This is a genomic window from Shewanella sp. SM21, assembly GCF_025654335.1.
Lineage (GTDB): Bacteria > Pseudomonadota > Gammaproteobacteria > Enterobacterales > Shewanellaceae > Shewanella > Shewanella oncorhynchi.
Map to the genome: position 1 here is coordinate 57,672 of NZ_JAKKRL010000014.1, position 57,671 is coordinate 115,342.

Sequence of the window (57,671 nt, forward strand, 5' to 3'; positions counted from 1 at the left end):
GCTAAAGCTTTTAGCCATAGCGGCGCCAATACCCGATGAAGCGCCTGTGATGACAACCAGTGATTTAGTAACTTGATTCATTAGTATTTCCTATTAATTGGAGCCAATGTAAGCCGTAAACAAACTGTTGTTCGGCGTCTTGAACTTGTTAACCAGTATAGTCTGGGGATTTTCAGTCGAAAAATACTTATTCCAGCTGGATATGATAGGCTCAGCCTATGGCACTATTGTTGAAATTTGTGCTGAACTCGTCGGTTGTCGGAGAAGATTAAATGGTCGATTTGCGTTTGCTGCGTTTCTTTATCGCAATTTTTGAAGAGAACAATATTACCTCGGCGGCTAACCGTTGCTTTGTGAGCCAGCCTTCACTGTCTGCTGGGTTAAAGCAACTCGAAGAAGAGCTTGGTGGTCAGTTATTTGAGCGCAGCAAAAAAGGCGTTAAACCTTTGGACAGCGCGCACTATCTATACCCTTTGGCGGTTAAATTAGTCGAGGAGGCGAGTAAGTTACCAGGCTTGTTTATGGCGAAGGCAAGCCGGCAAAAGCTACGTTTGGCTGTGATGCCAGACTTAAGCCAGCGGCGTTTGGCAGGATTTTTACAACAGGTGAATCAAGCCATTGATAAGCTAGATCTGGAGCTGGTGGACTATCAAAGCCCTGCAGATTGCCATTTAAGCATCGACAGCTTGCGCCATGAAGATGAAGTATTTTTTCCGCTGTGGGAGGAGGATTATGTGCTCTGCGTCCCCAAGGATCATACCCTCGCCCAAGTAGATAGCCTACGCCCCGAGCAGCTCAATGGCTTTGACTTTATTGAGTGCCCACCCTGTGAAGCCCATCAGCAAACGATAGGTTTATTGGCGTGCAGCAATATGTCGCTTAATTTGGTCGCTAAGGCCGAATCTAAGTCTCTCGTGATGTCGCTAGTGTTAGCCGGATTTGGCGTGAGTTTTTTACCCGATGGTTTGATTGAAGATGAGCCTAGGCTCAAGCAAGTGAAATTTGATGGTCCGAGAATGTTCCGTCGTATTGGTTTGTGTTATCCCTCCCATCAGGCAGTTGCGCCAACACTGGCGACCTTGTTACGGCATTTAGCCGCTCGATCGAATTAATTCCAAGTTAGTTTTGGGTTATCAGCATTCAGATTAGTGAGTTGCTAAGGGCGATTCAGTGAGATTAAGTGGAGGCTCGACGCCGTAGGATTTAAATAGTTGAGTAATTTCACCTGAGGTACGCATGTCGTCGACTATCTGGTGAACTTGCTTGGCATATTGATGCTGCGGCGACATGAGCGGAATACTGAAATAGCGGCCATTTTTGCTGATATCTACGTATGCCATCTGTTTGAGTTGGGGATCTTTGGCAAAAAATTGCATCTCATGCTGTTCGGAGGTGATGGCTAAATCGATACGCTCAGCCTTCAACATATTGATTAACTGACCGTTATCATTAACAAAAGACACTTTTAGTTGGTTTTGATTGTCATTAAACTGCGGACAGTAAAAAGCGCCTCTAAGTGCGCCAATGATATGAGGTTTTAGTTCATCGAAATGTTTGACTTCAAGTTGTCTATTCGCAAGGGCAAAGTAATAGACGTAGCGCTTGTCGTATCCCAGCAGCATAGGGTCTAGAAAATCGTTGCGCTCTGGCGTCATCGAATGGACAGGGATTAGGTCGACTTGTCCCATTTCTCCCACTTTAATTGTGCGTGCCCAAGGCACATTACTCCAATTTATCTTGTGACCTAGGCGGGCGATGACTTCATTGATGACAGCTGCACCTGGGCCTTTGCACTCACCATTTTCGACATAAATAACAGGATGCCTATCGCGGCAGTGTGCTTGCCAGACAACGGCAGAGGTTTCTGCCCTTGCTTGGGGCAGAAATAAGCATGAAATGACAATGATCAGTATCAGCCTCATACATCTTGCCTATTAAAATGGTCAGTTTTAATTTAGGGCTGGGCAGTTAACCTGACTATATTTTATTTTTGAGTCGTTTAGCTGCGCAGGTTTGGTCAATAATTGATTGTAGTGCTTATACATCCACTGTGCTTTTTAAGTAATTATAAATTCACTCTATTTTGTAACCAAACGGTTTGGCCTGTTAAATCTGACCAAACCTTTTCTGGGGCTCATTCGCTGCTAGGAAACTTACCTATCCGACTCAAGATAGGGCGTTAATTGGGTTTCAATAGCCTCAATTTGAGTTTCGGCGTAGGCAAGTTCGGATTTGGTTAAACATGATTTTGCGGTGTTTTGATGGAGTCGTTGAGCGCTATTCATCCCGTATTTACCAAAATGACGTAGCAATAAACTAGACCAAATAAACATTTGTATAGGTTTATTTAATTGTTCTGCGCCGTAAATATTGACCAGTTCCCGCATAGCAATTTCATGACCTAGCTCTGCCGATTTGACGTACCAAGCTTCTGCCGCTTGTAGAGCCTCTTGAGTGGGTTTTTCATCACTTAAAAATGATGCAGCCTTATAGATATAAAAATATTGTTGTTGCTCAGCGGGGATTGGATGCTGATGCAAGAAACTGTCACGTAGACGCTCAGCCTCTCTTATCTCTAAGGTACCTAGTTGCTGACTGAATCTGGCTAATTCTTTTAGATGATCGGCTCTATTGCTCATGGCCGCGAGCTGGTAATACATTAACGCTTTAATTGGTTGGCGACTCACGCCTAAACCTTGCTCATAAATCTTGCCTAAGCCTAGCAGTGCGTCTTCATTCCACTTAAGTGCGAATTCTTCAAAGTCAATTTTAGCCTGTTGGTAATCACTTTCATTTTGTGGCGCTTTCAGTAAAAGATGAGCAAATTCAATCTTAGCGAAGTCATTACCTCTAGCGACAGATTGGCTTAACCAATGGCGCGCCTTGTCATAGTCGACAGCAAAATCTTCACCGTAGAGGAAACGTTTACCAAGATAATACTGGCGGAAATCATCGTCTGCGGCGCGCTCGCTAAGTAATGCCTCTGCACGCGCTAAATCTTTAGGTCCACCTTGGCCTGCAGCAAGCATATGCCCTAGATCATCTTTTGCTAATTCATAATCAGCGGCTGCGGATTTCTCAAAGTATTCACGTGCTTTGATATAGTCCGAAGTGACGCGCTCATCATGCCAGTAGAGTGTGGCTAAATGGTAATAGGCTCTTTGGTTTTCTTGTGCGGCGGCTTTTTCGAACCAGTAAATTGCTTGGCTAGCATCGGGATCGAGAAAGGGCTGGCTTAGATACAAGTAAGCAAGCTCATATTGAAACTCGGCTTGCCCCGCTTCGGCATTAGGTTTGAGCTGTTCTGCCTGTGCGATTAACTCATCGAGTGTTTGCGATTCAGAAGAGAGCAAATTAGGTAGTGTGAGCATGGGTAAATATTGAGGCTCTATTTCGGCGGCTTTTTTATACCAATCGTTAGATGCCTTGGGATCGGCGGGAACTTGTGGGAATCGACCGGAATAAAGTTCGGCCATAGCAATGGCGGCAACGGCTAAGCCTTTATCGACTGCCTGCTGAATATAATCTAGGCCAGAGTTGACTTCGCCTTGATTAATCAGTGTTAAGCCATGATTGAGTAGCGCAGTAGGATCACCTGCGGCAAGTGCTTTAGCTTGCACTTGTTTTTTTTGATATTTAGCGAAAAAAATAAACAGTACAATAAAAGCAATAATTATGAGTATCAACAACATAGTAGTCCATCACTATCGATATTTGGGAGTATAGTAAACGTAAGTTTTTACAAGAATGCAAGTATACAATTTGGGCTAGGCTGATCGACTAAGCCGACCAATCCCATGGGCATTAACGTTATTTATCTTGCAGATGGATCTCTCTAATGGGGCAGGCCATCTCGATTCCTGCCTGCTTAAGGGCGTTATAAAGAGCGAGGTTCACCTTATATTTATGCTGAAAATAGCTTTGTGTGGGCACCCAGTAACGAACCCCCATTTCAATTCCATTAGCATTAAAACCATTGATGCCGATATTAGGTGTGGTCTCTTGATAAACATAGGGATTATTGCTCAATAACTCAGTAATCACACTAATGGCTCGTTCGGGATCTGTGTTGTAACTGAGATTGAACTGGGTTTCGACTAGCTTATTGCTGAAGGAGTTGTGCAGGATTTCGCCGACGATATGCTTATTAGGAATGCTGATTTGCTCACCTTCCTCATTGGTCAGTATGGTCATGCCTAAGTGGATACGTTTAACAACGCCGCTTTCCCCTTTAATTTCAATAGTATTGCCTACTACAAAAGGGCGGGTGACGATAATAGTCACGCCTGCGGCATAGTTCGCTAGCATACCTTGTAAGGCTAAACCTGCGCCGAGGGAGGCAGCACCAATTGCCGCAACCATAGGGGTAATACTGATGCCTATTTTGCCGAGGGCGATAATCCCGACCATGACTATGATCAGAATGCGGATAAGATTGCTGACAAAATTGCTTAGGGTGATATCGATATTGTGTTTGTCGAATTGCTTAGCGACTAAGCGTGATACTTTACTGGCTACCCATAAACCTAACAAAAAGATCAGCAAAGCACCTACGAGTTGAAAGCTGTAGGTGACTAAAAACTCGGTGATGAGTTGATAAACGCCTTGTAGTTGCTGCAATTCTTGATCGAGTCCAGGTGTTATCATTATGATATCCTTGTAATAAAATTAACTGTGCGATTATAGCGTAGAAATTTCACCAAATACTTTTCGCCCTTCATGTGTGAAGCGTATCATGTAATCGTGGTTGGTTTAATGAGTCGATAGGGGGAGTCAGGTATGCTGTTCGCCTATCCAATAATGGAGTCGAGTGTTTATGAAAACGCTGTTGTTATGTTTGTCTTGTCTGTTAACCCCAATCTGGGCGTATGCTGCGAGTTATGTTGCCGGAGATGCGATTAATCCCATTTCACTTCTCGACCAAAATGATAAAACCATTAATGTGACTGATGAGACTCAAGTGCTGCTCTTTAGTCGCAGCATGAAAGGCGGTGATGTGATTAAGGATGCACTTACACCCTTGAGCGCGACTCAAATGCCAACGGGTTTAGTTTATGTTGCCGATATCAGTGGTATGCCTTCTTTGATCGCTAAATTTGTGGCTGTGCCACAGATGCAAGATTTACCTTTTGCGATTGGGTTAGATAGGGATGGTGAGATCAGTCGTTTATTACCTGATAACAAAGATATGGCCACTATGATATTGCTCAAGCAGCGTAACATTTTGGACATTGCCTATTTTGATTCCAGTGAAGCCTTGAACCAAGCCCTCGCAAAACTCAATCAGCCGCAGTAACAACTCGATTTAACGGACGTATTTTAAGGCATCCATGAGTCTTCTTTTCACTGTGTGATTGTTACTTCAAGATAACTGTTTTTAGATGGATATTTTGGCTCCAGCCAGCCTATCCATCTCCCTTCTGATAACGTCGTAAAAAATTCACTTTTTATTCTGATAACGAACACAAATTTACCTTAGGGTTTGTGTGCATAATTATTTGTTTTATAGCGCCTTTTTTTGATGGTTCAGTTCCTTAAAGAGTTGTGGAATAAAAAGTTATTAATTCAGCATAAAAATTCGTTGCGTAAAGCGAAAAAATATCGTTTACTGCGCACGTTTTTAATACATCACACTTACTGTTATCTATCTGACCCAAAGGAGACTCTGGCCCAATGAGCCAATTTCAATCTATTGATGTTGCTGACTATTATGATATGGACACATTCAAGCGTATTGAAGCGTTTGCCAAAGACAAAGCAACCCCGTTCGTCGTGATCGATACCAGTATCATAGCGAAACAATACGATGACATGGTTAATAGTTTTCCTTACGCCAACGTTTATTATGCAGTTAAGGCAAACCCCGCGGCCGAGATCTTATCTTTACTAAAAGATAAAGGGTCAAACTTTGATATTGCCTCGATTTATGAGCTAGATATGGTCATGAATGTCGGTGTGACAACCGATCGAGTCAGCTATGGTAATACCATTAAAAAGCGCCAAGATGTGCGTGCATTTTATGAGCGTGGCGTGCGTATGTATGCATCTGACTCAGAAGCTGATTTGCGAATGATCGCTGAAGAAGCACCGGGTTCACGTATTTATGTGCGCATTCTGACCGAAGGTACAGATACCGCTGATTGGCCGTTATCCCGTAAATTCGGCTGCCAAAACGAAATGGCCTATGAGCTATTAGTATTGGCACAGGAATTAGGCTTAGAGCCTTTTGGTATTTCTTTCCATGTGGGTTCTCAGCAACGTGACATAGGTGCTTGGGATTCCGCTATTGGTAAAGTGAAAAGTATTTTTGACCGTTTGCGTGATGAGCACAATATCACCTTGAAGATGATCAATATGGGTGGCGGTTTCCCTGCTAACTATATTGATAAAACCAATCAATTGGGTGTGTATGCCGAGCAAATCACTCACTTCCTGAAGGAAGATTTTGGTGATGATTTACCACAAATTATTTTGGAACCAGGTCGTTCGTTGATCTCTAACGCGGGGATTTTAGTGTCTGAAGTGGTACTGATCAGCAAAAAATCTTACACGGCTTTAGAGCGTTGGGTGTTTACCGATGTGGGTAAATTCTCTGGCTTGATTGAAACGATGGACGAGGCGATTAAGTTCCCGATTTATACTGAGCGTCAAGGCGAGCTGGATAAATGCGTGATTGCCGGCCCAACCTGTGACAGTGCAGATATCATGTATGAGCACTATAGCTATGGCCTACCAAATGACTTAGCCATTGGCGATCGTATGTATTGGTTAACCGCAGGGGCTTATACGACGACGTATTCAGCAGTATGCTTTAACGGTTTCCCACCGCTGAAGGATTACTATCTGTAAGCGATTGTGATGACATTAATAAGGGCGCTTAGGCGCCCTTATTTGTCTTTAGAGTAATAGTAGAATTACTCGTGGGATTTGAGGATCTGATAAATTTCCTCTTTTAAATGTAACTTTCTGCTTTTGAGTTCTTTCACAGTGGGATTGAAATCACTGGCGACACGTTTTTCCAGTTGTTTGATTTCCTCGTCTAACTGATTATGCTCATTAAACTTACGTTGAAAATGAGCATCTTGGGTTTTCAGGGTGGAAATTAATTCTCTGTACTCTGGAAACATCGGCATTCTCCTTGTCGTCATTTACTACACTTCAGGTTACGCCTTAACCCTAACCTTATACCAAGTCGTTAAACGTGACTTAGATCTCTTTTAGCGGTCACTTAGATTAATACTAATGGATGATTTATTTTAATCTATTTTAAATCAGTGCCTTAGGCATTTATTACCACAGACTCTGGCATGAGTTCAGGATCTAGTTCACACTTTGTTTGGTATAAATCAGACTGACATTCGAAATATGGGCAAATTTGCTATCTTGTGAGCAGATGCTGGTGTAGTTGGTAATTTCATTACGACTAAACAATTACTTCTTGCCGATAATTCTGTGATCAAGTTAACCTTCACCGCTTCGATACTAGGTTAAAGTCGATTTTATAAGAATTTAATTATCAAAAATGAAAGGGGTTTTCACAATGGCTGATGTATTTCATTTAGGTTTGACCAAAGCGATGCTCGATGGTGCAACCTTAGCAATCGTTCCTGGTGATCCAGAGCGTGTAAAACGTATTGCTGAACTAATGGACAATGCGACGTTTCTTGCTAGCCACCGCGAGTATACAAGCTATTTAGCGTATGCCGATGGCAAGCCAGTAGTAGTGTGTTCAACCGGTATTGGTGGTCCATCTACTTCTATCGCAGTAGAAGAACTTGCACAATTAGGTGTGAATACCTTCCTGCGTGTAGGGACTACAGGCGCAATCCAACCTCATGTTAATGTGGGTGATGTGATTGTGACTCAAGCTTCAGTGCGTTTAGATGGCGCGAGCTTACATTTTGCACCTATGGAATATCCAGCGGTTGCAAACTTTGAATGTACCACTGCTATGGTTGCGGCGTGTCGCGATGCTGGCGTTGAGCCACACATTGGCGTAACAGCTTCTTCTGATACTTTCTACCCAGGCCAAGAGCGTTATGACACTGTCACAGGCCGTGTAACGCGTCGTTTCGCGGGTTCAATGAAAGAATGGCAAGATATGGGCGTACTGAACTATGAGATGGAATCTTCCACTTTGTTCACTATGTGTGCTACTCAAGGTTGGCGTGCAGCCTGCGTTGCAGGTGTGATTGTAAACCGCACCCAACAAGAAATTCCTAATGAAGCCACAATGAAGAAAACTGAAGTGAGTGCGGTTTCTATCGTGGTTGCAGCAGCGAAAAAATTGTTAGCTTAATTTTTAGTAAGCTAAGCAACACTCCCCTGCAAAGTGAGTGCTCAGAATAGAAAAGGTGCCAATGGCACCTTTTTTGTTGCTTTAAAACTATGCCGATACCGATTAGAAATGGTATTGAGCAATCACAGAGTAAGTGTCTTGATCGACGCCTTTCACACCGTATTTATTGGTCCACAGATCGTATTCGATACCCACCAATAATTTATTGGCTTGATGATCACCGAACAGGCTCTTACCGAGATCGTATTTTAGCTGTGGGTTGAAATGGAAGTTCTCCTCGTAGCCGTTATCGTCGGTGGCAAATACCCAGTCGATAAAGCCATCGAGTACTATGTTGGCAGATCCAACAGGGATATCGATACGAAATACAGGAGTGAACTGCCAGCCGTCACTATTGTTACCAGTGCTCATACCATCGCGGCGATAGGTGTTAAAGTTAAGATAAGTGAAGTATGGTACTGCTACGTCAACCCCTAAACCGTAAAGTAAGCTGTGGACTGGGCCTTCACCTTCTTCATAGGTTAACGCCAGAGACAAGTCTGTTATTGGGCCAAAGGCGATTTTTTCGCCAAGAATTTTACTGGCACTAAAACGTGGCGAAATTTCACCATAGGTAGTGCTTTCCATGCCCGTGTCGTTACCTTTGAAATAGATAAAATCTTGGAAGGCAAACCAATCACCGTATTTCCAGCCGCCAGCCGTTTCCAAGGTGATAGTGGCTTGTTTATCTGATGGCGCTAAATCGTAGTCTTCGCCATAGAGGGCTGTTGCACTGAAATCCCACCACTGTACTAAGTCACCCGCAAATGCTTGAGGAGAAAGCATTAGTGCTAGGCATAGGCATGTTTTTTTCATTGTTATTTCCTGTTGTATAGGTCGAAGTTAATTCGTGTCTTACTCAATCCGCTCTCTGACCTATGGCATGGTTTGATGGGTAAGTTCAAACTTAGCGCGAGTGTACGTCAAAGGACTTGCTCAAAAGTGGGGGCAATATATGCAAAAATTTACATTTATTCAAAGTTTTTATCGAATGTTGTTGTCAAAATCACATAATCATTAGGCGAGGGATTTGATTTTTAGACAATTGATTTTTAATGGGTTTTATTGTTATCGCGCTGCTTATGGATTGGGGTGTTGCTATCTTTTTGAATTGATTATGCTTAATTTTAAAACAACCTAACGGCTTTCGTGGGCGGATATGGGAGAATGAGGATTAGGTCATAGGTGATTGAGTGTGCGTTTTGATAGGGTAAATTTTGACATATTATGTCGATTATCCGAAACTCTGCTGTTATAGTGCAGTAAAGGACACTCTCATTTCAGGGGGAAATATGGAGTTTTCAAATCCGATTTTAGTGTGGGCAGTGATTGGTTTAGTGTTAATGCTCGCCGAAATAGTGGTTCCAGGTGGCATAATAGTGTTGCTGGGTGCGGCTTGTTTAGTCGTGGCAGGTGCGTTAGGCATAGGACTGGTCGAAGGTGTCGTGCAGAGCATGACCCTGTGGTTTATCTCTGCCATTGTGTTGTTATTGGCTTTCAGACAAGTCACTCAGAGGCTCGTTGGTGGTGATTCCCATGTGGATAACACGGATGAAGCAATCGAACTATACAATCAAATTGTTCGCGTAAAGCAGACCATAGGTCCTGGGCAAACACCTGGGCGGGTGGAGTTTCAAGGTAGTGAATGGCCAGCGCTTGGCGATGGCAGCATTATTGAGGCGGGTACCGAAGTCAGAATTATTTGTCGTGAAAATATCGCTCTAGTCGTTGAGCCTATTTCAATAGAAGCTTCCAAAAACTAAAGGATGGAATCTATGTTTGTATTTACCTTAGTCATTTTATTTATCTTTTTTATTCTTTATAAGTTGATGTTAATTGTGCCGATGCGTGAAGTGCATGTCATTGAGCGTCTTGGCAAATTCCGCGCAGTATTAGACCCCGGATTTCATATTTTGATCCCTTTTTTCGATCGCGTCTCCTACCGTCACGATACCCGTGAGCAAGTATTAGATGTGCCGCCACAGAGCTGTATCTCCAAAGATAACACTCAGCTTGAAGTGGACGGCTTGGTCTACCTAAAAGTGATGGATGGCAAATTGGCGAGTTATGGCATTGAAAACTACCGTAAAGCAGCGGTGAATTTAGCTCAGACCACTATGCGATCTGAAATCGGTAAGCTGAGTTTGAGTGAGACTTTCTCTGAACGTGATAGCTTAAATGAATCAATCGTGCGGGAAATAGATAAGGCTTCCGAGCCATGGGGAATCAAGGTATTGCGCTATGAAATTCGTAATATCACGCCTTCACGCCATGTGATCCACACTCTTGAGAAGCAGATGGAAGCTGAGCGTCGTAAACGTGCCGAAATTACCTTAGCGAATGCTGAAAAAGCCGCGATGATCAATATGTCTGAAGGTGAGCGCCAAGAGGCCATTAACCTGTCAGAAGGTCAGAAACAGAAACGGATTAATGAAGCTAAAGGTACAGGTCAGGAGATCGCTATCATAGCGAAAGCAAAATCCGAAGGTATGGCAATGATCTCGCAAGCATTAGCCGTCAATGGCGGTACAGATGCGATGAATATGCTATTAAAAGAACAGTTTATTGCTCAAGTTGGTAAGATCCTCAATGATGCACAAGTCTCTGTTGTTCCCGCTGAAATGGCAAAACTTGAAGGTTTCTTCGAAGGCATGGAGCAAGTCACTCAGACTATGAGTGGCCAGAATAATCTTGGCAAAGGAGCGCGATAATGAATATCCCAGTAGATACAGATTTGATTGTGATGGCAATTTGGGGCCTGATATTTGCCATTTTTGTGATTAAACTATTTCAATCGATCCGCCTAGTACCCACTAAATCGGCTTTTATTGTTGAGCGTTTAGGTAAGTATCACAGTACGTTAGATGCGGGGTTCCATACTTTGATCCCCTTTGTGGATAAAGTGGCTTTTATTCATGATTTGAAAGAAGAAACCATTGACGTACCACCACAGGAATGTTTCTCGAGCGACGAAGTAAACGTTGAAGTGGATGGGGTGATTTATATCTCTGTTACTGACCCTGTGAAGGCCAGCTATGGTATTACCGATTATCGTTATGCAGCAATTCAGTTGGCGCAAACGACGACGCGCTCTGTCATAGGGACACTTGATCTTGATCGTACGTTTGAAGAGCGTGATGTGATTTCAGCTAAGGTAGTGCAAGTCTTAGATCAAGCGGGTGCCCTGTGGGGAATACGTGTGCATCGTTATGAAATTAAAAATATCACACCACCTGAAACCGTTAAAAATGCCATGGAAATGCAAGTAAATGCCGAGCGTGAGCGCCGTGCATTATTGGCTAAGAGTGAAGGTGACAAACAGAGTAAAATTAACCGTTCTGAAGGGGTTAAAGCTGAAACGGTAAACCGTTCTGAAGGTGAGATGCAGCGCCGGATTAACGAAGCCGAAGGTAAGGCTGAGGAAATTTTAACCATTTCCCGCGCAACGGCAGAATCGATTGAACGTCTCGCTTCTGTTATTGCCGCGCCGGGTGGTCACAATGCCCTGCGGATGCAACTCGGTGAGCAATACTTTAAACAGCTCGATGGCTTAAGCCAGAAGAATAGTCGAGTCGTATTGCCGGGTAATATGGTGGATTTCGATTACTGGATGAATAGCATAGGCTTAACGGAAGAAAAACAGAGCTAAGGCTGTGGTTAAAATCTGAAACTAGCTAGTTCATTAAGGTCAAATACTCAGGTGTTTGGCCTTATTTTTTGGCTGAAATTTGATTCTGTGTGATGGAGAGTGGGTGGGTTAGACAGCTTCTGTTGAATGAACCGCCAGAAGCTGCAGTTGGGCATAGATAAATTTTTCATTGAATGGAAGGCTAATAAGCTAGGCGTTCATGAATTTGGGAATGGGCGTGGGTTTCAATGAGCTTGGCAATTTGGTTTTGTTCTAATTGCTGAAGCGCAGAAATTTCGTCATAAATCTTGTCTTGAACATCCAGCGGCATGCGCACATGTTCCATAAACATCCTAATTCCCAGCATGTCGCCACTCTTGAACAATTGGCTGAATTCGGTGGCTTCTATCTCGATTAATGCATTCATAATACTTCACCCTGAGGTTGGATTTGACACAGATACAGCGGTCTTGCTGTTAATTAAGAGATACGCCTAAGTTTGATCTAGGTCAATTAAACTGCATATTAATCTTTCTTAATAAAGTGTTTTGTTGTTTATAAATAATGGGTTATAAATTTAGTAGATCAGCAAATTTGAAATGAGTTGTTGTTTAAAACTGAGTTTTTATGGGCGGGCAGAGTCAATGCGTGAGTCATGTCATACGGATAAAAAAATAGCGACGAGCGATAAAACGCTAGTCGCTATTTATTCTTAATAGTCTATCAGGAGTAGGCTAAAGCCTTATTTAGGAATCGCCAGAATCTGGCAACCATTAATCCCCGCTTTTTGCAGTGTATGACGTTTACGCTCTGCATCACGTTTACGCTCGAAGGGGCCTAAAGCAACCTTGTACCATACGCCGGTTGTACCTTCGACTTGTCTCACTTGCGCCTCTAAACCTTGAAAAGCGATGACAGCTTTCATCTCGTTCGCCTGTGATTCTTGGCGGAAAGAAGCACACTGCAACTGATATTGCATCGGTGTTCTGCTCGCAACAATATCGGGAATATCGACCTCAACATGCTTATTTTCAAGCTCGTTGAGATAGGTCCATTCTTCCTTTGGTTGTGGTGGCAGAGCATTAGGATCCTTCTTTGGCGGAACAATAAGCTCAGCAGTTTCAGTTGTCTCTACTGGGATAACGACCGCTTGGCGTTCAGGTTCTTTGACCTTAGGAGTAAGCACCGCTGTCTCTTGAGGCTTCACTTGTACTTCCGTTTTCTTGGCCGGAGCGGGTATCGGCTTCACTTCTTGCTTAGCATTATCTTTAATACTTGACAGGAAATAGACGAAACAACCCACAGCGAGTATGACAAAGCCTATCAAGGTCAGCGGCAGCTTCTTACGCGGCGCCGATTTAGATTGTGAAGGCCTTGCTCGAGTTGGGCGAGTCGCGCGGATTGGGCGCGGTTTAGCGCCCGACTGCGGCCTTCTATTGGCATAATCGCGATTACTCATGGCTTACATCCGCTCTAAGGTTTCAATACCGAGTAGATTTAGGCCTTTTTGTAATGTACGAGCCGTCAGTTGCGCGAGTAATAAACGGCTGTTCTTTTGCGCGTCATTATCGGCGGCAAGCACTGGACAAGCTTCGTAGAAGCTAGAGAAAGCACCTGCTAATTCATATAAATAAGCACACAGTACGTGCGGCTGACCTTTGTCGACAACACGATTGAGGATCTCACCGAACTGCGCCAACTTATTACCGAGATCTTTCTCTTTTTCATGCTCAAGCACGATTTTCGCTTGGCTGAGATCCAGATCGGTTACTCGCTTGAATATGCCCGCAACACGGGTGTAAGCGTACAGCAGGTAAGGTGCGGTATTGCCTTCGAAGCTGAGCATTTGTTCAAAGCTGAAAATGTAATCGCTGGTTCGGTTTTTCGACAAGTCAGCATATTTAACGGCGCTGATCCCAACGACACGGGCGATTTCAGTCAGCGTGGCTTCATCCATATCAGGATTTTTGCTACGAACGAGTTCTAGCGCGCGCACATTGGCCTCTTCTAGCAGGTCAACTAACTTAACGACACCGCCGCTACGGGTTTTGAATGGACGGCCATCTTCGCCATTCATAGTACCAAAACCTAAGTGTTCTAATGACATATCTTCACGGACAAACTTAGCCAGTTTCGCTAGGCTAAAGACTTGTTGGAAATGCAGTGCCTGACGTAGGTCAACAAAATACAGGACGCGATCGGCCTTTAACACGTTCGAGCGGTAGCGCATTGCCGCAAGATCTGAGGTGGCATACAAATAGCCGCCATCGGCCTTTTGGATGATAACAGGCAGTGGCTCACCTTCTTTGTTGCGGAAGGCTTCTTGGAATACGACTTTAGCGCCGTTACTTTCGGTTAATAAACCTTGGGCATCTAAATCTTTAACCACTTGCTCGAGATCGGCGTTATAAGCACTTTCACCGTGCACGTCGGCGCGGGTCAGGCTCACACCTAAACGGGCGTAGACTTCATGGCAGTGGCTTAACGAAATATCGTTAAATTCGCGCCACAGTTTGTTGCAATATTCGTCGCCAGATTGCAGTTCAACCACTAACTGACGAGCGCGGGTGGCAAACTCTGCCGATTCGTCGAAGCGCAGTTTGGCAGCGCGATAAAAGTTTTCTAAATCAGACAGTTCAAGTTGAGCTTCTTCACCATTTTTGGCGCGCAGCTCTTCCATATAGGCCAGCAACATACCAAATTGTGTGCCCCAGTCGCCCACATGGTTTTGACGGATAACCTTGTGGCCTAAAAACTCCAATGCACGCACAACACTGTCACCAATGATGGTTGAACGCAGATGGCCTACATGCATTTCTTTGGCGAGGTTGGGTGAAGAGTAATCGACAACAACGGTTTGTGGTGTCGGTAACTTAATGCCTAAATGCTCATCGTTGACGGCATTTTGCAGTTGATCTGCTAAGGCGCAGTCGTTGATGAAAAAGTTGATAAAGCCTGGTCCTGCAATTTCAACCTTAGCCACAAAAGCCGAAGCCGGTAAGGTATCTATGATCAGTTGGGCTAATTCGCGTGGATTCTTGCCTGCGACCTTGGTCAGCATCATGGCTAAGTTGGTTGCCAAGTCGCCATGACTCTTATCCTTGGTTCGATCTACCTGAATGCGTGCTTCAAAGTCAGCAGGCACAATACCTTGTTGTTTAAAGGATTCTAGAGTTTGTTCAAGTAATGATTGGATATGTGATTTCATGGGTTCTAATCGGCACTAACTTTAAGAGTGAATACAGGGAATAACCGCATATTTTAGCCGTTTGTGGTTAACAATTGCTATCTTCCCGATGATTTTTTATCAAATGATTGTCAAATACTCGACTCAGAGGAGATCCTGTGGATCTCTGTCTAAGCTCCATCGGCAGCGTTTAGCTTCGATAAGTTGTTCTACAAGCGGATGAATACGTTCAAACTCTTGTTGCAAGCGATTGCGGTTTTTAGCTTGGAATAAGAGTTGGCGGCGGAACTTGCCGGCTTTTTTATCTAAGGGCGCTGGCATAGGACCAATCACCTCAAATTCTTTATCTTGGGGCAAGAGCGCGGCGAAGGCGTTGAGAAAGTTATCGGCATCACTGGCTAAATGCGCTTCGGCGCGCACCAGCACCATGTGCCATGCTGGCGGCAGCAGTGCCTGTTGACGTTCTTTGAGCTGGCTGCGAGCAAACTCGCCATAACCGCGGTGCAGCAAATCCCGCAAAATGGGATTGTCGCTCTGGTGAGTTTGCAATAATACCGTGCCGGGTTTACTGGCGCGCCCTGCACGACCTGCAACTTGGGTATAGAGTTGCCCAAAACGCTCAGGTGCGCGGAAGTCGGCACTAAATAAGGCGCCATCGACATCGAGTAACCCAACAAGCGTGACATCAGGGAAGTGATGGCCTTTAGCCAGCATTTGCGTGCCGACGAGGATTTTATATTCCCCCTTATGAATCGCATTTAAGTGGGTTTCTAATGAACCTTTAAGGCGGGTCGTATCACGGTCGATGCGCACCACGGGATGTTTCGGAAACTCTTGCTGCAGCGCTTCGGCGAGCTGTTCTGTGCCTATGCCTTGGCCCATCAACATAGTGCTGCCACATTTGTGACACTGCTTAGGGATAGCGTATTGATTGCCACAATGGTGACAGCAAATTTCGCCAAGGGATTGATGTACTGTGAAAAACGCGTCGCAGCGGTCGCATTCGTGTAAGTGCCCACACTCGTGGCAAAGCAGGGCTGGTGCGAAGCCGCGGCGATTGAGAAACAACAAGACTTGGTTGCCTGCGTCTAAATGCAGGCGGATTTCGTTCAGTAACGGCACTGACATACCGGCTTTCAGCGGCATATTTTTAATGTCGATAATGCCTTGGCGCACTTTTTTAGCCGCACCTGCGCGTTCACCCAATTGTAAATGATGGTAACGGCCGCTTAAGGCATTTTGTAGACTTTCGAGTGAGGGCGTCGCTGTGCCCAAAATCACCGGAATCGCTTCTAAATGGCCACGCATGACTGCCAAGTCGCGGGCATGATAACCAACACCTTCCTGTTGCTTGAAGCTACTGTCGTGTTCTTCATCGAGTATGATGATGCCGGGATACGCCATAGGTGTGAACAAGGCTGAGCGGGTGCCGATAATGATTGCAGCCTGACCACAGCGGGCTTGGCGCCATGCTTCGAGTCTCTGATTGTCGGTTAACCCTGAATGCAAAATGGCAACATTGACTTTGAAGCGGCGCTTAAAGCGATTGATTGTCTGGGGTGTTAAGCCGATTTCAGGCACTAAAATTAACGCTTGTTTGCCTTGCTTGAGGATTTCTTCGAGTACAGCAAGATAGACTTCCGTTTTACCCGAACCGGTAATGCCTTCTAATAAAGTACAGTGATATCCTTGTTGCAGATTTAAAGTGGCAACGGCGACGGCTTGTTCTTTATTGAGTTTATGTGGCGTTTCGTCCATTTCGAGTGTGGTGCGCCAGTCGAGGTTAAGCTCGGCAATTTTTTCATGGCGTGCCACCCAGCCTTTATCTTCTAGGGCTTTAAGCGCCGCTTTACTGATGTCTAAGCTGATAACCTCTTCTTGGGTTAAGCTGGCGGTTTTGAGTAACTCGAGTAGTTTTTTCTGTGCGGGTGCGCGTTTAACCGCTTCGGGCGCAATATTTTGGCCTATTTCAGTTAATTGCCAGAATTGGATCTTTTGTGGCGCGGCATCTAGCCCTTTACGCAGGGCCACAGGTAAGGCTTGGGTTAGCATCTGCCCTTGGCTGCAAAAATAGTATCTCGCAGCCCAAAGAGTTAATTTATAAAGTGATTCAGGCAGTAAAGGTTTATCGTCGATAAACTCGAGCACAGACTTAATTTGCTTTGGGGCTAAGCTGCAAGACTCAGTGATACCTGTGACTAACCCGATCAATTGTTGACGACCGAAGGGAACTTTAACGCGCACACCTATTTGCGGTGTACTAGGATAGGATTCGGGTACGCGGTAGCTAAAGGTTTGCCGCATAGGCACAGGTAACGCAACTTCGACAAACAATGACATATGCAGGCAAGTCTTAGACAAGAATGTGGTTTAGTGTACTCAGCGCGGCTGGCTAGGGCTAGCCCTAATGATGGTTTACCAAGGATAGTTGAGAGTAAATAAATGGCTAATATAGTGAAATCATTAGGTCTACTTGCTTTGGTGTGCAGCGCACCTAGCATGGCACAAGTCTCCCATGTGAGCATTAATAGCCGGATGTTTGAATTAGGCGCTTACCCTAAACTCAGGGTGAATGTGATCGCAGACAATCAAGATATGTCGCGCTTAGAGTTTGTCGTGCAGCAAGCTAGCGGCGAAGAAAGGTTAATGGTTGAGGAGATTAATCGCTTTTTAGTTTTACTCACTGGCGTTGAAGATGTGAAGGATAGCAGCGCTAAACTCTTAGTGAGAGAGTATCGCCTTGACCGATGGTATGACGTCAAAAGTATCAATTTATTCGGTGCGGCTAAACCGGCCTCTGCCGCGTTAACGACAAAAGCGGTTCCGGACACTAAAAATACCACCACAGCGGGCACCCCCAAAAGTGCGGATAAAGTGGGCATTAAGCCTGTAACAGTGGTGACAGAATCAAAGCCACATGTAGAGGTAACGCCCGCAGCGACTGTTGTTACTGCTGCAAATACTCAATCCAAAGTACCAACGGTAGAAGTGGTGACTGGCTTTAAATTTCCTGAAGCCGCGAATAAACAAAATACGTCGGCTACTGAGATAAACGCCTTCGCTAAAACCTCTGAGACGATTGCTGTTGAAAAAGGGGCTGTTGAAAACGCTGCAACTGAAACAGTGGTTCCACAAATAGTGAAAACGGCAAATAATGAGCAAAAACAGAATATTGCTGAAACGGCCTCACAGACGCCCGAACATTGCCAGTTAACGTATCTTGCTGGCGAGACGTTGTGGCGTATCGCCAATCGATATGCCAAGGATTGGGATGTGAGTGTATATGGCGCTATGTTGGCGATTTACGAGGCAAATCCTGTGGCTTTCTCGAAGAATAGAATCAATGCACTCAAGAGTAATGCGGTGCTATCTTGTCCTTCGAAAATGATTTTGGATCAGCATTCTGATGCTAAAGAAGCGCGGGCGGTATTTGAGGCTAAAGAAGCGGGAAAATAAGCCGCTTAACTAAAGTCAAAATAGACACAGATTAACCGGCAAACGCTCAGATAATCTACTTGTATCCCTTGTAGGTATGCTGTACCATTCTGCGCCCTAAACATATTGTTATTAACATGCATGTGGTGTCCGACTACGGGTTGGAAGAGCGACATGGCCTTACACTTTTGAGGTAACCCCAATGAAACCAGGTATCCACCCAACATACGCTATCATCACTGCAAACTGTACTTGTGGTAACGTTATCAAAGTAAACTCTACTGCTGGTAAAGATCTGCATTTAGACGTATGTGGTGCTTGTCACCCATTCTACACTGGTACACAAAAAGTTGTTGATACCGGCGGTCGTATCGACAAATTCAACAAGCGCTTCGCAGTGCTTGCAAAGAAATAATTGCGATTGCATTGTTTCTAGAAAAGGCGCCTATGGCGCCTTTTTGCTTTTTGTTATTCGTCAATTTTCTTTATTCTGCTTATTCTACATATCTAGCTGGTACGACTTCACTCAATAAATAGTCAACTTATTTTGTATTGAGAGTTCAAGTGTATAATTCGACTTATTTATAGCAATTAACTATAAGATAAATATGCTAGTCGCCATATATTGTAATTTAACCAACATTTTTGAGATTAAGTCGCTACAACTAGCGCATTAACTACAAAATATATGTTTGTTTCCTACAAAAAATATTAAGAAATGCAGCTTTATTATAGGAGATAAGTTTATAAAACTAAGCTTAGAGGGTCTATTTGGCGGCTAAAGTGAAATTTATGAATCTCTTATTTATAAATTCCCCTTATTGGCGTATCTTACCCCGACCAGCCAGACTATTAACATCACCCTTTGGTGAGACTAGATGTGTGTTGGTAGGTCTTACTCTCATAAATTATAAATGTCGCATTTCAGGATTTTAAAATGTCAGATATTCGTCAACAAGCACTCGATTATCATGAATTTCCCATACCAGGCAAAACCGCAGTTTGCCTTACCAAACCCGCCGAAACGAGTCACGATCTCGCCCTAGCTTATAGCCCAGGTGTGGCTGAGCCAGTACGCGAAATCGCTGCAGATCCTGACAATGCGTATCGTTATACCAATAAAGGTAATACGGTTGCCGTGATTACCAATGGTACGGCTATCTTAGGTTTAGGGAATTTGGGCCCTTTGGCTTCTAAACCTGTAATGGAAGGTAAAGCATTATTGTTCAAGCATTTTGCGAATATCGATTCGACAGATATTGAGATTACGCATAATACGCCTGAGGAATTTATCAATACTGTTGCTGCGATTGCTGACACTTTTGGTGGTATCAATCTTGAAGATATTAAAGCGCCCGAATGCTTTGTTATCGAACGTGAATTGATTGCTCGTTGTAAAGTGCCAGTATTCCATGACGATCAACACGGCACCGCAATCGTGACTGCGGCGGGTATGATCAATGCGCTGGAAATTCAAGGCAAGTTGATAAGCGACGCGACTTTTGTGTGTATGGGTGCGGGTGCTGCTGCCATCGCTTGTATGACTATGCTGGTAAAATGCGGTGCGAATCGCGCCAACATTTACATGCTAGACACTAAAGGTGTTATTCATTCTGGCCGTACAGATCTTAATGAATATAAAGCACTATTTGCGAATGATACCGAGAAACGCACGCTTCTTGATGTTATTAAAGGCGCAGACGTATTTTTAGGTCTATCAGGTCCTGACGTCATTGGTGCAGAAGAAGTCGCGCTGATGGCCGATAAGCCAGTGATTTTTGCGTGTTCTAACCCAGATCCTGAAATCAAACCTGCACTTGCTCATGCAACGCGTAGTGATTTGATCATGGGTACGGGTCGTAGCGACTATCCAAACCAAGTCAATAATGTATTGTGTTTCCCATTTATTTTCCGTGGTGCATTGGATGTGCGTGCGTCTTGCATTAATGATGAGATGAAAATTGCGGCAGTTCATGCAATTGCATCACTGGCAAAAGAGCCTGTACCCGCGAGTGTATTGAAGGCTTACCCTAATGTGACGTCGTTGAGTTTTGGCCCAGAATACGTGCTGCCAAAACCTATGGACCCACGTTTATTGCCAAATGTCGCCCGTGCTGTTGCACAAGCGGCTATCGACTCTGGTGTGGCTGCAATCACCACTTTACCTAAATACGCCGACTAGGCTAAAAGTGGTAAAAACATCGAAAAGAGGCTAATTAGCCTCTTTTTTGTTTTTAAGTGGACATTAAAGTCACAGCGTCTTAGTTGCCTTTTAGGTTATGCTACTGAATAATCAACGGACAACTTTGTTGTACTCCTGTTAAAATAGCACAAATAATTATAATAATCCTGCAGGATAGCGGATAGATGAAATTCACCCGAATGTTAACTACAAAATTAACCAGCTTTTGGTTAATGTCATTAGCCGCTATCGCCTTCGTATTTTTGCTGAGCGCTATGATGAGTTTCGTGCAGCTGACCTATAAATTTCAGCAGCAAAAAGTAGCTGAACTCGAAACTATGTTAGTCGATCAGTTCCAACACCAACCTGATTGGGAGCTAGAGGCCTGGCTACCGCCCATGCTGCTTGCTTACAATGCCGTTAATTTTCGGTTGACCTTGAAAGATGAAGTGTTATTTGCCTATGAAGGCAACTTTTCTACGCAAAATGCGATGGTGTATGACCATGTGCTAGAGCCGACATCAGGCTTGCGTATGCAGTTAACCTTGACTCAGCCCTTTGAACATTACACTTTCAGTTGGTATGAAATTCTGATTTTGTTGGTCGGTATCTTAGCCGTGGCTGCCTTAGTGCGTTTTGGTTATTTATGGTTTTCACAGCAGCTCGATGGCATTGAAGAATTAGCCTTACGCAGTCGATTGATTCTGCAAGGTAAGCATGAGCAAGCACTCGCTACCCCTGGAAATGGTAAACCAAGGCTGATTAACCGTGCTTTGACTAAGTTGTTAGAAGAGTTACAGGACGCACAAAAGGAGCGTGGGCGTTTCGACAAGTTCATCCGTTCTAATACCTTTCTTGATGCGGAAACGCGCATTGGTAACCGACTCTTTTTGAATAATCGTCTCGACGCCCTTAGTCATAATCAGGCTATGCTTGCCCATGGGGTAATCTATTTATTAGAAATGGATGATCTGGATTTATTGCAGCAATCCCAAGGTGAAGCAGTGACGAAAGAGCTATTAAACTCGACTGTTAATGCAATAAGTCAATTGCTGCAAACTCAAGCTAATAGTATTTTTGCCCGTCGTTCCCATAATCAATTTGCCATAGTCGTGCCGCAAATCTCCTTAATTGAAGCGGATCAATTTGCCAGCAAATTACTCAAGATATGTCTAAGCCAGCCTTTGCCTGATGTTGAGAATAGCGATAACTTTTTCCACCTCGGATGCGCTTATTTTACCGCAGGCGATAATGCGGCTCAGTTAATTGAAGAAGCCGATATGGCTTTGAGGGCGGCACAATTACAGGGTAATAGTAATTGGTTTATGTACGACAAAGGCGCGATTGATGAAGAATTTGCCAAAGGCTCAGTGCGTTGGCGTAGTTTTTTAGAAAATGCGTTAGTGCAAAGGCGATTCTTCCCCTTTAGCCAACCCATAATCGACTCCGATGGTAATGAGCACCATAAAGAGATATTTACGCGGGCTCGGGATAATCAGGGGGCGTTAATCCGTGCCACACTGTTTATTCCAATGGCTAATAAATGTGGCTTAATGCCACAGGTCGAACGGCAAATTATTGAGCGGGTATTGTTATTATTGTCGAATGAATTAGCAGACGGCATATCGAATGCTCAAACAGTTAAGACATCAGCGCCGCAGATATACAGTATTAATCTGAGTTTGGATTCGCTAATGAGCCGAGCCTTCACTCAATGGCTAAAAACGACGCTATTAGAATATCGCCATCTAACCACGCGACTGATTTTCGAAGTGTCTGAAGATGTCGTTATTCAACATCAAGAAAAGTTGCAGCCTAAATTAGATATGATCCGTAAAATGGGCGCGAGATTATGTGTCGACCATGTGGGTCAGCAGGTTGTCGGTACTTATTACATTCGCGAATGCCATTTTGATTTAATTAAGTTACACAGATCCATCGTGCGTCATATTCATTTACGACCAGAAAACCAATTATTTATTCGCAGTTTGATTGGTGGTTTATATCGAACGGAAGTACAAGTCTGCGCCGAAGGGGTAGAAGTCTTTGAAGAGTGGCAGACACTGCAAATCCTCGGTGTTGGCGCAGCGCAAGGAATGTATTTCAGTGAACCCATAGAGGCTAAGTAAGGGAAGTTCAGTGTTTGGGTGATTAATGTCGTCTTAGAGACAAATAGATCCTATTATTCACGTATTTATCTATAAAATACGAGCATTTGCGGCTAAACTAGCCAGTGCCAAAAATATGACGTTTGCGGTTTTTATTCTGTATCGAGCAGGTCATAGGTCAAGGAGCACTGGAGAGTGGAGTGACAGGAAGTTTGTGCGAAAGAGACTACTCAAGCTTTTAAATTCAGTTGGTTATAGGCATCTTTATGGAAAAAAGTCTTATAGGTCGATTAGCCTTTTGGCAGAAGAGAACAGAACCGACTAGCCTTGGTGTCTATGTCTGCGCCGACAAATTATGGGTTTACGCACCTGCCCAAAAAGAAAATGCTGAGCAGTGGTTACCCTTTGAGCTGAAAGATGAGCACTGGTCATTGGCGTTTGCTGCTGTGGCTAAATCCTTTCCCAATGCACAGTTACAGCTGATTTTGGCTTCAGGCCTTTATCAATTACTACTGACCGATAAACCGAATGTCGATACTGTCGAGTTATCCCAAGCTTTGCTGTGGTCAATTAAAGACATGGTCACGCTACCTGTACCGCAAATCCATTTGGATTACTTTGAGTCACCCATTCCGAGTAATAAAATCAATGTTGTGGTGGTGGATAAAGCTAAGTTAGTGAGCATGGTGCAGGCCATTCATGAACAAGATTTACAACTTTTCGGTATTAGTATCGAAGAGTTAGCCGTAACTAACCTATTTAATGATGACAACCAAGCGCGTCTGGTAGTAAGCCATAATCCCGGTCAAGAATTGCTACTGACTGTGGTTAAGCAAGGTCAGCTGTATATGCAGCGTCGCGTGCGCGGATTTACTCAATTGGATAAGACTCAAGCGGATGAGTTAAGTTATGGCATGGCAGACAATTTAAGCTTAGAAATTCAGCGTTCTATGGATTATTTTGAAAGTCAATTGAGACAGGCTCCGGTATCTTCTATCGAACTCCTCGCCGATGGTGCCGTGGATGCTTTAGCTAAGTTAGTCTCGGCAAACTTCAATCAAGCTGTGAATGTCATTGATAAAAGCTGTGTTGGCGCGCGAATGGCGGGATTAGCCTTTGCTGAATTTTATCGAGGTACTGAGTGATTAAATACCGAGTCAATCTTTACACTCCTTCATTATTGCCCCCGAAGCAAAGATTAACCTTTGCGCGTTTAAGTGCTTACGCCTTGGTTTTTGCGATCTTATTTGCGGTTTTAGGTGGTTATAGCTACTGGCAAGTCAGTGAGTTACAACAGGCCCAGCAGTTGGCTGCCCAACAAAAGCAGCAATTCGATACCCAAAAACAGGCATTAGAAGCACAAATTGCTGCGCGTAAACCCGATGCCGATCTTGTTGCGCGAGTCGATTTAGCGGAACAACAGTTAGAGTTGAAGCAATTACTCATGGGAGAATTGAGTCTTAGGACTTCTTTAACTAGCCGTGGTTTTGCGCCAGTTCTTAAAGATTTAGCCGTCGTGTCGGATGCGAGTGTTTGGCTTAGTCATATCGTCATTAATGAGCAAGATTTTATGTTCGAAGGTTTTGCCGACCATCCTCAAAGCATTCCGCAGTGGATTGGCAAACTCAAAACTACGCAGACTTTAAAGGGGCAAGCTTTCTCGTCGATGAGCATGGATCGCGGTGAAGATAAACCTTTGGCCTTTACCTTGAAAAGCGATAACAAGGAGGAAGCCGCGCAATGAAGCAAAAGTTAGCCCAATTAGGACAACAGTTTGATGCGCTAAGTCGCCGTGAGCGAGTGTTGATCTCAGTCGCCATTCTGGCCGTGGTCGGCATGCTGAGTTATTTACCCTTAGAGTCCCTGTGGAAAACCCATGTGGCTGTTTCACAACAGCTAAAAGCTTTAGAGCAGGAAAACGCGATTTCGGCTCAGCAGGTTGACTTGTATCAGCAACGTTTAGCGTTAGATCCCAATCAAGATTACCAACAGCGTTTAGTGTTGTTGCAGCAACAAAATCAAGCCCTAGATGCCCAGCTCGATGAGCAGATGGTGGATATGGTGCCGGCTGACTATATGCCGCAGTTGCTGGGTAATTTACTAGGACAAGTGCAAGGGATTAAATTAATTAAGTTTATGTCGATAGCGCCCATCCCTTTGTTACCCGTGGGTGAAGAGAAAAAACTCAATCTATATAGCCATGGTATTCGCTTAAGTCTAGAGGGCGATTATTTTTCTGTGTTGCGCTTTGTTGAAGCCGTTGAGGCCATGCCAGATAAACTTTATTGGAAGCGTCTCGACTATAAAGTCGCAGAATATCCAAAAGCGACCGTTGAGATTGAACTTTATACCTTGAGTATTAATAAGGACTTTATCAGTGTCTCTAAATAAGTCTTATATTATCAGTGTGTTGTTATTGGTTAGTAGCCCTATGGTGTCTGCTGAATCGCTGCGCGACCCGACTTTGCCCGGTAAAGGCTTTGCTGTGCAGGGTCATGCGAGTCAAACGCAGGATCAGGCGCTTGTACTTAACAGCATAGTAAGCTCAGGAAACACGGCTTATGCTGTGATAAATAACAAGATATTGTCTGTTGGCGACAGCGTTCAGGGGCTGAGTATCGTTAAAATTACCCCCACTTATGTATCGCTGTCCGATGGACGGAAATTGACATTGTTTCAAGCAATAACAGAGAGATAGGGAATACACCTCAGATGAAAGCGATTAAATACTTTACACCTCTGCTCTCACTTTGCCTTGTGGCGTGTCAGACCACAAATAGGCCACAGCCGGAGGCGAGTAAGGCAGAATTAGCGGCCTCAATGGCGACGGCAACGGCATCAACGACGCCACCGCCTGCGACTATGCCGGATGCGGTTCAGCGGGAATTGAATTCAGGCGCATTGCTATCAGGTTTGACCCCCACATTGGAAACTGAGCGTCGTTTCGATGTATCAGCCCACGATGTTGATGCTAAAGTATTTTTTCCAAGCTTAGTCCAAGGTACACCACTGAGTGTCGCCGTACATCCTGACGTGCAAGGTACGATCTCATTATCCCTTAAAGGTGTGACGTTAACTGAAGCAATTCAAGTGGTTGAAGATATCTACGGCTACGAAGTGAGTCGCGAAGGGCGCATCCTAAGAGTGTTTCCTGCTGGGATGCGTACCGAGACGTTTCCGCTGAACTATCTCTATATGGAACGCGATGGCTTATCTGTGACGTCAGTGAGTTCAGGACGGATTTCGGATAGCAATAATTCCAATAGTAATTCGAACAATAACAATTCAAACAATAGCGGCTCGAATAATAACAATAATTCGAACAGCAGTAATGGCAATAACTCGAGCAGTAATAGCGGTAGCGATAGTAGCAACGGTACTTTTATCCGTTCGCGTACTAAGACAGATTTTTGGGGGGACTTGAAAGAGACATTATCCTCGATAATCGGCGAAACAGGTGGCGGTCGTCAGGTTGTTGTTACGCCGCAGGCGGGTTTAGTGACCATTCGTGCTTTTCCTAGTGAATTACGTCAAGTGCGTACTTTCTTAAATTCCGCAGAAAGTCATTTGCAGCGCCAAGTGATTTTAGAAGCGAAGATCCTCGAAGTCACCTTATCCGATGGTTATCAGCAAGGTATCCAATGGGATAATGTTCTGGGACATGTTGGCAATACGAATGTGAATTTTGGAACATCAGCGGGCCCTGGTTTAAACGATAAAATCACCTCGGCGATTGGTGGTGTGACCTCGCTGAGTATTAAAGGTTCTGACTTTACGACCATGATCAATCTGTTAGATACCCAAGGCGATGTGGATGTATTGTCTAGCCCAAGGGTGACTGCATCGAATAACCAAAAAGCGGTGATCAAAGTCGGTACTGATGAGTACTTTGTCACCGACGTTTCATCGACCACAGTTGCGGGTACAACGCCTGTGACCACTCCACAAGTCGAGCTTACGCCATTTTTCTCGGGCATTGCCTTAGACGTTACGCCGCAAATTGATAGTGACGGTAATGTGTTATTGCACGTGCATCCATCCGTTATCGATGTGAAAGAGCAGACTAAAGACATCAAAGTGAGTGACGCTTCGTTGGAGCTACCGTTAGCGCAGAGTGAAATTCGTGAGTCTGATACTGTCATCCGCGCCGCCTCCGGTGACGTAGTCATCATCGGTGGCTTGATGAAGAGTGAAAACATTGAAGTGGTATCGCAAGTGCCTTTGTTGGGTGATATTCCTTTCCTCGGTGAATTGTTTAAAAACCGTAGTAAGCAGAAGAAGAAAACCGAGCTTATTATTCTGTTAAAACCTACGGTAGTTGGTGTTGATACCTGGAAAACTGAGCTACAACGTTCTAAGACCTTATTAGATCGTTGGTATCCGGAGACAAAGTAAGCTTCTATGTATCAGAAGCATTTTGGCCTAAGCCAACCTCCATTTTCACTGACACCGAATACCGGATTTTTTTTCGGCCTGTCGCCACACGTGGAAGCCTTGCAAGTGTTGCAAACCGCGCTGCAAACGGGCGAAGGCTTTATCAAGGTGACAGGGGAAGTGGGGACAGGTAAAACGTTGATTTGCCGCAAGCTTATCAACGAATTGCCGAGTCAGTTTCATTGCGCATATTTGCCTAATCCTTATCTCACTCCAGCTGAATTACGCTGGGCGGTAGCGAGTGAGTTGGGCCTTAAATACACCAGCAATATCGACCAGCAGCAACTCACTGGACTTATTCAACAGCAGCTTTTAGCCTTGAGCGCCCACGGGCACGCCATCGTATTGGTACTCGATGAAGCGCAGGCATTGCCTGACGACAGTCTTGAGGCGCTGCGGTTATTCACTAATCTGGAAACCGAGACACGCAAATTATTACAGGTAGTGTTATTTGGGCAACCCGAGCTCGATGACAGGCTTAAACGCCAAGAATTTAGGCAATTAAGACAGCGGATTACTTTTAGCTACAACCTTCGCCCACTAACATGGGATGAAACCGACGCTTATATTCGCCACCGATTAGCTATCGCTGGGCGTGCGGGCGAACCACTCTTTACATCACGGGAAACACGTCAGATAGCTTATGCGTCCCGAGGGATCCCCAGATTGATCAATATTCTTGCCCATAAAGCCTTGTTATTGAGTTTCGGCGAAGGCGCTACTCGTGTGCAAACCTCCCACATTAAAGCCGCAATTCAAGACACCGAAGATGCAAGTGTTCGCCGATTATTATCGTGGAAATGGTTGCCTTTTTTCACTTTGATGACAGTGGCTTTCGGTTTGGGATTACAACACTTTTTCAGGGGTGTTGTATGAGCGTGATCAACAAGATGCTGCAGGATCTCGACAAGCGTCAGCAGGGGCATGAGCTCAGCAACGTGGCTCAGCCACAGGTGCAATATTTAGCTCGCAGGCGGGCTCCGTTTAACGGGCTGCTGCTCTGTGGTGTGTCATTGCTATTCGGTGGCGCTCTGGTTTATGGCTGGCAACTTTTCATGGCAAAGCCTGCTGAAGCGATTATTTCGGCTCAAACAAATGGGCAAAATGAATCTACTCAGACTCAAATCGAGCCTGTGCAGTCTCCAGTAAGCGTCGTTGTCGTCGAAGAACCGCTTAACGTTGCGACTACACAGGAGTTTACGACTAAGAGTGAAGAGCTTGAACCCAGTGCCGACGACGTTGTACTTAATCAGCCGCAAGAATTTGAATCAGAAAACGAGGTTGAACAAGAGTCACAACGGCAACAAGATGAGAGCTCAGCACTCGCAGATGACCTAGTTGATACGTCAAGCGAGCCAAGCCCTTCACAGTCAAATCGTGTGACATCGAGTGTGCGAAGCGCCGAGGTCACTGCTGCCGCACCCTCTGCATTAATGATGTCAGAACGTGCCAGTGTTGCCGCCGATAATGAACTTAACGCGAGCAATGAGCTTAAAGTACAAGAAGTTAAAGCTGATACAGACACTAATCGACTCTCGCCCCAACAGCAAGGGCATATGGCGATTACTGAGGTGAAGTTGACCCCAAAGCAGCTGGCGCAGAAGCGGTTCACATTAGCGAATGAGGCTGAAAGGGATGGCAAACTCAAAGATGCCATTAGTTATTATGAGCAAACATTAGGCTTTGATCCCAGTATGCATGAAGCGCGCAAGCAGTTAGCTGCGCTGCATTATGGGCAAGGTCAATTAGCCAAAGCCAGTGAAGTGTTACAGCAAGGCATGCTGTTATTCCCACAGCAGTTAGACTTTGCCTTATTGCTTGCTCGGGTTCAGCAAGCCTCTGGTCAGGCTGATCTCGCATTAGTGACGTTAGCCAACATACCTGACACGCATCCACTGGCGAGACAAAAGTGGATGGCACAATCGGATTTGGCGCAAAAGTTAGGGCAGTTTTCGTTGTCAGAACAAGCCTATAGACAATTATTACAACAAGAACCTCAACAGGCTAAATGGTGGATGGGGCTGGCCTATGCGCTCGATTCGCAGCAGCAATTTCCCCAAGCACGCCAAGCCTATCGGACTGCATTAGGCCATAGAGGCTTATCGGCGCAGGCGAGTGCCTTTATTGAACAACGTTTGACTCAGCTAGGAGATAGCCAATGAAACCCAGATTAAAAATGCGTTTGGGCGATCTGTTAGTTCAGGAAACCATTATTACTGAAGCGCAGTTGCAACAGGCGTTGGCTGAGCAGCGCAATACGGGCAAAAAACTGGGCCGTACTCTGATTGATTTGCAATCGATTACCGAACATCAGTTACTGCAGTTCTTGTCGCAACAATTGAATGTGCCTTTGCTGGATATCAGTAAAATGCCAATCCCTGCGGAAGTGGTACATCTTATTCCTGAGGTGCAAGCACGACGTTTCCGCGCTTTAGCGGTTGAAGACCGGGGCGATAGCGTATTAGTTGCAATGAGCGACCCCGCGGATTTGCAGGCGCTCGATCACCTCGAAATGCTTATCGCACCTAAGCGTTTGAAGTTAGCGGTAGCGCCCGAGCAGCAACTGCTGCAAGCGTTTGATAACTTATATCGCCGTACAGACCAAATTGCACAGATCGCCGGTAAGCTCGAAGAAGAATACGCCGCCGATGAGATGTTCGATTTAGCCAGCCTCACGTCGGGTGACAGTGACAATGAAACCACAGTGGTTAAGTTGCTGCAGTCGATTTTTGAAGATGCGGTGCAAATGCGCGCCTCGGATATTCATATCGAACCCGGTGATAAAACCTTACGTATTCGCCAGCGTATCGATGGTCAGCTACATGAAACGATTCTGAATGAAGTTAATATTGCTGCCGCTTTAGTATTGCGACTTAAGTTGATGGCGGGGCTCGATATTTCCGAGAAACGTTTGCCGCAGGATGGTCGTTTCCATATGGAAATCAAAGGTCATCATATCGATGTGCGTATGTCGACTATGCCGATTTACCACGGCGAATCTGTGGTGATGCGTTTACTCGATCAATCGGCGGGTTTATTGACCTTAAACGAAACCGGTATGCCGCCTGCTATTTTGGCGCGTATTCGTAAACAGATTAAACGTCCCCACGGCATGCTACTGGTCACAGGTCCAACGGGTAGCGGCAAAACGACCACCTTGTACGGTATTTTGAGCGAGCTCAATACCGCCGACCGTAAGATCATCACGGTCGAAGATCCGGTCGAATATCAATTGCCGCGGATCAACCAAGTACAAGTTAACCATAAGATTGGCTTAAACTTTTCAAATGTATTACGCACCACCTTGCGTCAAGACCCCGATATCATCATGGTGGGGGAAATGCGTGACCAAGAAACCGTGGAGATTGGTCTTAGGGGCGCATTAACGGGTCACTTTGTGCTATCGACCTTGCACACCAACGATGCGGTCACCAGTGCGCTGCGTTTACTCGATATGGGCGCTGCGAGTTATTTAGTTGCTAGTGCCTTAAGGGTGATTATTGCCCAGCGTTTAGTGCGCCGTGTCTGCCATAACTGTGGGGTAGAGTATCAACCGACACCGCAGGAAAAAGCCTGGCTGAGTAGTGTGAGCCGCAAAGATTTTACCCATGCGAATTTTAGAATTGGCACGGGTTGCCAGAGTTGTAATGGCAGTGGTTATCGTGGCCGTATTGGTATTTTTGAGATCCTCGAGCTAGACGAAAAGATGATCGATGCTATGCGTACTGGTAATCCGCAGGATTTTGCCAGAGCCGCGTTGCAGAGCCCTAACTTCACCCCGCTCGCTGAGTCAGCTTTGCAATATCTGAGCGAAGGCATGACGACGATTGAAGAGGTTGCTAAGTTGGTGGAAGACGTGAGTGAATCTCAGATACCTTTGTCGAAGGATATTATCAGCCAACAAGGCGTTGAGGCGTAATTATGCCAATTTATCAATACCGTGGACGCAGTGGTCAAGGTCAATCCGTTACGGGACAATTGGATGCCGCGTCGGAAAGTGCCGCTGCTGACATGCTATTGGCGCGTGGCATTATCCCCCTTGAAGTCAAAGTCGCCAAAGTGGCTAAGTCGTTCTCACTGACTAAGTTATTTGGTGGCAAAGTCGCGTTAGAAGAATTACAGATTTTTACCCGACAAATGTACTCCTTGACCCGTTCTGGCATTCCTATTTTGCGGGCAATAGCAGGCTTATCTGAAACGGCGCATTCCCAGCGAATGAAAGATGCGCTTAATGATATTTCTGAGCAGCTTACCGCAGGGCGCCCCTTGTCATCATCCATGAATCAACATCCCGATGTGTTTGATTCTTTGTTTGTTTCTATGGTGCACGTGGGTGAGAACACGGGTAAGTTAGAAGATGCCTTCATTCAACTTTCAGGTTATATCGAGCGTGAGCAAGAGACGCGGCGACGAATTAAATCGGCCATGCGTTATCCCATGTTTGTATTGATTGCGATTGCGCTCGCTATGGTGATCCTCAATATCATGGTGATCCCTAAGTTTGCCGAGATGTTTTCTCGCTTTGGCGCCGACTTGCCGTGGGCGACAAAAGTGTTGATTGGTACATCAAATCTATTCGTGAATTATTGGGCGCTGATGTTGGTGGCGCTGATTGGCACTATCATTGGCATTCGTTACTGGCACCATACAGAAAAGGGTGAGAAGCAGTGGGATAAGTGGAAGTTACACATTCCCGCCGTAGGGTCGATTATTGAGCGTTCGACGTTAGCCCGTTATTGTCGCAGTTTCTCTATGATGCTCAGTGCGGGCGTACCGATGACGCAGGCCTTAAGTTTAGTGGCCGACGCGGTAGATAATGCCTACATGCACGACAAGATAGTCGGTATGCGCCGTGGCATAGAGTCTGGCGACTCTATGCTGAGGGTATCGAATCAGAGCAAGTTATTTACGCCACTAGTGCTGCAAATGGTGGCTGTGGGCGAAGAAACGGGGCAAATCGATCAATTACTCAATGATGCGGCAGATTTCTATGAGGGCGAAGTAGACTATGATTTAAAGAACCTCACCGCGAAATTGGAGCCAATTTTGATCGGTTTTGTGGCCGTGATTGTCTTAGTGTTGGCCTTGGGGATATATCTGCCAATGTGGGATATGCTCAATGTGGTCAAAGGCGGTAAGTAAGCGATATGGATAATATTTATTTCCTATCTTATACGTGGAACTGAGGTTAAATGCAGACTCAGCAAAAGGCTGAAAGCGATCTATTACGTATCTATGGACGTATGATCGCCATTGGAATTGTATTGGTTATCATGGCGGTGATCGGAGCTAAGTACTTTTTTACGCTACCACAAATAGCTGCTCGTGGATTGGAAGTGGAACACGCCCGTTTTTTAAATGTGCTGGTGATGGTGCGTTCCCAGTGGTTGTCTTTGGGTAAGCCGGCGCAATTGCAGTTGAACTGGGAGGTATTTGATAATCCCTCCCCAGAAACTGAGTCGAGTGTTGTCGATATCAATGATTTAGGATGGCCACAACCTAAGCACTTAAATTATCAAGGCTGCCAAGATTTGTGGCAACAGTTAATGGGCGCTGAAACTGATAATTTAGGTCTAGAGGCGGATTATTTGGCTAAGGATAATAGCTGCCACTATCGGTCTAAAAATGGCGATAGTTTAGGCTATCAACTGAACTCTGGCAGGGTCATTTTTTTGACTGCTCCGTAAAATATTGTTAACTCAATGGCTTTTTAAAATTGATTTAACTGTTAGAATAAAATTTCTGAGGTCTGGGGACATATATATGAAAACTAAGCAAACAGGGTTCTCATTAATCGAACTTGTGATTGTGATTGTGATTTTGGGTTTACTCGCCGCAACGGCGATCCCACGATTCTTAAATGTCACCGATGATGCTGAAGATGCCAGTGTTGACGGTGTTGCGGGTGGTTTATCGACTGCAGTTAGCTTTGTGCGTTCTCAGTGGGAAGTTGATGGGCGTCAAAATAGCAGCGTTATTCTCGACGGTAACACAGTAAATGTCGATACACGTTTTGGCTATCCAACGGGAACTTCAGTAACCAGTGCGACAGCTATGACAAATGCCAGTTGCCAAGAAGTGTTTAACACTGTGTTGCAGAGTGCTCCACGTAACGTATTATTTAACCAAGATGCACGTAATCAACGTTATACCGCTCGTGTTATTAACGCCGCAGGCGGCAGTGCTAACTCAATTACTGGCGCAGTCGTCGCAGGTTTAGATTTATGTGTTTATCACCAAGTGGCTTCACTGGTACTAAATCAAACGAATGGTGTACCCACTCCTGCCCCTGATTTAACAACGGTAGGTGCTAAGGGAATTGTGTATAACCCAGGCACAGGCAGAGTATTAAGCTTCACTCAAACACCATTTGTACCATAGACAGTAATTAATAGTTTTATTTTGTTCATGTTTTAAGTAGCTTAGTTTAAAAGTAATAGAGTCTAAAAGTGACTTAACTTAATTAGTACTCACATGAGTACTCACTTAGAAAGAAAGGTAGTTTTATATGAAAAGACAACAAGGTTTTACCTTAATTGAATTAGTTGTAGTGATCATCATCTTAGGTATTCTTGCTGTCACAGCGGCACCTAAGTTTATTAACCTGCAAGGTGATGCGCGTGTTTCTGCTTTGAATGGTCTAAAAGCCTCAATCCAAGGTGCAAATAGCTTGGTTTATTCTAAAGCGGCCTTGGCTGGAGAAGAGAAAAAAGCTGCAACAGCAACTCCTCCTCCTTCTGTTGATATTGGCACAGGTACTAACGCAGTTACGCAATTTGGCTATCTTCAAGCAACAGAAATTGAGTTGGAGAATGCTATAGAAGTGAGCTTTGATGAAGGAACCAGTGCTACAGATCCAACAGTTGCTACTGACACCGGTGCAGATTGGATTATATTTGAAGGTACGGGTATTGTGACCATGTGGCAAAAAGGTGCTCCAGCAGAATGTCGTTTTACTTATAAACAAGCAGAAAGTGCGACAGTTGCTCCTGTTTTCTCTGCAATTCCTGATGCTTCTGATTGTTAATATGCATTTATTAAAAGGCCTGCCTAGCAGGCCTTTTTTTTAGATAAAATGCGGTTCTTACATGATTTTAAATAAATGAGTCCGCCAAGAGTTTTCCGACATTTATTTGCGTTAATCATATCGTTGGCAGAAACTGAACCTAGTACATGAAATCAGCAATTAACGCGAGTGATGCTTAAATTCTCTATGTCAAAACAGGCCGGATTTACTTTAGTAGAATTAGTAACGACCATCATCTTGATTTCAATTCTTGCTGTGGTTGTACTGCCACGCCTGTTTACTCAGTCTTCCTACAGTGCCTATAGTTTACGTAATGAGTTCATTAGCGAGCTGCGTCAAGTACAGCAAAAAGCGCTCAATAATACCGACAGGTGTTTTCGTGTAACCGTTTCTGGCACTGGCTATCAAGTGAGTCAATTCTCTACCCGAAATGGGGCGGTTTGTTCAGGTACTGCATTATCGCCAAACCCGCTTTATACCCAAGCTTTTCAAGGTGGTGCTCAATTAGTGCTAGTGAGCACTAACAGCAGCAACTTTACCCTTGATTTCGATATCAATGGCCGACTTTTTCCAAGCTGTAATGGTGATTGTATTCGCGTGACCGCAAATGACACTGTGATGATTAATATATCCTCCGAGGGCTATATTTATGCGAAGTAATGCTCTCTCTAAAGGCCATATTCAAGCCCGCCTGTTGGGTTTTACCCTTATCGAATTAGTCATTGGTATGTTAGTGATTGGCATTGCAATAGTGATGCTAACCAGCATGTTATTCCCCCAAGCTGATCGTGCGGCCAGTACCTTACATAGAGTACGCAGTGCTGAGCTTGCACATTCGGTGATGAATGAAATCTGGGGTAAACGTTACGATCAAAACACCAATGCCAATGGTGGCACGCCAGCCTGTGGTAGTCAGCTAGGGAGTAATTGCTCAACGTCATTAGGCCCTGAGTTCGGTGAGAGTCGAAACAACTTTAACGATGTGGATGATTACAACGGCTTAAATGAAACCGCGACTATGCTCAATTCGACCCAAACCTATGCAAATGCTTATCCTAACTATCGCTTAAGCGTCACAGTTGCCTATGGCGCAGTGTCCAATACTAAGCTAGTGACGATTAATGTGACTACGCCCGACAACGAAGTGATTACTTACAATATGGTGAGGAGTAATTACTGATGGCCTCACCTTTATCTACGGTTAATAAAAAATCCACACTAGGTTTTACCTTGGTCGAGATGGTCACTGTTATCTTGATTCTGGGGATTCTCGTGGTCGGGGTAAGTAGTTTTATTATTTTTGGTACGCGGATTTTTGTTGAGTCGAGTTCAGTCGATCAAGTGCTAAGTCAGAGCCGTTTTGCTGTTGAGCGAGTGACCCGTGAGTTGCGTAGTGCCTTGCCTAATAGCCTGCGAGTTAATACCGATTCGCTAACCTATCAATGTATTGAATTTGTGCCTATCGAAGCCAGCACGACTTATCTAACCATGCCAATTGTGCCTGCTGCTGCCGCGAGCACTGGGATAGTTATTCTAGATAATACGGTGAGTGCTATTCGTGTGAATCAATTCGCTTGGATCTATCCCTTGATTGATGCCGATGTGTATAGCAGCGCGAGACAAAAGCGAGCGCAGGTTAAAACGATTGCTACTGCGCCTTCCCCTTTGGAGCATCAAGTGACGCTGACTTTTACTGCGCCAACACGTTTTGCAGAAGCATCACCACGGCAAAGGATCTATTTTGGTTCGAGTCCAGTGAGCTATTGCTTTGAAAAGGGGCCAAGCGGCAATGAATTACAATTATTGCGTTATGCTGGTTATAACTTTAATGCCGTTCAGCCAAATCCTGCCGCTATGCCTGCCACTATGGGCACGGGCGTGCTAATGGCGCAAAGTGTGGCAAATGTTTTAAATAATGGTGCTGATTTACCGCTGATTTTAACGCCATCTAGCCTAGTGAATAATGCTATGGTGCATTTACAACTGCGGTTTAATGTAAATGGTGAGACGTTCCAATATCGACATCAAGTGCAGGTGATCAATGTCCCTTAATTCACATTGTCGCTCGGTAGGGCGTAACTCAGCATCCAGATCATCACTATCAAGATCGTCCTCTCACGCTCTGCCTGCGCGTCAACACGGCAGTGCATTGATTATTGGCGTATTTGTGATCACTGTGATGTTTCTACTGGCGTCAGCTCTGATCAATATAGTGGAAGACGGGGATACTGGATTAACCCAAGAAGTGTGGGGCACGCGAGCCTTCGCCGCTGCGAACAGTGGCGCCGATGCCGCATTGGCAACATTATTCCCATTAAATGGTTCAGTTGGCATTTGCCCTGCAACGAGCACTTGGAATCCTCCTAATGTAACAGGTTTCCATGCCTGCACTGTGACCTTGACGTGCAAAGCCTATGCGGTAGGTACCACCACCCAATATCGAATCAACAGTAAAGCGGTATGTGAAAGCGGCGAGACCCGTGTTAGCCGACAAGTTGAGGTAGAAGCCCGTGGGAACTAAGTTATCAAAAATGGTATTTAACAAAATAATGGCCAAATTCCCATTAATCCTTTTACTCCTAATCACGGCATTTACATCCCATTTGGCAAAAGCAGATTGGACTAAAACCTTTATAGAAGGTGTAAACAATTACGATAGAAACGGTTCAATTACCTTCAACAGTTCTTATTTATACAATGCCCCTAATAATGCAGGTCGTTGGTATAGTGACTTGCCAACTTATAACTATTTTCAAGGAGGAAACAGCTTTGACAATTTGTGTGTAACATCTAACAACTCTTATCGTTGGTGTCGTTCTGGAGACTATATTGCAACTTTACCTTCTAATCGTGTTGATTTTTCTCAGTGCACTTCTTCAAGCCCTGACAATGTTGGGCCCCCCACGTGGGATAATACGCGAATTAATGTAACTGAAGGTGAGTATAATAATATTGTTCTTGATGGAGGTTCAGATAAAACAATTCGGTTCGTTAGCAATAATGGCGTGTATAAGATGAAGTCGCTTACTGCTACTTCGGGCCGTATTGAGCTGGCTGCTGGACAATATTGGATTGAGAATTTATCTATTAATGACGGTGTAACTCTGGTATTCCCATCAACTGGTACCGTGTCATTTTTTATTAAAAATAACTATAGGCATTACAACTTAAACACAGTTGGGCAACCAGAAAAATTTCTCATTTATAGCTACTCAAATTTCACTCTCAATGGAGGGGCATATCTTAAATCCTATGTTGTTGCTGAAGGGAATGCGGTGCTAGAGGGGAGTTCATCTTTGGAAGGAGCTATTACTGCTAGAAATATTAGTTTAGGTGGCAATAGTAGTATTAAATTTGACGATAATGCAGCAAAGATTGATGTTGTTCCAAATTGTAATCCTGCACCTGTTTTACAATGCTTTAACGATAATTTCTCCCAAAGCACTTTGAGTAATGACTGGGTTGTTTCTAAAAGTAGTGGAGGATTTACCCCTTCTATCCAAGGCGGTCGATTACGCTTAACCGAAGCTAAATCTGACCAATCTACGGCATCTACCTATCAAAGACTCTTTCCTGGAAAAGCTAACTTAGTGGAGATCCAGTTTGATCACTATGCCTATGGTGGCAATGGTGCCGACGGCATTGCGGTAGTGTTATCGGATGCTTCTATAACGCCGCAGCCTGGCGCCTTTGGCGGTCCATTGGGTTACGGTTATAAACCTGGTATTAATGGGTTCGCGGGTGGTTGGCTTGGGTTTGGTATTGATGAGTTCGGTAACTTCTCCGGTGAAGGCGGTAGTTCTAATGTCGGCCAGCGACGCCAGTCCGTTGCGGTTCGCGGTTCGGGTGTCGGCACGTCAGGATATAATTATTTACGCGGCGCTTGTAGTAATGGCACTACTAATACGAACGGTAGTTGCTTATCGCCTGCGGTAGACGGCAATAATGTGTCGCCTGCGCACAGGTATAAAATCACAATTGATTCGCAAGCCGCGAATCAATCTATTGTGAAAATTGAGCGTAATACAGGTTCGGGTTTTGTGACTTTAGTTCCCGCATTTAACGCCGCAGCACAAAATGGTCAGGCGGCCATTCCAAGTGATTTTTTATTGTCTTTAACGGGCTCAACGGGGGGCTCAAATAACAACCACGAAATCGATAACGTGCAAATTTGTGCTTTAAAATCAAATCCTATTGGTGCTCAGATCGATCATTTTGAGTTTGATCATACGGGTCAAGGTCTGACCTGTAATGCTGAGACGGTAACGATTAGAGCCTGTGCCAATGCCAATTGTAGTCAACTCTTTACTGCACCTCTTAGCGCAACCTTATTACCTGATTCTGCGGCAGATGGCGTATGGGTTGGCGGTAATCAAGTGAGCTTTAGCGGTGGCACGGCGCAACTGCAACTGAGGCGAAATACTCCTGGTGTAGTGACTTTAGGCGTGAAGGGCTCTAATCCCACCACTAAACCATTAAGCAAAACCCTTTGCCGTATTGGTAATGGTGGTTTGAGTGAAAACAATTGTTCACTCACCTTTGCCGACAGTGGTTTTGTATTCGATGTACCCGATAAGCGTGCGAATCGCCCCGAGCAAGTGTTAGTCAAAGCGGTGAAAAAATCCGATGTGACGAAGCAGTGTGTCCCAAGCTTCCAAAGCCAGACCAAAACGCTGAATTTCTGGAGCAGTTACCAAACGCCAAGCGCGCCTATCTCGCCTAAAGCCGTCACCATCAACAATATGGTAATTGGCACCTCGAGTGCCTCGCCTACGGCGGTGAACCTGCTGTTTGATACCAACGGACAAGCAAGCATTTCAGTCAATTACCCTGATGCAGGTAAATTACAACTAGATGCAAAATATACAGGGACAGGTGATGAACAGGGCTTAGTCATGGCAGGTTCAGACCAATTTGTCAGCGTACCAGCGGGATTGTGTGTTAAGTCTGTAGATGCCAATGCTAGCTGCTCAAACGCGAATATGACGTGTAATGTTTATCGTAAAGCGGGTCAAACCTTTGGCATGACAGTACAAGCGATGGCATGGGAAAAAGATGGCGATCCGGACTTTTGTTCGGGCAACTTACCCACGCCTAACTTTAGTGATGCGCAGATGAAGCTTGCCAGTAAAGTCGTTGCGCCAAGCATTGCCAACGGCGGACTTGATGGGGCGTTAGGCGTGGCATCCTACAGCCACTCGGCGCAGGCCAATAATCTCAATACCATCAGCAATCAGACCATCAGCGAAGTTGGAGTATTCCAAATTGCAGCGCAGGCTAGCCCAAATTATTTAGGGACGGCAAGCAGCTTAAATATTCCAATTGGATATTCAGCTAATATTGGCCGTTTTGTGCCCGATAGATTTTTAATCAGTAACGTATCGGTCATACCTGCCTGTGGCGGCTTTAGCTATATGGATCAGCTGTTCCCTATGTCGATGGAGCTCAGTGCTTTAAATATCGCGGGGGATATAACGAAAAACTATTTCCCGCCATTTTCCCTTGCCACGGCAAAACTGGTGGGAGAAAACAACAATAATGGTGTTGATTTACAGAGTCGCTTAAGTGCCTTACCTATAAAGGCTGATAGTTGGAATCAAGGTGTGGCGACGGTCGATGCTTCTTACCAAGCTAACTTTAGTCGGGTGACCCCAAATGTGGCGACGAATCTGTATCAGGATGGCCCCTTTGAGCTGCTCGATATTGGCGTGCAATTGATGGATAACGATCCTCGGCCGAATGGGCTTTACAGCTATGTGGCCTCACCAGACATGGATGCGGCATCAACAGGTACTTGCACTAACTGTAATGCTAAGAAAATCAGCACTCAAACCCTTCGTCATGGCCGTGTAGTGATGGATAACACCTATGGTCCTGAGACGGAAATACTGCGTATGCCGACACGGGCCGAATTTTGGAATGGCAGCTGGGCCTTAAATACTGCCGATAACTGCACAACGGCAGTGTATGCTTTGGGTTCGCAGGTTGATCATTCCGCTCTTGGTTACAATTTTGATCCCGACTTAGTGGCGGGACAAAGTGTTGTGCGTTCTGGCGGGACTGCAACATTCCAAGCTGGCCAATTTGAGTTACTCTGGCAAGCCGTTACAACAAGTGGGTTGCCATACCGCGGCCAAGTGACGGCGCCCTTGGATGTGCCGACATGGCTAGAATGGTACTGGAATTGGAATGGCGTATCGCCAACAGCGGTCACTGAACCGCGGGCAAGTGCGTATTTTGGTCGTTATCGAGGGCATGACAAAATAATCTATTGGCGTGAGGTAAACTAATCTGAGTTATTTCTCTCATTAAATTGAACTCAGGCTTTCCCTTGAAATGGGCTGCCATTTCACTTATTGGAAGTCGACGAAAACGCTTATAACAGATTCTAAATGCAATGCCTTAGTTTGATATTTGTTGCTGAATTGTGTGTTCACTCGTTTTTTGTTGCTGATATTATCGTCAATAAACAGTATTTTCCGCTTAAATACTGTTTTTTACGTGGCGATTTGAAAAAAAATCACCTCATTAGCGATTGTTAACCTCATCGGTCTTGTGGAATCAGGGTGGCATTGATAAAGTTAGCTGATTTTTCTTTTCTTCTGACTCCACAGAATACAGGCTAGTTACATGTTTAAGAAGCTACGCGGCATTTTTTCTAATGATCTATCGATCGATTTGGGTACAGCTAACACATTAATTTATGTTCGTGGCGAAGGCATAGTCCTCAATGAGCCTTCTGTTGTTGCTATACGTGGTGAGCGTAGTGGCTCCGGTCAGAAATCTGTTGCCGCGGTCGGCACAGAAGCTAAACAAATGCTAGGCAGAACGCCTGGCAATATCCAAGCTATCCGCCCAATGAAGGACGGTGTTATTGCAGATTTTTATGTGACGGAGAAAATGTTGCAGCACTTTATTAAACAAGTGCACAACAATAGCTTTTTTCGTCCAAGTCCACGCGTGCTTGTGTGTGTGCCCGTTGGTGCCACTCAAGTAGAACGCCGTGCTATTCGTGAATCAGCCATGGGCGCTGGTGCTCGCGAAGTGTATTTAATTGAAGAGCCAATGGCAGCTGCGATTGGTGCGGGTTTACCCGTATCTGAAGCGACCGGCTCTATGGTGGTGGATATCGGTGGTGGTACCACTGAAGTCGCGATTATTTCACTTAATGGTGTAGTGTATTCGTCTTCGGTACGTATCGGCGGTGATAAGTTTGATGATGCGATCATCAACTATGTCCGCCGTAATTACGGGAGTTTGATTGGTGAAGCTACGGCTGAGCGTATCAAGCACACTATCGGCACTGCTTATCCTGGCGATGAAGTGCTAGAGATCGAAGTCCGCGGCCGTAATTTGGCAGAAGGTGTACCTCGTAGCTTTACACTGAACAGCAATGAAATTTTAGAAGCCTTACAAGAGCCATTATCTGGCATCGTAAGTGCTGTGATGGTGGCGTTAGAACAATCTCCACCAGAATTAGCTTCAGATATTTCTGAGCGCGGTATGGTGTTAACTGGCGGCGGCGCTTTATTGCGTGATTTAGACCGTTTATTAATGCAAGAAACCGGAATTCCTGTAATGGTGGCGGACGATCCATTGACCTGCGTAGCACGTGGCGGTGGTAAAGCCCTCGAAATGATTGATATGCACGGCGGCGATCTGTTCTCCGAAGAAACCTAATTTAACTTCGGTATGGGGCGGTTAATCACCGCCTTAGCTTTCCTATGAAGCCAATTTTTGTTCGTGGTATTTCAAACCAATTCCGTCTGACACTGGCAATTATTTTGTCGGTGGCTTTGCTCGTGGCTAATCATCGCCTCGATCCTGTACGGCAATCGTTATCCTCTTTTTTTAGTCCATTGCAGTATTTAGCGAGCGTGCCCGGTGTTGCGCTTGACTGGTCGTCTGAAAGTTTTGCCACCCGCAATATGTTAGCGTTGCAGAATAAAGAGCTGCTCAGGCAGCAATTGCTGATGAGTGAACGCTTACAGCGTTTCGAACACTTACGCCAAGAAAATGAACGTTTACGCGCACTGTTGGGCTCACCAGCCTACCTTGATTCGCGCAAAATGGTGGCTGAAGTATTGGAGGTTGCTAGCGATCCTTTCCATCACTATGCGGTGTTAAACCATGGTTCACGCAGTGGTGTATTTGTTGGGCAGCCTGTGGTCGACGCCCAAGGGGTTGTTGGCCAAGTGGTACAAGTCAGTGAAATGACCAGCAGGGTGTTATTGCTCTCAGATGTATCACACGGATTACCTGTGCGTATCACCCGTAATGATGTGCGCCTTGTTGCCAATGGTACGGGTGAGCTAGATGAAATAGAACTGCGCCATGTGGCCAAGAGTACTGACATTCGTGTCGGCGATTTGCTGGTCACCTCAGGTTTAGGGAATCGTTTCCCGGAAGGTTATCCGGTCGCGCGGGTAATGGAAGTGTTGACTGAGGATGGTCAAAGTTACGCTCGAGTCACCGCCCAGCCTTTAGCGGCGTTAGATCGTATTCGTTATTTATTGTTGATTTGGCCATCTCCCGATTCTGGTGTGACTTTACCGAGTCAGCCTACCGTGCCTGCTGCGGATCATTCATCGAGCGATAATGTATCAAAAGCAGATAGCGCTGTTCCTGCTGGCGGAAGTGTCACGCCAGCAGAAGCTTCTAAACCTGTGACCGCGCCTGCGACCAAACCGTCAACGGAAACCACTCCTCCTGTGGCTGAGGTGCATTAATGAGTTTTCAGGCCGCCAATGGGCGCTTTATTGTTTGGGTGACATTATTTATCGGCGTGATCAGCCAGATCATGCCTTTGCCAAGTGCTGTTGATGCTTGGCGTCCAGACTGGCTATTAATGATTGTTCTCTATTGGTCTATCGCATTACCCCACAGATACAATATCTTAACCGCATGGGTTTTAGGCCTAGTATTAGATATTTTATTGGGAGCCACCTTAGGTGTGCGCTCTTTAGCCATGTCTTTGGTTATTTATATTGCTATCTTGCATTGCCAGCGTTTGCGAAACTTCCCTCAATGGCAGCAGTCGTTAGTGATCATGCTACTGATTTGTATTTATCACTTAGTGATTTATTGGGTGGAATTTGTGATGCAAGAGGCTGTTTTCAAAACAGATCTATTTTTACCTGCGATTTCAGGATTAGTGATCTGGCCTTGGATATTTTGGATTTTACGTCGGGTTCGACGTCATTATAAGGTTCGTTAACTGTGGATTTAGTTTTAGCTTCAACTTCGCCACGTCGCAAAGAATTATTGGCACAGATTGGATTCGGTCGTCCTGAGTTTAGTTTCACGCAAGTGGCACCTGATATTGATGAAACTGTGCAACAGGGCGAAGCGCCAAGGGATTATGTACGACGTTTAGCCGCTGAAAAAGCCCAAGCTGGACTGGCATTATGCGCAGATATGTCACAGCCTGCTGTATTAGGTTCTGATACTATCGTAGTGCTTGAAAATCAAATATTAGGTAAACCGCTGGATGTGGCCGATGCTAAGCAAACGCTCAGTGAACTGTCTGGCCGAACGCATACTGTGATGACGGCTGTGGCACTGACCTACAAAGCAGGCGAGTCTGACTCAACCTTAAAAACCTCAGTGCGCTTAGTTGAAACACAAGTGCGTTTTTGCGCTTTATCGACAGCTGACATTGAGGCTTATGTGGCTTCAAAAGAGCCCATGGATAAGGCGGGCAGTTATGGCATTCAAGGGCTCGGCGGTTGCTTTGTGGCTGCAATTGAAGGCAGTTATTCTGGCGTTGTAGGTTTACCTCTGGTTGAAACGCGTGAGTTGTTAGCCGAAGTTGGCTTTATTTAACTGCTGCTGGTTGCTTATATTGCGATTTTGGCTTGAGGTTAGAATGAACCTTATTGGCGTTTAGGGCTCTGAATCGAGTACTCCAATGACGTTGACCTTGTTCCTTTATTCGGTTTTCATGCTTAGAGAGTTTGTAACTTCGATTAATTAATCTAGTTTCCCGAATGGGGTGAGTCGTGAATACCAGTCGCTTAAATCCAAATAAAATACAGCGCAAGATGGGTTCAGAATTACTGATCAACGTAACTCCATCTGAGGCGCGCGTTGCTTTAGTTGAGCATGGTGTGCTGCAAGAAGTCCATATTGAACGCCGTATGAAACGGGGTTTAGTGGGTAATATTTACAAAGGTAAAATCAGCCGTGTGTTACCCGGTATGCAAGCCGCCTTTGTCGATATTGGCTTAGATAAAGCGGCTTTTTTACATGCGTCCGACATAGTGCCACACACTGAGTGTGTCGCCGATGTTGAGAAAGGTCATTTCGTTGTTCGTGATATCGCCGAGTTAGTCCGTCAAGGGCAAGACATTATGGTGCAAGTGGTTAAAGATCCGCTGGGCACTAAGGGCGCACGCCTAACGACCGATATCACGCTGCCTTCCCGTTATTTAGTCTTTATGCCAGGTTCTAGCCATGTTGGTGTTTCCCAGCGTATTGAACTAGAAGAAGAACGCAGTCGCCTCAAACAAATTACTTTGCCCTATGTTGATGATGACGGTGGTTTTATTATCCGCACCGCCGCCGAAGGCGTAGGGGAAGATGAGTTATCCCAAGATGCGGCATTTTTACGCCGAGTTTGGTCAAAGGTGAGTGAGCGACGTAAACGCAGTGGTGTGTCGCTCCTGTATCAAGATTTAGCCTTACCTGTGCGCATTGTGCGTGATTTTGTCGGTACTGAGCTGGACCGTATTCAAGTGGATTCTCGCCGCACTTTTGCTGAGTTGCAGTCTTTTGCGCAGGAGTTTATGCCAGAGATTGCCGATAAGATTGAGCACTATTCAGGACCTGCGCCTATTTTTGATCTCTACGATGTGGAGAATGAAATTCAACGTGCACTCGGCCGTAAAGTCGAGCTCAAGTCTGGTGGCTATTTGATCATAGATCAAACCGAAGCCATGACGACTGTGGATATCAATACCGGCGCCTTTGTGGGGCACAGGAATCTTGAAGAAACCATTTTTAATACCAACCTCGAAGCGACCCAAGCGATAGCGAGGCAGTTACGTCTGCGTAATCTCGGCGGCATCATTATTATCGATTTTATCGACATGATGACGGCGGATCATAAGGCTCGTGTTCTTAGCAGCTTAACCAGCGCTTTATCTAAGGATAGGGTGAAAACCAATGTGAGTGGTTTTTCGGGGTTAGGTCTAGTCGAAATGACCCGTAAGCGTACCCGCGAAAGTTTAGAGCATGTCGTCTGCGGCGAATGTCCGGCCTGCCATGGCACGGGGAGCATGAAGACAGTCGAGACGGTTTCCTATGAGGTCTTTCGCGAAATAATCCGTTTAAACCGTGCCTACGATGCTGATGAGTTCCTGTTGTATTGTTCGCCTGCCGTGTATCAAAGTCTGCATACCGATGATAATCATCTTATTGCTGAACTTGAGGTTTACATAGGTAAGCGCATCCGTTTGCAAAATGAGCCTATGTACTCACAGCACAAATACGATGTGGTGATGATGTAGTGGCTACGCTTTTTACTGCAAAAAAATTTAGCCGTTTTTGTTGGCAATTTCTGGCGCTTATTTTGGTCTTGTTTGCGCTTGCCGTCAGTTTGATCCGTGGCTTATTGCCGCAGGTTGATGAAGTTCGCCAGCAACTGGTTAATTACGTAAAAAGCGAATATAAAGTCGATGTGCAAGTGGGGGAGTTATCCGCCCATTGGCAGGCATTTGGCCCTGCAATTAACATCGATGACTTAGTGATCCCGCCACAGGAACAACTGCCTGTGACCTTGATGATCAAGAACGTACAAGTGAAGTTAGATTTTTGGCAATCGCTGCTCACGCTCACCCCACGAATCGAAGATGTCAATTTTGAGGGTGTCCATGTTGCTTTAGACATGGATAAACTTACTGAAAACGATCCCGCCACAATCAATAAAGCCCCGCAACTCGATTGGCTCTATGCCCTGTTGCTCAAACAACTCGATAGATTCTCCTTAACCAATGCCACAGTGCAATTGCTGAGCATGCACCAAGAGTTTCGCCCGATCCATATCCGCCATTTGAACTGGCGCAATCAGGGTGAACGTCACCGCGGTGCGGGAGAGTTGTATCTTGATAGTCATGCCTCTGAGCATGAGTCTCTCGGATTACAGTTAGATATCAAGGGCGATGGTGCAAATCCCGACAGTTTGACTGGGCAGATTTATTTGGCGGCTAACTCTTTAGACTTAGGTGAATGGGCTTCACGTCAGCCTAATCCCTATGATTCTACTCAAAAGTTACCCTTAGAAGGGGTTGTCAATCTTAAGGCTTGGCTTACGTTTGCCGACCGTAGCATCAGTTCTGCTATGGTTCATTTTGAGCCGAGCTGGCTGCAATGGACATTAAAGCAAGAGCCGCAGAGATTTGAAATTCAAGCGGGCGATATTGTTTGGCAGCCAAAGGCGACAGGTTGGGAAGTGCAAAGTTCAGGACTGGATTTTGTCACCAATGGTGAGCATTGGCCGGCGTTAACGCTGGCCGCAAAGCGTCAAAACGATGAATTATTTGCCTATGTGAATCAAGTTAATACTCAGAGTCTATTGCCGCTGCTGCCGCTATTTCCTGAAGTCGATAGAGCCGTATTACGTCAATGGCATGCGTTAGCTCCCGAGGCGAATATTGGACCAATCCGCCTGTATCAAAAAGCCGACCAGCCTTTGCTCGCCAGTACCGAAGTGAAGCAGTTGCATTGGCAGAAGGTCGAGGGTATTCCCAATACTCATCCAATAGATGTGAGCCTGCGCTGGCAAGATAAGACGTTGTATTTCTCTCTACCTGAACAAGTGTACACCCTCGATTTTGGTGATGAATTTTCGGCGCCATTAGTATTCAATGGTGCGTCAATTGATGGTCAATTCGATACTGAACATCTGAGTTTAAATGTGCCTCAGTTGCAGTTTGAAAACGAAGATATCGGCGTTGATGCGGCATTGAATTTGGACTTTAGCGGTGCTGCACACATGGCGCTGGCGGCCAATGTTCGTATCAACAATGTGGCTAATGCCGACAAGTATTTCCCCAATAAGGCGATGGGTGAATCACTGGCAGAGTATTTGGATACTGGGCTTAAAGCGGGTCAGACCCAAGATGCGCAAGTTGTTTGGCGTGGTTCGTTAAGTGGTTTTCCCTTCGATGATAATAGCGGCGTGTTTCAGGCAGCATTTACCTTAACAGATGCCAAATTTCAGTTTCAACCCGACTGGCCAGCGGTCACAGATCTGTCCCTTAACGCTTTGTTTGAAAATACCCGCATGGATCTTTGGTTAAACCAAGGCAAGCTGATGAATGTGGATGCCACAGGTGCCCATGTATTTATTCCCGCCATTGGTGAACAGACGCTGCTAAGGATTGAAGCCGAACTTGCTACTCAAGGCAGTGCGGCGACTAAGGTGTTACAAGCCTCACCTTTGGCGAACTCAGTAGGTAAAACCTTAGATGTCGTGCAAGTGCAAGGTGCTGTCACTGGCACTTTAGACATCAGCATTCCACTGTATGAAGGTGAAGCCGAAGATATTCGTGGTCAAATCCGTTTTGATAATACGCCTGTATATATTGCTCAGCCAGGGCTTCAACTTCATGGCGTGACTGGTGTAGTCGACTTTGCGAATGAAGTTGTGACAGGAAAAGGCATCAAAGCGCGCTTGTTCGAACAACCGCTCAGTTTAACTTTCGACACTCAGCCTAAAGGTAAAGATTTTGGCCTTAATCTTTCGCTGAAAAGTCGTTGGGATCTCAGCCGTCTCCCCGATGAATTACACAATCCCTTGAGCGATTTTTATCAGGGAAAAATCAGTTGGGACGGTGCTATGACTATGCTATTTACTGAGCAAGGTTATCAAATCCAAGCCAAAGTGACTTCGGATATGCTGGGGACGCAACTGTTGCTCCCAGGATACTTTGCTAAACCCGAAAATGAACCACGACCTTTAGTCGCTGAGTTTGTTGGCGATCAAGATGATGCGACGCTCGATGTCAAACTTGCCAGTCATGCCGAGTTTATCGGTGGTTTTGATGCCGATAAAGGTGCAAATTTTAGTTATTTTGACTTGTTATTGGGGCGTTTATTTGATGAGGATGAAGCCAGAAATACGGAACAAGGTCATATTCAAATCGATCTCGGTAAGGCCAAATTAGCCGAATGGTTACCTGTGATTAATGCCTTTGTTGGTCAAGAGAAAATACCGAAAACGGGCATTTTAGTTGATGATATTCCACATAAAAGTTTATTTCCCGCGGTGGCGAGTATCGATTCTCATATCGGTCGGCTCGATCTTTTAGGGCAAGAACTGACGGAGCTTAGGCTTAATGCTAAGCCTAACGAGACGGGATGGCGTTTTAATACCGTTGCCAACGAATTTGACGGTTGGATCGATTTCTATCCAAATTGGAAAACTCAAGGTCTCAAAGTTGTGGCGAATAAATTTTATTTTTCACCTAAGGTAAAGTCGAACACGGATGCCGATTTTGCCAGTGATCAAGTGCTCACTAACTTGCCGCCAGTTGCAGTGAATGTGGAAGATTTTCGTTTCTTCGATAAATCCTTTGGAAAGCTCGTTTTGCAGGCGAGCCCACAAGCGGCAGGATATAAGATTCAAACATTGTCTTTAACTACGCCCAATGTCAATTTGCAGGGCAGTGGCATTTGGCAGCAACAGGCTGGACAGAATAAAACTGATCTCAGTGTTGAGTTAAATGCCACTCAGTTTAGTTATCTATCTGCTCAATTGGGTATAGAGCCTGGCGTTAATGAAGCCCCCTTGAAGGTGAATGCGGACTTATCTTGGCAAGGTGCTCCCTATGCCTTCTCCCTCGAAACCTTAAATGGCAAGGTGAAATTCAACTTAGGCAAAGGCCACTTATCTCAGGTGAGTGACAAGGGCGCGCGGATTTTCTCCCTGTTCAGTTTAGATTCTCTGGTGCGTAAACTGTCGCTGGATTTCACCGATGTCTTCGGTCAGGGCATGTATTTCAACTCTTTCAATGGCAATTTGCAGATTGATAATGGCGTGGTGAAAACCACTGACACTGAAATGGATGCCATCGCGGGTAATATGAAGGTGCGTGGCTATACGGATCTCACCACTGAAAGTTTGAATTACGATATCCGCTTTGTGCCGCAGTTGGCCTCAAGTGTGCCGACTGTCGTATTGCTCAGTACCAGCGCTTGGACACTGGGTCTGGGGGCCTTTGCCCTAACAAAAGTGCTTGAGCCTGTGATTGAAGTGATTTCAGAAATTCGTTTTCGGGTGACAGGGACTATGGCAGAGCCTGTGGTCGAAGAGTTAGAGCGTAAGAGTAAAGAGATTGAAATTCCAGAATCTATTTTACCTGTGGTTGGCGTTGAGCGCCCAGCGGTGCCGACTGAAGCCGCGAGTCATAACGCCGATATCACTCAGCCGGTAGAAACTAAATCGACCGAGGCTCAATTAACAGAAGCTAAGCCAACTGAAACTAAGTTAACTGAAGCTCAGTCAACTGAAGTTAAACCAAGCAACGCTAAATCTGAGCCACAGCTTCAAGCAACACAACCAGAAGCGCTCGAGCCACAAGACGTTAAGCCTGAAGAGGCCAGATCTGAAGAATCAAAGTCAGAAGAGCTAAAGCCAGCAACAGATCAAATTAAAGCGCCCGATTTAAAGCGGGAGCAACCTCAAGTAGTACCTACGCCAGAAGTGCCAGCCATACCAGAGCATCGCGAAGCAGTAGAACCGATTAAGCAAATTCAGGGAGAGCAGAATGCACATCAGCCTGTTGCAATGTCAGAGCAGTCGCGACGTCAGCGCCAATCTGCAGTTTATCGAATCGCAGCTTAACGAACTCAAACGGGATGCCGATGCGCCCCATTTAGTCGTGTTACCCGAATGCAGCTTACTGTTTGGTGGCCATGAAAGTCAGCAACTTGCCTATGCGGGCGATGTTCATCAGAGTCCGCTCAAATCGGCGTTAAGTGCACTGGCCGCCAAGTATCGGGTGTTTATGGTCGCGGGGACTATTCCGGCGTTGGCTGAGGATGGTCGCGTCTATAGCCGCAGTTATCTGTTTGATGATAAAGGTGATACTTTAGGGCATTACGATAAACTGCACCTTTTTGATGTGGATGTTGCCGATGGTACAAAACAATATCGCGAGAGCGAAACCTTCTGCCCCGGTGATCACATTAGCGTTATCGATACACCTTTTGGCAAAATTGGCTTAACCATCTGTTATGATTTACGCTTTCCCGACTTGTTTAGGGCGATGCGCCTTGCGGGTGCCGAGATTATTACTGTCCCTTCTGCCTTCACTAAGGTGACGGGGGAAGCCCATTGGCAGGTATTGTTACAGGCAAGAGCGATTGAAACCCAATGCGTTATTCTTGCTGCAGCTCAGTGGGGACAGCATAACGAAGGCAGTCGAGAAACTTGGGGGCAGAGCATGATAGTCGGTCCTTGGGGGAATATTTTGGCTGAACTTAAAACTGGTACGGGTTGGGTACAGGCTGAGGTCGACTTAACCGAACTGCACAGTATTCGCAGTAAAATGCCCGTCATGCAGCATAATCGTTTCCTTGAACCAAGCTTGAAATAATGTGCCAGTAGCCAGCAGACGAGTTGAAATGCTGAATTTGCACTTGAGTCGATACGCAGCATTAACACATAGAATTAGTACACCGAATTTACACTCAGAATATCAAGATCCCTTGGGGTCAAAGAGAGCATAGATGCCATTTTTAGCACAAGTAGAGCAAAGTTTATTGAAGAATGGGTTAGCGTTAGATGGCCTGCAAACCTATCTAAACACCATACATCAGCACAAAATCGATTATTCCGATCTCTATTTTCAAGGTAGTCGCCACGAATCTTGGGTGCTGGAAGACGGCATCATCAAAGACGGTAGTTTCCATATTGAACGCGGTGTGGGCGTGCGGGCCATCAGCGGTGAGAAAACGGGTTTTGCCTATGCCGACGACATCACTCCTGCCGCCTTAAGCGCTGCAGTACAGGCTGCCCGTGGCATTGCTAGTGCGGGTGAGCAGACTCAGGTACAAGCCTTTAAACGTCAAAAAGCATTGGCGTTATACGACAGCTTAGATCCGATTGCGGCGATGGAAGAAGTCAAAAAAATCAACCTGCTGAAAGAAGCCGATGCTTTTATTCGCAGTCTAGATAGCCGGATTATTCAAGTGGTGGTTAGCCTTGCTGGTGTGCACGAAGAAATCCTCGTTGCTGCGAGTGATGGCACTCTGGCGGCCGATATCCGTCCTCTGGTGCGTTTTAACTGTAGCGTGATTTTGGAAGAAAACGGTAAACGTGAACGTGGTGGCGCCGGTGGTGGTGGTCGTCATGACTACGGTGTTTTAATGGCAAGCGATGACACAGGTTTACCTATGTGTTTCGCCTTTGCCCGCGAAGCCGTGCGTCAAGCGCAAGTTAACCTTAACGCCATCGATGCACCAGCGGGTGAAATGCCTGTGGTGTTAGGTAATGGCTGGCCCGGTGTATTGCTCCACGAAGCGGTTGGACATGGTTTGGAAGGTGACTTTAACCGTAAGGGCAGCAGTGCCTTTAGCGGCAAGGTTGGTCAGCAAGTTGCGTCTAAGTTAGTGACTGTGGTCGACGATGGCACCTTGCCCAATCGTCGTGGTTCACTGAGTATCGACGATGAAGGTGTACAAACCCAAAGAACGGTATTGATTGAAGACGGTATTTTAAAGGGTTATATCCAAGACAAACTCAATGCTCGCTTAATGGGTGTTGCGCCAACGGGTAATGGTCGCCGCGAATCCTACGCGCATTTGCCTATGCCACGTATGACCAATACTTATATGACGGCCGGTGAGTCAGATCCCAGTGAGATTATCAAATCGGTGAAGAAAGGCATTTATGCCCCTAATTTTGGTGGTGGCCAAGTCGATATTACTTCGGGTAAGTTTGTGTTCTCAGCATCTGAAGCTTATTTGATTGAAAATGGTGAAGTTACTCAAGCCATTAAGGGGGCCACTTTAATCGGTAATGGCCCTGAGGCTATGAGCCAGATTTCTATGGTCGGTAACGATATGGCTTTAGATCAAGGTGTGGGCGTTTGCGGTAAAGACGGTCAAAGTGTGCCTGTGGGTGTGGGTCAACCGACCCTAAAACTCGATAAGCTCACAGTGGGCGGAACAGCATAAAACCTAGAACCTTACGTCTATGGGTTCTAGTCGCTACCCACCATGAATGTTATCATTTGCAAAGGAAATTAGAGTAACTACTCTAGAGGTGTTAATGAAACTATCACGTGTGGTATGGCTGTGCCTATTATCATTGCCTTCGGCTGGCTATGCTCAGCCGATTAGCTTTACTGATGCTTGGCAGCAAGTGCTGAAGGTGAGCGACAAGTTGCAAGCGCAATCGCAGGAAGTTAACCGCGCTAAGGGTGAACAAGAGGCGGGCGAGAGCTTAAATTTGCCCTCATTAGACATTCGCGGTAACTATATTCATTTGGATAAACCGATAGAGTTTGATCTGAAAGAATTAAATTCTGTGATTTCTATCCCGCCATCGCTTGGCGGCATTATTGCGGGTATTCCGCCGCTGCCCTTAAGTGAACAAGATATTTTTAGCGCCAGCTTACAGGCAATGTGGCCGATTTATACGGGCGGACAAATCACTGCGGCTCAAGGTATACACGCGGCTATGGTGGCCGAGAAGCAACAAGAATTACAATTGGCTACTCGTGATTTATTTACCCTGCTGGTGGATAGATATTACGCTGTCGATGTGACGTTGGCATTGGTGAATACTCAGACCGATCTGGTTGGCTCGTTAGCTAAGCATGTTGATCATGCTTTAGCACTAGAGCGCGAAGGGCAAATTGCGAAGGTTGAGCGCCTCAATGCGCAGGTCGCCCTAGACAATGCTAAAGTCAATTTAGGCAGTGCTCGTCGGCAACACGAAATGGCAGTGATCGCGCTGGCTCGTATGCTACAGCAAAGTCAGGTGAGCACAAATTCTCCCTTATTTGTATTGCCTCAGGCTCCTTCATTCGCTCAACTCAGCCAAATTACCCTGAGCCAACATCCGGCGCTCAAATTGCTCGAAGCGAAAGAAACGCAAGCAAACGGTTTAATAGCGTTGGAAAAAGGTAAATACCATCCAACGGTTTTCCTCTTCGGTAACTACACCTTGTATGAAGAAGACACACTCTTGACGAGCATCACACCTGACTGGATGGTTGGGGTTGGGGTCAATGTGCCACTGATCAGTCGCGATGGTCGTAGCGGTAAGGTCGAAGCGGCGAAAAGTGCACTCTTACAAGCTCGTTATACCAAGGCACAAACTAAACAAGACTTGAGCCTGCTGGTGGATCAAAGCTATCGCCAATTATTACAGGCCGAGGAAGAAGTGACGGCGCTCGATACTTCGCTCGAACTTGCTATTGAAAACCTGCGCCTACGTGACATCGCCTTTAATCAAGGGCTTTCAACCTCTATCGACAGAGTCGATGCGGAACTGAAACTGAGCGCAGTGAAAACTCAGCAATTGGCTGCCCGTTATCGTTACGTGCAAGCCTATGCCAGATTAATGGCCATTAGTGGTCAACTAGATGAATTTATCGGTCGTACCACAGCCCCTACCCAAGTGCAGGAGACAAACAATGCGCGCTAACAGAATACTTGCCCTTGTGGCGTTGGTCGCATTAGGCCTTATCTTAGCCTATGGACTTAAGCTCGCTTATAGCCCGCAGCCGAGTTTGTTGCAGGGCCAGATTGAAGCCCGTGAGTACAATGTTTCGTCCAAGGTGCCAGGCAGAGTCGAGCAAGTGCTCGTGCGCCGCGGTGATAGTGTGGCCCAAGGGGATTTATTATTCGCGATTCGCAGTCCTGAGCTAGATGCAAAGTTAATGCAGGCCGAAGGTGGCCGTGATGCCGCTAAGGCGATGCAGCTTGAAGCCAACAACGGTGCTCGCAGTCAAGAAGTGATGGCAGCCAAGGAGCAATGGCTCAAGGCGCAGGCGGCGGCAACGCTCGCTAAAACCACCTATACCCGAGTCGAAAACTTATTTAACGAAGGTGTGGCGGCAAGACAAAAACGCGATGAAGCCTTTACTCAATGGCAAGCGGCAAAATACACAGAACAAGCGGCCTTAGCCATGTACCAAATGGCCGAGGAAGGTGCGCGGACGGAAACCAAAGTGGCTGCTGCAGGTAATGCCCGTAAGGCTGAAGGTGCAGTGAAAGAAGTTAGCGCCATTATGGAAGATAGCCAAATGCGCGCACCTAAATCGGGTGAGATCAGCGACGTGCTGTTACAGGCGGGTGAATTGGCACCCAGTGGTTTTCCGATTGTTAGTTTGATTGATATGCAGGATGCTTGGGCCGTGTTCCAAGTGCGAGAAGACCAACTTAAACGTTTCAAAAAAGGTCAAACAATTCAATTAACGATTCCGGCACTCGGGCAGGATGTGGATTTTACTGTGTCCCATATCAGTGTGATGGGTGAGTTTGCCACTTGGCGTTCGACCGAAAGTGGCCATGATTTTGATATGCGAACCTTTGAAGTGGAATTGCGTCCAAACCAGCCGATTACCGATCTGCGTGTCGGCATGTCTGTGCTGCTGCGTAGTGAGTAAAAGTCGTGACTGAACGTACGCCTCACGCCAACGCGGCGGACAAGATTAAGGGCGAATCACAGCCATCAAGCATAAGCTTTATGGCGTTGCTCACAGCGTTAGTTCGCCGTGAGCTGCGTGCCCTATGGCATGACCCTTGGCAGTTAGCGCTGATAAGTTATATTCCACTACTGGGGATTTTATGCTTATGGTGGTTGTTCAGTGCAGGTCTGCCAAGGCAACTGCCCGTGGCGATTGTTGACCAAGATCATAGTCAATTGAGCCGCATGTTGACCCGTCAGCTTAAGGCAAATCCGGTTACCGATCCGCAAAGTTTTACCGACTTATCCTCGGCGATAAGCGCGATGCAACAGGCGAAAGTCTACGCTATTGTGGTTTTTCCCTATGATATGAAAAAGGATTTACTTACAGGCCATAAGCCTACAATTGATGTGCGCTACAACAGTCAATTTTTGCTGGTGGGTAAGTTACTCTCAAGCCAAATTCAGTTGAGTTTAGGCGACGGATTACAGCAAGTGGCGGGTTTAAAGCAGCTCGCAAATGGTACACCGAAATCCCAAGTTGCAGTGAATTTAAGCCCTGTCAAAAGCCAAACAACAGCCCTGTTTAACCGAAATAACAACTACATAGGTTTCTTAGTACCGCCAGTGCTGATTGCGCTGTGGCAGTTGTTATCTATGTTAGTGATGGCAAACAGTTTAAATCGAGAGCTGCATTTAGCGCCTACCACTCAGGCCGATGGCATGTCGAATATCTTAACTGAACGTTTTTGGCCTAAGGTGTGGGCGAAAATGGTGCTGTTTACGCCGATATTGATGCTGCAGGGCGGCTTTATTTTAGCTTGGCTGTATTTGTATCTTGCTCTGCCGATGGCGGGGAGTTTAGCCCTATTATTGCTCGCGCAATTAGTCATGTTATTGGCAGTCTGGAGCTTAGTGTTATTAATATTTGTAGTGATGCGTGACAGTGCGCGGGTCATCAGCTTTTGTACCGCTTTATTTGCGCCAGCGTTTGCCTTTATGGGCATTACTTTTCCGACTCACGAAATGCCGCAATTAGCCCAGTGGTGGCGACTTATCATGCCATCGAGCCATTATATTGAGTCCCATGTTAGTATCGTGAGTTATGGCGCTACTTGGCCAAGTGTGGCGAGCCAAATCACCAGTTATTGGGGCTTTATCTGTCTGATACCTTTGATATATTTTCTGTCGCGTAAATTACTGCCTACCACAGTTAACACCAATGCTTCAGTGACGGTTTATGACTCGGACGCAGCTATATCTGCGAAGGGGCAATAGGATGAATTTATCCAATAGCGAACACGCAAACACATCACGTCAGCTCAGTCTGTGGCGACTGATCCTCACTGAATTTAAGGCCATTATTAGCGATAAAGCGATCGCAGTGACCTTATTTGGCGGTGTACTGTTTTATTCGGTTTTGTATCCTTTGCCCTATTTGAATCAAGTGCCGACCGAGCAACAACTGATCGTGGTGGACTTAGATCATTCTTCCCTAAGCCGTCAATTGATCCGTCATGCCGATGCCAGCGCAAAAATTCAAGTCATAGGCCAAGTCGGTTCGATTACTGAGGCGAAGCGTTTTATTGAGACGCGTAAGGCCCACGGCTTACTCGTGATCCCAGAAGGATTCCGCCGCGATTTATTGCTTGGTAAAGGTGTGACGCTAAGCTATGGCGGTGATGCTAGTTACTTTTTGATTTATTCCGCGGTTGTTGAAGGCTTAGTTAGCGCTGGAATGGATGCGGGTAAACAAGTGCAATTGATTGGCATGCTTGCTCAAGGACAAAATCCTAAGCAGGCCCAAGAGAGTTTAAACTCGCTTCATCTTAATAGTGTTCCTGCTTTTAACCAGAGCCTAGGTTATACGCCTTATGTGGTACCTGGATTGTTCTTGCTGATTTTGCACCAAACCTTACTCATAGGTACTGGCATTTTAGGGGCAGGGCAATGGCGGCATAAAGGGTATTGGCAGCAGGTGTCACCGGTGCAATTAGTCTGTGGTCGTATTCTTGCTTTCATGTTGATTTATATATTCTTTACCAGCTTTTATGTGGGCTATTGTTATCACTGGTATAACGTGAGTATTCAAGCGAGCCTTGGTTTAGTTGCGCTGTGGTTATTGCCGTTTTTACTGGCTACCGCCGCCGCAGGTGTTGCCATGAGCACCTTGTTCACCCGCCGCGATTTACCCACCCAAGTGCTACTGCTGATCTCTATGCCCATCCTATTCGTGTCCGGCTTTGTCTGGCCGATAGCCCTCATTCCCGAGCCTTTAGTGCTAGGTTCGCAGTTTATTCCCGCCGTGCCCGCGATCATGGGTATGTTAGAACTCAATCAAATGGGCGCAAGCTGGGCGAGTGTGATGCCCAAATGGCTACAACTCTGGGGCTTATTTGCGGTCTTTTTCGGCCTAGCGATGTTGGGGATTAAGCGTCGTGCTAGGTTATTGTTGGCTGTCGCGAACTAGGTTTTAGATGCAGGTTGCGATTTACACATGCTGATTTTTAAATAAAAAATCAAAGTTGTGGGGTTAAGCCCACAATCTAAATCCAAACTAAATTTGGGTTTAGGTTCTTTTCGGCCGTTAGGCTGCACAGTTAATCCAAACGGAATTGAGGTCAGCAAAACCCACTATCATCTGCAAGATATCAAAAGAAAACTTCATTTTTACTTCTTTATATCCAT

At 45.6% G+C, this 57,671-nt stretch carries 49 protein-coding genes and 1 pseudogene (1 of these 50 only partly in view); 40 read left to right on the forward strand and 10 right to left on the reverse strand.

Going from position 1 to position 57,671, the window contains the following annotated elements; translation table 11 throughout:
- Positions 1-81, reverse strand: a pseudogene (locus tag L5L94_RS17610) (SDR family oxidoreductase) (it extends 635 nt beyond the left edge of the window).
- Between the two features lie 191 nt (positions 82-272).
- Here L5L94_RS17610 and L5L94_RS17615 point away from each other — a divergent pair.
- Positions 273-1,112 carry a LysR family transcriptional regulator gene (locus L5L94_RS17615; RefSeq protein WP_263164310.1) on the forward strand — a complete coding sequence of 280 codons (840 nt, stop codon included), beginning with the start codon at positions 273-275 and terminating at the stop codon, positions 1,110-1,112.
- A gap of 33 nt (positions 1,113-1,145) precedes the next feature.
- Here L5L94_RS17615 and L5L94_RS17620 read toward each other — a convergent pair whose 3' ends face one another.
- The 3 genes from L5L94_RS17620 to L5L94_RS17630 all read right to left on the reverse strand — a co-directional run bounded on the left by L5L94_RS17620 (position 1,146) and on the right by L5L94_RS17630 (position 4,647).
- The gene (locus L5L94_RS17620) at positions 1,146-1,922 is read right to left on the reverse strand and encodes a substrate-binding periplasmic protein (RefSeq protein ID WP_263164311.1); all 777 of its coding nucleotides are present in this window, start codon (positions 1,920-1,922) and stop codon (positions 1,146-1,148) included.
- 231 nt (positions 1,923-2,153) lie between these two features.
- Positions 2,154-3,692, reverse strand: coding sequence for a tetratricopeptide repeat protein (locus tag L5L94_RS17625; RefSeq protein ID WP_263164313.1), 1,539 nt, complete (start codon positions 3,690-3,692; stop codon positions 2,154-2,156).
- Positions 3,693-3,810: 118 nt separating this feature from the next.
- Positions 3,811-4,647, reverse strand: a complete 837-nt coding sequence (locus L5L94_RS17630; protein WP_173496443.1) for a mechanosensitive ion channel family protein — start codon at positions 4,645-4,647, stop codon at positions 3,811-3,813.
- 169 nt (positions 4,648-4,816) lie between these two features.
- Between L5L94_RS17630 and L5L94_RS17635 the strand changes: the two genes are divergently transcribed.
- Entirely contained in the window at positions 4,817-5,296 is a 480-nt protein-coding gene (locus L5L94_RS17635; RefSeq protein ID WP_105251255.1) for a hypothetical protein, read from the forward strand.
- Positions 5,297-5,673: 377 nt separating this feature from the next.
- Positions 5,674-6,849 (forward strand): type III PLP-dependent enzyme, encoded by a 1,176-nt coding sequence (locus tag L5L94_RS17640; protein ID WP_105251256.1) that lies wholly within the window; start codon positions 5,674-5,676, stop codon positions 6,847-6,849.
- A gap of 65 nt (positions 6,850-6,914) precedes the next feature.
- Here L5L94_RS17640 and L5L94_RS17645 read toward each other — a convergent pair whose 3' ends face one another.
- Positions 6,915-7,127, reverse strand: a complete 213-nt coding sequence (locus L5L94_RS17645; RefSeq protein ID WP_006083288.1) for a YdcH family protein — start codon at positions 7,125-7,127, stop codon at positions 6,915-6,917.
- 413 nt (positions 7,128-7,540) lie between these two features.
- On the opposite strand from L5L94_RS17645, the gene udp reads away from it, so the two are divergent.
- The gene (gene udp, locus L5L94_RS17650) at positions 7,541-8,299 is read left to right on the forward strand and encodes a uridine phosphorylase (RefSeq protein WP_105251257.1); all 759 of its coding nucleotides are present in this window, start codon (positions 7,541-7,543) and stop codon (positions 8,297-8,299) included.
- Positions 8,300-8,401: 102 nt separating this feature from the next.
- On the opposite strand, the gene L5L94_RS17655 is transcribed toward udp, so the two are convergent.
- Positions 8,402-9,154: an outer membrane protein OmpK gene (locus L5L94_RS17655; RefSeq protein ID WP_028759442.1), complete on the reverse strand. Its 753-nt coding sequence runs from the start codon at positions 9,152-9,154 to the stop codon at positions 8,402-8,404.
- Between the two features lie 476 nt (positions 9,155-9,630).
- On the opposite strand from L5L94_RS17655, the gene L5L94_RS17660 reads away from it, so the two are divergent.
- Genes L5L94_RS17660 through L5L94_RS17670 form a run of 3 tightly spaced genes read left to right on the forward strand, consistent with a single transcriptional unit; the run spans position 9,631 to position 11,987 of the window.
- On the forward strand, positions 9,631-10,101 hold the full coding sequence (locus tag L5L94_RS17660; RefSeq protein WP_113940097.1) for an NfeD family protein: 471 nt from the start codon (positions 9,631-9,633) through the stop codon (positions 10,099-10,101).
- A gap of 12 nt (positions 10,102-10,113) precedes the next feature.
- Positions 10,114-11,049 carry an SPFH domain-containing protein gene (locus tag L5L94_RS17665; protein ID WP_263164314.1) on the forward strand — a complete coding sequence of 312 codons (936 nt, stop codon included), beginning with the start codon at positions 10,114-10,116 and terminating at the stop codon, positions 11,047-11,049.
- Positions 11,049-11,987, forward strand: a complete 939-nt coding sequence (locus tag L5L94_RS17670) for an SPFH domain-containing protein (RefSeq protein ID WP_263164316.1) — start codon at positions 11,049-11,051, stop codon at positions 11,985-11,987. The genes L5L94_RS17665 and L5L94_RS17670 overlap by 1 nt, the downstream gene beginning before the upstream one ends.
- A gap of 181 nt (positions 11,988-12,168) precedes the next feature.
- Here the strand turns inward: L5L94_RS17670 and L5L94_RS17675 are convergent, their stop codons facing one another.
- From L5L94_RS17675 to priA, 4 genes are all read right to left on the reverse strand, one after another.
- Positions 12,169-12,393, reverse strand: coding sequence for a hypothetical protein (locus L5L94_RS17675; protein WP_006083282.1), 225 nt, complete (start codon positions 12,391-12,393; stop codon positions 12,169-12,171).
- Positions 12,394-12,708: 315 nt separating this feature from the next.
- Positions 12,709-13,425 carry an SPOR domain-containing protein gene (locus L5L94_RS17680; protein ID WP_263164318.1) on the reverse strand — a complete coding sequence of 239 codons (717 nt, stop codon included), beginning with the start codon at positions 13,423-13,425 and terminating at the stop codon, positions 12,709-12,711.
- 3 nt (positions 13,426-13,428) lie between these two features.
- Positions 13,429-15,174 carry an arginine--tRNA ligase gene (argS, locus tag L5L94_RS17685; RefSeq protein WP_263164319.1) on the reverse strand — a complete coding sequence of 582 codons (1,746 nt, stop codon included), beginning with the start codon at positions 15,172-15,174 and terminating at the stop codon, positions 13,429-13,431.
- 123 nt (positions 15,175-15,297) lie between these two features.
- Positions 15,298-17,493 (reverse strand): primosomal protein N', encoded by a 2,196-nt coding sequence (priA, locus tag L5L94_RS17690; RefSeq protein ID WP_113940093.1) that lies wholly within the window; start codon positions 17,491-17,493, stop codon positions 15,298-15,300.
- Between the two features lie 102 nt (positions 17,494-17,595).
- On the opposite strand from priA, the gene L5L94_RS17695 reads away from it, so the two are divergent.
- The 33 genes from L5L94_RS17695 to L5L94_RS17855 all read left to right on the forward strand — a co-directional run bounded on the left by L5L94_RS17695 (position 17,596) and on the right by L5L94_RS17855 (position 57,453).
- On the forward strand, positions 17,596-18,609 hold the full coding sequence (locus L5L94_RS17695; RefSeq protein WP_263164320.1) for a FimV/HubP family polar landmark protein: 1,014 nt from the start codon (positions 17,596-17,598) through the stop codon (positions 18,607-18,609).
- Positions 18,610-18,790: 181 nt separating this feature from the next.
- Positions 18,791-19,003 (forward strand): 50S ribosomal protein L31, encoded by a 213-nt coding sequence (gene rpmE / locus L5L94_RS17700; protein WP_063883331.1) that lies wholly within the window; start codon positions 18,791-18,793, stop codon positions 19,001-19,003.
- A 522-nt stretch (positions 19,004-19,525) separates the two neighbouring features.
- Positions 19,526-20,770: a malic enzyme-like NAD(P)-binding protein gene (locus L5L94_RS17705; RefSeq protein WP_105251266.1), complete on the forward strand. Its 1,245-nt coding sequence runs from the start codon at positions 19,526-19,528 to the stop codon at positions 20,768-20,770.
- Positions 20,771-20,955: 185 nt separating this feature from the next.
- On the forward strand, positions 20,956-22,899 hold the full coding sequence (gene csrD, locus L5L94_RS17710) for an RNase E specificity factor CsrD (protein WP_263164321.1): 1,944 nt from the start codon (positions 20,956-20,958) through the stop codon (positions 22,897-22,899).
- A gap of 245 nt (positions 22,900-23,144) precedes the next feature.
- Positions 23,145-24,023, forward strand: a complete 879-nt coding sequence (locus L5L94_RS17715; RefSeq protein WP_263142551.1) for an MSHA biogenesis protein MshI — start codon at positions 23,145-23,147, stop codon at positions 24,021-24,023.
- On the forward strand, positions 24,020-24,622 hold the full coding sequence (locus L5L94_RS17720) for a fimbrial assembly protein (RefSeq protein WP_113940089.1): 603 nt from the start codon (positions 24,020-24,022) through the stop codon (positions 24,620-24,622). The genes L5L94_RS17715 and L5L94_RS17720 overlap by 4 nt, the downstream gene beginning before the upstream one ends.
- Entirely contained in the window at positions 24,619-25,269 is a 651-nt protein-coding gene (locus L5L94_RS17725; RefSeq protein WP_198573053.1) for an MSHA biogenesis protein MshJ, read from the forward strand. The genes L5L94_RS17720 and L5L94_RS17725 overlap by 4 nt, the downstream gene beginning before the upstream one ends.
- Positions 25,256-25,576 carry an MSHA biogenesis protein MshK gene (locus L5L94_RS17730; RefSeq protein WP_263164322.1) on the forward strand — a complete coding sequence of 107 codons (321 nt, stop codon included), beginning with the start codon at positions 25,256-25,258 and terminating at the stop codon, positions 25,574-25,576. Before L5L94_RS17725 ends, L5L94_RS17730 begins: the two co-directional genes overlap by 14 nt.
- 14 nt (positions 25,577-25,590) lie before the next feature.
- A complete protein-coding gene (gene mshL / locus L5L94_RS17735; protein WP_263164324.1) occupies positions 25,591-27,273 on the forward strand; it encodes a pilus (MSHA type) biogenesis protein MshL in 1,683 nt (560 codons plus the stop codon).
- A 6-nt stretch (positions 27,274-27,279) separates the two neighbouring features.
- The gene (locus L5L94_RS17740; protein ID WP_263164325.1) at positions 27,280-28,188 is read left to right on the forward strand and encodes an ExeA family protein; all 909 of its coding nucleotides are present in this window, start codon (positions 27,280-27,282) and stop codon (positions 28,186-28,188) included.
- A complete protein-coding gene (locus tag L5L94_RS17745) occupies positions 28,185-29,474 on the forward strand; it encodes a tetratricopeptide repeat protein (protein ID WP_263164327.1) in 1,290 nt (429 codons plus the stop codon). Before L5L94_RS17740 ends, L5L94_RS17745 begins: the two co-directional genes overlap by 4 nt.
- Complete coding sequence (locus tag L5L94_RS17750) at positions 29,471-31,231, forward strand: GspE/PulE family protein (RefSeq protein ID WP_263164328.1); 1,761 nt, start codon at positions 29,471-29,473, stop codon at positions 31,229-31,231. The genes L5L94_RS17745 and L5L94_RS17750 overlap by 4 nt, the downstream gene beginning before the upstream one ends.
- 2 nt (positions 31,232-31,233) lie before the next feature.
- Entirely contained in the window at positions 31,234-32,454 is a 1,221-nt protein-coding gene (locus L5L94_RS17755; RefSeq protein ID WP_126491075.1) for a type II secretion system F family protein, read from the forward strand.
- 50 nt (positions 32,455-32,504) lie between these two features.
- Positions 32,505-32,999: an MSHA biogenesis protein MshF gene (locus L5L94_RS17760; protein ID WP_263164331.1), complete on the forward strand. Its 495-nt coding sequence runs from the start codon at positions 32,505-32,507 to the stop codon at positions 32,997-32,999.
- Positions 33,000-33,075: 76 nt separating this feature from the next.
- Positions 33,076-33,693 carry a prepilin-type N-terminal cleavage/methylation domain-containing protein gene (locus L5L94_RS17765; protein WP_105251278.1) on the forward strand — a complete coding sequence of 206 codons (618 nt, stop codon included), beginning with the start codon at positions 33,076-33,078 and terminating at the stop codon, positions 33,691-33,693.
- Between the two features lie 127 nt (positions 33,694-33,820).
- Complete coding sequence (locus L5L94_RS17770; RefSeq protein WP_107881443.1) at positions 33,821-34,339, forward strand: prepilin-type N-terminal cleavage/methylation domain-containing protein; 519 nt, start codon at positions 33,821-33,823, stop codon at positions 34,337-34,339.
- A 171-nt stretch (positions 34,340-34,510) separates the two neighbouring features.
- Positions 34,511-34,999 (forward strand): type II secretion system protein, encoded by a 489-nt coding sequence (locus L5L94_RS17775; RefSeq protein ID WP_219250723.1) that lies wholly within the window; start codon positions 34,511-34,513, stop codon positions 34,997-34,999.
- A complete protein-coding gene (locus tag L5L94_RS17780; protein WP_263164333.1) occupies positions 34,989-35,519 on the forward strand; it encodes a type II secretion system protein in 531 nt (176 codons plus the stop codon). Before L5L94_RS17775 ends, L5L94_RS17780 begins: the two co-directional genes overlap by 11 nt.
- On the forward strand, positions 35,519-36,391 hold the full coding sequence (locus L5L94_RS17785) for a PilW family protein (protein ID WP_173247169.1): 873 nt from the start codon (positions 35,519-35,521) through the stop codon (positions 36,389-36,391). Before L5L94_RS17780 ends, L5L94_RS17785 begins: the two co-directional genes overlap by 1 nt.
- Positions 36,381-36,860 carry an MSHA biogenesis protein MshP gene (locus L5L94_RS17790; RefSeq protein ID WP_173247166.1) on the forward strand — a complete coding sequence of 160 codons (480 nt, stop codon included), beginning with the start codon at positions 36,381-36,383 and terminating at the stop codon, positions 36,858-36,860. The genes L5L94_RS17785 and L5L94_RS17790 overlap by 11 nt, the downstream gene beginning before the upstream one ends.
- Positions 36,861-36,888: 28 nt before the next feature.
- The gene (locus tag L5L94_RS17795; protein ID WP_263164347.1) at positions 36,889-40,629 is read left to right on the forward strand and encodes a DUF6701 domain-containing protein; all 3,741 of its coding nucleotides are present in this window, start codon (positions 36,889-36,891) and stop codon (positions 40,627-40,629) included.
- 340 nt (positions 40,630-40,969) lie between these two features.
- Positions 40,970-42,019: a rod shape-determining protein gene (locus L5L94_RS17800; RefSeq protein ID WP_105251284.1), complete on the forward strand. Its 1,050-nt coding sequence runs from the start codon at positions 40,970-40,972 to the stop codon at positions 42,017-42,019.
- 44 nt (positions 42,020-42,063) lie between these two features.
- Positions 42,064-43,068, forward strand: coding sequence for a rod shape-determining protein MreC (gene mreC / locus L5L94_RS17805; protein ID WP_263148058.1), 1,005 nt, complete (start codon positions 42,064-42,066; stop codon positions 43,066-43,068).
- Positions 43,068-43,556 carry a rod shape-determining protein MreD gene (gene mreD, locus L5L94_RS17810; RefSeq protein ID WP_105251286.1) on the forward strand — a complete coding sequence of 163 codons (489 nt, stop codon included), beginning with the start codon at positions 43,068-43,070 and terminating at the stop codon, positions 43,554-43,556. Before mreC ends, mreD begins: the two co-directional genes overlap by 1 nt.
- A 2-nt stretch (positions 43,557-43,558) precedes the next feature.
- Positions 43,559-44,164 carry a Maf family protein gene (locus tag L5L94_RS17815; RefSeq protein ID WP_198573065.1) on the forward strand — a complete coding sequence of 202 codons (606 nt, stop codon included), beginning with the start codon at positions 43,559-43,561 and terminating at the stop codon, positions 44,162-44,164.
- Between the two features lie 218 nt (positions 44,165-44,382).
- Positions 44,383-45,849 (forward strand): ribonuclease G, encoded by a 1,467-nt coding sequence (rng, locus tag L5L94_RS17820; protein ID WP_168825804.1) that lies wholly within the window; start codon positions 44,383-44,385, stop codon positions 45,847-45,849.
- Positions 45,849-50,186: a YhdP family protein gene (locus L5L94_RS17825; RefSeq protein ID WP_263164336.1), complete on the forward strand. Its 4,338-nt coding sequence runs from the start codon at positions 45,849-45,851 to the stop codon at positions 50,184-50,186. The genes rng and L5L94_RS17825 overlap by 1 nt, the downstream gene beginning before the upstream one ends.
- Positions 50,110-50,940, forward strand: a complete 831-nt coding sequence (locus L5L94_RS17830) for a carbon-nitrogen hydrolase family protein (protein ID WP_168825669.1) — start codon at positions 50,110-50,112, stop codon at positions 50,938-50,940. The genes L5L94_RS17825 and L5L94_RS17830 overlap by 77 nt, the downstream gene beginning before the upstream one ends.
- A 133-nt stretch (positions 50,941-51,073) precedes the next feature.
- Entirely contained in the window at positions 51,074-52,522 is a 1,449-nt protein-coding gene (gene tldD, locus L5L94_RS17835; RefSeq protein WP_113940074.1) for a metalloprotease TldD, read from the forward strand.
- Between the two features lie 94 nt (positions 52,523-52,616).
- Positions 52,617-53,999 carry a TolC family protein gene (locus L5L94_RS17840; RefSeq protein ID WP_263164338.1) on the forward strand — a complete coding sequence of 461 codons (1,383 nt, stop codon included), beginning with the start codon at positions 52,617-52,619 and terminating at the stop codon, positions 53,997-53,999.
- Positions 53,989-54,963, forward strand: a complete 975-nt coding sequence (locus L5L94_RS17845; protein WP_107402716.1) for an HlyD family secretion protein — start codon at positions 53,989-53,991, stop codon at positions 54,961-54,963. Before L5L94_RS17840 ends, L5L94_RS17845 begins: the two co-directional genes overlap by 11 nt.
- 80 nt (positions 54,964-55,043) lie before the next feature.
- Positions 55,044-56,261: an ABC transporter permease gene (locus tag L5L94_RS17850; protein WP_263142616.1), complete on the forward strand. Its 1,218-nt coding sequence runs from the start codon at positions 55,044-55,046 to the stop codon at positions 56,259-56,261.
- Position 56,262: 1 nt separating this feature from the next.
- Entirely contained in the window at positions 56,263-57,453 is a 1,191-nt protein-coding gene (locus L5L94_RS17855; RefSeq protein ID WP_263142525.1) for an ABC transporter permease, read from the forward strand.
- The last annotated feature ends 218 nt before the right edge of the window (positions 57,454-57,671 follow it).

Bases quoted from the DNA above. Each gene is read 5' to 3' on its own strand.
- L5L94_RS17615 (WP_263164310.1), top strand. From the start codon at position 273: ATGGTCGATTTGCGTTTGCTGCGTTTCTTTATCGCAATTTTTGAAGAG.
- L5L94_RS17620 (WP_263164311.1), bottom strand. From the start codon at position 1,922: ATGAGGCTGATACTGATCATTGTCATTTCATGCTTATTTCTGCCCCAA.
- L5L94_RS17625 (WP_263164313.1), bottom strand. From the start codon at position 3,692: ATGTTGTTGATACTCATAATTATTGCTTTTATTGTACTGTTTATTTTT.
- L5L94_RS17630 (WP_173496443.1), bottom strand. From the start codon at position 4,647: ATGATAACACCTGGACTCGATCAAGAATTGCAGCAACTACAAGGCGTT.
- L5L94_RS17635 (WP_105251255.1), top strand. From the start codon at position 4,817: ATGAAAACGCTGTTGTTATGTTTGTCTTGTCTGTTAACCCCAATCTGG.
- L5L94_RS17640 (WP_105251256.1), top strand. From the start codon at position 5,674: ATGAGCCAATTTCAATCTATTGATGTTGCTGACTATTATGATATGGAC.
- L5L94_RS17645 (WP_006083288.1), bottom strand. From the start codon at position 7,127: ATGTTTCCAGAGTACAGAGAATTAATTTCCACCCTGAAAACCCAAGAT.
- udp (WP_105251257.1), top strand. From the start codon at position 7,541: ATGGCTGATGTATTTCATTTAGGTTTGACCAAAGCGATGCTCGATGGT.
- L5L94_RS17655 (WP_028759442.1), bottom strand. From the start codon at position 9,154: ATGAAAAAAACATGCCTATGCCTAGCACTAATGCTTTCTCCTCAAGCA.
- L5L94_RS17660 (WP_113940097.1), top strand. From the start codon at position 9,631: ATGGAGTTTTCAAATCCGATTTTAGTGTGGGCAGTGATTGGTTTAGTG.
- L5L94_RS17665 (WP_263164314.1), top strand. From the start codon at position 10,114: ATGTTTGTATTTACCTTAGTCATTTTATTTATCTTTTTTATTCTTTAT.
- L5L94_RS17670 (WP_263164316.1), top strand. From the start codon at position 11,049: ATGAATATCCCAGTAGATACAGATTTGATTGTGATGGCAATTTGGGGC.
- L5L94_RS17675 (WP_006083282.1), bottom strand. From the start codon at position 12,393: ATGAATGCATTAATCGAGATAGAAGCCACCGAATTCAGCCAATTGTTC.
- L5L94_RS17680 (WP_263164318.1), bottom strand. From the start codon at position 13,425: ATGAGTAATCGCGATTATGCCAATAGAAGGCCGCAGTCGGGCGCTAAA.
- argS (WP_263164319.1), bottom strand. From the start codon at position 15,174: ATGAAATCACATATCCAATCATTACTTGAACAAACTCTAGAATCCTTT.
- priA (WP_113940093.1), bottom strand. From the start codon at position 17,493: ATGTCATTGTTTGTCGAAGTTGCGTTACCTGTGCCTATGCGGCAAACC.
- L5L94_RS17695 (WP_263164320.1), top strand. From the start codon at position 17,596: ATGGCTAATATAGTGAAATCATTAGGTCTACTTGCTTTGGTGTGCAGC.
- rpmE (WP_063883331.1), top strand. From the start codon at position 18,791: ATGAAACCAGGTATCCACCCAACATACGCTATCATCACTGCAAACTGT.
- L5L94_RS17705 (WP_105251266.1), top strand. From the start codon at position 19,526: ATGTCAGATATTCGTCAACAAGCACTCGATTATCATGAATTTCCCATA.
- csrD (WP_263164321.1), top strand. From the start codon at position 20,956: ATGAAATTCACCCGAATGTTAACTACAAAATTAACCAGCTTTTGGTTA.
- L5L94_RS17715 (WP_263142551.1), top strand. From the start codon at position 23,145: ATGGAAAAAAGTCTTATAGGTCGATTAGCCTTTTGGCAGAAGAGAACA.
- L5L94_RS17725 (WP_198573053.1), top strand. From the start codon at position 24,619: ATGAAGCAAAAGTTAGCCCAATTAGGACAACAGTTTGATGCGCTAAGT.
- mshL (WP_263164324.1), top strand. From the start codon at position 25,591: ATGAAAGCGATTAAATACTTTACACCTCTGCTCTCACTTTGCCTTGTG.
- L5L94_RS17740 (WP_263164325.1), top strand. From the start codon at position 27,280: ATGTATCAGAAGCATTTTGGCCTAAGCCAACCTCCATTTTCACTGACA.
- L5L94_RS17745 (WP_263164327.1), top strand. From the start codon at position 28,185: ATGAGCGTGATCAACAAGATGCTGCAGGATCTCGACAAGCGTCAGCAG.
- L5L94_RS17750 (WP_263164328.1), top strand. From the start codon at position 29,471: ATGAAACCCAGATTAAAAATGCGTTTGGGCGATCTGTTAGTTCAGGAA.
- L5L94_RS17755 (WP_126491075.1), top strand. From the start codon at position 31,234: ATGCCAATTTATCAATACCGTGGACGCAGTGGTCAAGGTCAATCCGTT.
- L5L94_RS17760 (WP_263164331.1), top strand. From the start codon at position 32,505: ATGCAGACTCAGCAAAAGGCTGAAAGCGATCTATTACGTATCTATGGA.
- L5L94_RS17765 (WP_105251278.1), top strand. From the start codon at position 33,076: ATGAAAACTAAGCAAACAGGGTTCTCATTAATCGAACTTGTGATTGTG.
- L5L94_RS17770 (WP_107881443.1), top strand. From the start codon at position 33,821: ATGAAAAGACAACAAGGTTTTACCTTAATTGAATTAGTTGTAGTGATC.
- L5L94_RS17775 (WP_219250723.1), top strand. From the start codon at position 34,511: ATGCTTAAATTCTCTATGTCAAAACAGGCCGGATTTACTTTAGTAGAA.
- L5L94_RS17780 (WP_263164333.1), top strand. From the start codon at position 34,989: ATGCGAAGTAATGCTCTCTCTAAAGGCCATATTCAAGCCCGCCTGTTG.
- L5L94_RS17785 (WP_173247169.1), top strand. From the start codon at position 35,519: ATGGCCTCACCTTTATCTACGGTTAATAAAAAATCCACACTAGGTTTT.
- L5L94_RS17790 (WP_173247166.1), top strand. From the start codon at position 36,381: ATGTCCCTTAATTCACATTGTCGCTCGGTAGGGCGTAACTCAGCATCC.
- L5L94_RS17795 (WP_263164347.1), top strand. From the start codon at position 36,889: ATGGCCAAATTCCCATTAATCCTTTTACTCCTAATCACGGCATTTACA.
- L5L94_RS17800 (WP_105251284.1), top strand. From the start codon at position 40,970: ATGTTTAAGAAGCTACGCGGCATTTTTTCTAATGATCTATCGATCGAT.
- mreC (WP_263148058.1), top strand. From the start codon at position 42,064: ATGAAGCCAATTTTTGTTCGTGGTATTTCAAACCAATTCCGTCTGACA.
- mreD (WP_105251286.1), top strand. From the start codon at position 43,068: ATGAGTTTTCAGGCCGCCAATGGGCGCTTTATTGTTTGGGTGACATTA.
- rng (WP_168825804.1), top strand. From the start codon at position 44,383: ATGGGTTCAGAATTACTGATCAACGTAACTCCATCTGAGGCGCGCGTT.
- L5L94_RS17830 (WP_168825669.1), top strand. From the start codon at position 50,110: ATGCACATCAGCCTGTTGCAATGTCAGAGCAGTCGCGACGTCAGCGCC.
- tldD (WP_113940074.1), top strand. From the start codon at position 51,074: ATGCCATTTTTAGCACAAGTAGAGCAAAGTTTATTGAAGAATGGGTTA.
- L5L94_RS17840 (WP_263164338.1), top strand. From the start codon at position 52,617: ATGAAACTATCACGTGTGGTATGGCTGTGCCTATTATCATTGCCTTCG.
- L5L94_RS17845 (WP_107402716.1), top strand. From the start codon at position 53,989: ATGCGCGCTAACAGAATACTTGCCCTTGTGGCGTTGGTCGCATTAGGC.
- L5L94_RS17850 (WP_263142616.1), top strand. From the start codon at position 55,044: ATGGCGTTGCTCACAGCGTTAGTTCGCCGTGAGCTGCGTGCCCTATGG.
- L5L94_RS17855 (WP_263142525.1), top strand. From the start codon at position 56,263: ATGAATTTATCCAATAGCGAACACGCAAACACATCACGTCAGCTCAGT.